The sequence below is a fragment of the Haemophilus parainfluenzae genome (genome assembly GCF_003253005.1).
Classification (GTDB): domain Bacteria; phylum Pseudomonadota; class Gammaproteobacteria; order Enterobacterales; family Pasteurellaceae; genus Haemophilus_D; species Haemophilus_D parainfluenzae_M.
In genome coordinates, this window is sequence record NZ_QEPZ01000001.1 from 288357 (window position 1) to 346027 (window position 57671).

A 57671-nucleotide genomic window follows, 5' to 3' on the forward strand; every position below is an offset into this window, starting at 1 on the left:
ATCCACCAGGTTAATCCAAATGTCATTACGGAAATCAATAACACGGTAGGCACAAATACAGCTGAAACTTTGTCAGCAAAACGAGCAATAGGCGCTTTTGTACCTTGCGCCTCAGAAAGTGCTTTCATCATATCGCCCAATAGGGTTTGCTGCCCAAGTTGATTAGCTCGATAAATAAGGCTACCTTGTGTCACCATTGCCCCTGCAAGTACAGGGCTTTGAGACATTTTTTCTAACGGTTGAGATTCACCAGTTAAATGGCTTTCATCACACCAACCACTCCCTTGTTCAACAACACCATCCGCGGCAATACGTTCACCTTGATTAGCCCGTAAAATATCGCCTATTTTTACTTGATCGAGAGAAATCGTTTCCCAACGATTTTCACGTTGAACACTGACCTGTTTTGGGGTGAGTTGTAATAATAATCCTAAACTATTTAAGCTTTGTTTCTTCGTTCTTTCCTCAAGAAATTTCCCAAGGCTGACGAAACCGATGACCATTACTGATGTTTCAAAATAAACATGAAATGCACCATCATGCCCCATTGACTGATGATAAAACAGCATAAAGACCGAATAGAGATAAATCGCCAATGTACCAGTACTCACCAGTACATCCATATTGGCCAAACCACCTCGAATACTACCAATCGCACCTTTATAAAAAGGAATAGCTAACCCAAGTTGCACAATGCTCGCAAGAACAAATTGCCACATTGGCGGCATCATCCAAGAATGATGATTAAACATCATTCCGATCATTCCGATTAAAAAAGGAATGTTAATGAACAAAAGCAACCATAAACGTGGGCTAATCTTCGTTTCATTAGATGCACTAGGTAATATATTTTTCTTTAGAATGCCATTAAATCCCGCTTTTTGAATAATTATCAAAATATCTTGTTCTGAAGCCTGAGATGAATCAAATACTACGTGTGCTTCCTCCGCCGCAAAATTCACGCCCGCTTCAGAGACAAAATCTTTTCGATTCAACACTTTTTCAATCCGATTAGCACAGGATTGGCAAGTCATCCCCTCTATTTGAATGGCTATTTTTTTATTCTGTTGCATCAAAACCTGCGTCTTCAATTGTTTCAATTAATTGTGCAATACTGACCGCACTTTCATCAAAGGTAATCTCTGCTTTAGCATCATCAAGTGTTACAACGGCTTTTTCTACACCATTAAGCTCTTCCAACACTCTTGTGACGCTTTTCACACAACCACCACAAGTCATTCCTGTTATATGTAATGTAATTGATTTCATATTTACTCCTTAATTATTGATATAGATTGAAATTGAGCTTACTATAAACCTTAACATAAGGTTAAGGTCAAGGATTTTTTATGAACATTAGTGAAGTAGCCAAATTAGTGGGTTTATCAAGTAAACAAATTCGGGATTATGAGAAGTCAGGCCTATTAAAGCCTGCACAGCGAAGCCTTTCTGGTTATCGCCATTATGAAGAAAAGGATTTAGAACGACTACGTTTTATTCGTCACTCTCGAGATGTTGGATTTTCACTCCAACAAATCCACCAACTTTTGCAATTACAGGATAATCCCAATCGTAGTAGTCGAGAAGTGAAAGCACTTACGACGCAGCATATTAAAACATTGAATGAGCAAATTCATCACTTGCAAAAAATGGTTGAGGAATTGGAACGATGGCATAACGCTTGTCAGGGCAACGATTGCCCTGAATGCAGTATTTTGGAAGGATTAAAAGGATAAAATTAATATTCCCAGCTTTCAGGATCGATGCCTAAATCACGCATGATCTCTTTGGCATTTTCAGGAATCTCATCATGGCGTTCTTTCATTAAATCTGCATCCGTCGGTAATGGTTGCCCCGTAAAAGCATGTAAGAATGCCTCACAAAGCAATTCACTATTTGTTGCATGGCGCAAACTTTTTAGCTGACGACGCGTACGCTCGTTCGTCAAAATTTCCAATACTTTAATTGGAATAGAAACGGTAATTTTTTTGACTTGCTCGCTCTTTTTGCCATGTTCTGCATAAGGGCTAATATATTTGCCATCCCAGTTTGCCATAATGCACCTTAAATAACCTATTTGTCTGTATTTTAATGAAAAATAAGCAAAATGACAATCTAGACGGCTAAAAGTATAGCAATCTAGATAATATAAATAAAAACCACCTTTCGGTGGTTTCAGTCAATTATAAGGTTTTTGCAAGATCTTTTAGGAAAGCTTTAAACTCTTTGCCTAATTTATCATGGCGAAGACCATATTCTACAAAGGCTTCCATATAGCCAATCTTGTCACCACAGTCAAAGCTTCTGCCTGTCATATGGAATGCTTCAACGGTCTCTTTCTCAATAAGCATATCGATTGCATCCGTTAATTGGATTTCATCACCCACACCAACAGGTGTTCTTTCCAATAAATCCCAAATCGCAGCAGAGAACACATAACGACCTACAACCGCAAGATTTGATGGAGCCTCTTCCACAGATGGTTTTTCAACAATGCTGTTAATTTTGACGCTATCGCCACCTTTTAACTCTACGCCACCACAATCCGCGATACCATAGCTACTCACTTCATCAGAGGCAACAGGCGCTACCATAATTTGGCTTGCTTGTGTTTCTTTAAAACGTTTAATCATTGCTGAAAGATTTTCTTTCTTTTGATTTGCCGTAAAATCTGCTAAAAGCACATCAGGTAACACCACTGCAAACGGCTCGTTCCCAACAACAGGTCGACCACATAATACGGCATGGCCTAAACCTTTCGCATTGCCTTGACGAACATGCATGATAGTTACATCTTTAGGACAAATAGAACGAACCTCTTCCAAAAGTTGACGTTTAACACGTTTCTCAAGCATGGTTTCCAACTCAAAAGACGTATCAAAGTGGTTTTCAATCGCATTTTTAGAAGAATGTGTGACTAGCACGATTTCTTTAATTCCTGCCGAGACACACTCATTCACAACATATTGAATAAGTGGTTTATCTACAAGCGTTAACATTTCTTTTGGAATCGCTTTTGTTGCTGGCAACATACGAGTACCTAAACCAGCTACGGGAATAATTGCTTTCATTGATTTTCCTTTTTGTTTTAATATGGAATGACCACACTTCTATACTAAAAGTGCGGTCATTATTTATTAAATTTTGATAGATTTAAGTTGGAAAGATTCCTTCTCTACCTTTATAACTCAAATTTCCGTTATTTAAAATCTTGCAAACCAATGGGTTTAATTTTTTGAAAAACGTTAATTAAATTATAAATAGAATGTAAAACATTCATAAAACTCGTTGGTCTAAGATGTCCCATCTATATGTTCATCTTTTGACTGCAGAATTCGTTGGTAAATTTCTTCTCGGTGAACGGATACTTCTTTAGGCGCTTGTACACCGAGTTTGACTTGGTTTCCACGTACACTCAAAACCGTGATAGAAATATCGTCTCCAATGAGAACACTTTCGCCAACTTTTCGAGTTAAGATTAACATCTTTTATCTCCTTAGTTTGCATTTATTAGATATCCCTATCAATCAAGTAAAGATCGGCATCCCACCGACCTGCTTGTACTACAGATTATTGCTTAACCAGTTTTGTGCGACAGTTAATGCTAGATTCACATTTTCTGGTTGGGAGCCTCCTGCCATTGCCATATCAGGGCGACCACCGCCTTTCCCACCAACTTGCTGAGCCATTAAATTCACTAGCTCACCAGCCTTCACTTTAGTAGTTAAATCGCTTGTTACGCCAACGACGAGGTTGACTTTATCATCTAAAATAGATGCAAATACAATTACGCCTGAACCAAGTTGATTTTTTAAATCATCAACCATCATACGTAACGATTTAGTTTCAATTCCGTCTAGTTGATGTACGATTACAGAAACATCATTAATTTTAACCGCACTTTTCACTAAATCGGCCCCTGCTTGCATTGCGGCTTTTTCTTTTAATCCTTGTAATTCTTTTTCTGCTTTCTTCGCTTTATCTTGAAGTTGCTGAATTTTCTCAACAAGAGTGTTAACATCAGATTTAAATAAATCTGCACTTTGAGCAAGAATGCGTTGTTGATTATGCAACCAATGAATTGCATTTTCACCCGTTACCGCTTCAATACGACGAACACCTGCTGCAACTGCGGTTTCCGCCACAATTTTAAATAAACCGATATCACCGGTACGTTTAGCATGAATGCCACCACAAAGTTCAACAGAGAAATCACCCATTGTTAAAACACGTACCACATCAGCATATTTTTCACCGAATAACGCCATTGCACCTTTTGCTTTTGCCGCTTCGATATCCATTACGTCCGTTTGAACCACAAAATTCTCACGTACTTTTTGGTTTACCAACGTTTCAATTTCGTTAAGCTGTGCTTTGGTAATCGCTTCCGGATGAGCAAAGTCAAAACGTAATGCTGTATCGGATACTAACGATCCTTTTTGCACTACATGGTGACCTAAAACTTGACGCAATGCGGCGTGTAATAAGTGTGTTGCAGAATGGTTAAGTGACGTTTGATGACGTCTTGCTGCATCCACAACCGCATTGACTGTTTGTCCGACTTTTAAACTACCTTGTTCTAACTCACCAATATGACCGAATACTTGACCATATTTTTGAGTATCTTTTACATTAAACTGAATACCTTGAGAGGTTAAATAACCACTGTCACCAATTTGACCACCCGACTCAGCATAGAATGGAGTGTTTTCTAAAATTACCACAGCGCTTTGACCAGCTGTAATACTCTCTACTGATTTTCCATCATGGAAAAGTGCGGTCACTTTGGCTAAAGATTCTGACTCAGTATAACCTTCAAATTTCGTTTCACCTTCTACACGAATAACATTATTGTAATCCATGCCGAATTGGCTTGCAGATTGTGCACGTAAACGTTGTGCTTCCATTTCACGCTCAAAACCTGCTTCATCAACTGCAATATCATGCTCACGACATACGTCAGCGGTTAAATCAAGTGGGAAGCCATAAGTATCATAAAGTTTAAAGGCGACTTCACCTGACAACACGCCATCTTTCACTTGAGCTAGCGCATCATCTAATAAGCTTAATCCGCGCTCTAATGTACGAGCAAATTGTTCTTCTTCTAAACGAAGTAATTTTTCGACATTGGCTTGTTTTTCTTTAACTTCTTTTCCTGCTTCCGCCATGACTTCAATTAAAGTCGGCACAAGTTTATAGAAGAACGCTTCTTTTGCTCCTAACAAGTAACCATGACGTACTGCACGACGAATAATACGACGCAATACATAACCGCGACCTTCATTTGATGGAATTACGCCATCTGCGATCAAATATGCACAAGAACGAATGTGGTCTGCAATTACGCGTAATGATTTATTAGTTAAATCTGTTGTTCCTACGATTTCTGCTGTTTTTGCAATTAATTTTTGGAAAATATCGATCTCATAGTTAGAGTTTACGTGCTGTAATACGGCAGAAATACGCTCTAAACCCATCCCCGTATCAACCGATGGACGTGGTAATTTTTCCATTGTACCGTCTGCTTGACGGTTAAATTGCATGAATACCACGTTCCAAATTTCGATATAACGGTCACCATCTTCTTCAGGTGAACCTGGAGGCCCACCCCAAATATGATCACCGTGATCGTAGAAAATTTCAGTACATGGACCACAAGGACCTGTGTCACCCATTGCCCAAAAGTTATCTGATGCATAAGGCGCACCTTTGTTATCACCGATACGAATAATACGCTCTGCTGGCACACCAACTTCTTTATGCCAAATGTCATAAGCTTCATTATCAGTTTCATACACGGTTACCCATAATTTTTCTTTTGGTAACCCAAGCCATTGTGGAGAAGTCAAATACTCCCACGCAAAATTAATCGCATCATGTTTGAAATAGTCGCCAAAACTGAAGTTGCCGAGCATTTCAAAAAAAGTATGGTGACGCGCCGTATAACCTACGTTTTCTAAGTCATTATGCTTACCACCTGCGCGCACACAACGTTGTGCAGTTGTCGCACGTGAGTAAGGACGTTTGTCCATACCAAGGAACACGTCTTTAAATTGGTTCATCCCGGCATTGGTAAAAAGCAATGTCGGATCGTTTTCAGGCACAAGTGAGCTACTTGCGACGACCTGATGCCCCTTGCTATGGAAAAAATCAAGGAATGACTGTCTAATTTCTGCTGTTGTTTTCATTGATAAAACCTTGTGTCTCTATCTCGATCACGATTTATAAAATAAGCTCACTATTCTTGCATATTTTGACCTAGAGAAAAAGGCTTTTTCACTGATCTTAAAAAAGAAAACCGCACTCTGCTGCATTGATTGAGAAGTGCGGTTAAAATTTACGTTATTTTAATAGGGCTAAAATAATTTTTGATCACTATTCGTCGCGAAGTGGCACAACCAACATATCAATTTTAATGGTATTCATCACTTGACGTGTTGAAGACATTAATTTACTCCAGAAATCTTGGTGATGACCTGTCACTAGTAGATCTACATCATACTGATCAATAGCATCCGTCAAAACTTGACCCAAATCACCGCTACCGCTCAATTTTTCTTTGACTGGATAACCAGCATGTTCTGCTAAATTAATTAGCGCTTTTTGTGTCTCGCTCGAAATTCTATCTTGCATTGATGACATATTGACATCAATCAAACCAGTATAGAGATCCGAGAAGTTTACATCTACATGGATAATGGAAAGTTGCGCATCATTGCGTTTTGCAATTCCCACGGCTTTTTTGAGTAGAAATTCACTTTCATCAGAAAGATCTACCGCAACTAAAACATGTTTATACATAATCAACTCCTTACTGATTTGATTGGCCTTTTTTATCTGACAGTATATTAGCACCTTACCTGCACAAAAAACTTGCACTAGATCACAAATTTGAGAATTTTTCTCAATTTTTCATTAAATTTTCAATGTCATCGATTTCTTTTGGTGCCGCTGCTGTCAGATTTTTGTTGCCATATTCAGTCATCAACAAGTTATCTTCAATACGCACACCAATGCCTTTATATTGAGCTGGCACATCCGCCTCTTCTGAAATATAAATACCTGGCTCAACAGTGATGATCATACCCACTTCAAGCGTGCGACTACGATCATCATAGCGGCCAACATCATGCACATCTAAGCCAAGCCAATGACCTAAACCGTGCATATAAAACTGGCGATAAGCTTTCTCTTCAATCAGCTTATCTACATCCCCTTTCAGGATACCTAAATCCACCAAGCCTTGAGTTTTAATGCGAATCACTTCGTCATTTGCCAGTTTAATTGAATTACCTGGCACTAATAGCTCAATCGCACGTTTTTGTGCTTTTAACACTAATTCATAAATCTCACGTTGTGGCTGGGTAAATTGACCATTTACAGGGAACGTACGCGTGATATCGCCTGCATACATAGCAAACTCACAGCCTGCATCAATTAATACAAGATCGCCATCTTTTAATGCTTGATCATTTTCGGTGTAGTGCAAAATACAGGCGTTATCGCCTCCCGCAATAATCGAATTATAAGACGGAAATCTTGCGCCATGACAATTAAATTCATGCAGAATTTCGCTTTCAATTTCATATTCAAAACGATTCGGACGAGTTACTTGCATCGCTTTAATATGTCCAAATGCTGTAATTTGTCCCGCTTGCTGCATTAAGCGAATTTCGTTTGGAGATTTGATTAACCGCATTTCACTTAACATCGGCTGCCAATCAAAAATAGCGTAAAATTTCACCGCACTTTCAGCTAATAATTTATCACCCCAAGGATGACGATCTGCCACATGATAAAGTGCGGTCAATTTTTCCGTTAATTTTGGAAATTCAGTTTTGAAATCATCAATAGAATAGGCTTCATCAACATTGAGTTTTTGCGGTGCGCGCTCAACCCCTAATCGGCGACCATTCCATGTCTCAAGCAAAGGATCTCGCGGGCGAAGAAATACAACCGCCTTTTCTGCATCTTCCGTTTTAATCAATAATAATGCAGCATTTGGCTCATTAAAACCTGTTAAATACCAAAAGTAACTGTCTTGGCGGAAAGGAAAATCACAGTCGTTATTACGACGTTTTTCAATTTCGGAAAATAGCAACAAAGCAGAATTTGGTTGCATTTGTGCTAATACTTTTTGACGACGTTCTGTAAATTCTTCTTGCGGTAACGCCGCCATGTATGCGAGATCCATGTTTCGCTCCTTTTAATGTAATATAGGTTTTATTTCTTGCGCATCATCGTTAAAATGGGTGTAAAACAACATCGCAATGGTGCGAACATATTCAATAATTTCTTCTAGCGCTTCAGCAAGCTCTTCTTCGTCATCTTCTTCATCATAACCAAGCTGACAAATATCTTGTAAATCATCTACCGCTTCGCCAATTTCGCCTTTTTCCTTATCCAATTCTGTCTGAACAAGACCTAAACCCAGTAAAAATTGGTTTGCCCAGTCTGATAGGCTGTCTGCACGGGCAAATACGCTCTCATCTTCTGTTAATCCCAATTCAAAATCAAACCCTTCTACATCCCCTAAGGTTTTACCAATCTGTTCATAGATTTCGGTAATTGGCTGAATTAATGCGGCTGGATAAGCGTGGTTATCATTACTGAATTGATATAAAAGTGGTAACCAGCTTTGGTCTTTCAGCCCACCACAAATTAAGCCGCTCAAAAAACCATGTAATTCCGTTGCATTAATACCAATACCGGCAGATTTGAGTTGTTGATTAAGTTCAGTTTGGGAAATTGTCATTGTTATACCTATAAAATCATCGAAAACCATTAAAGTGTAGCATCACACAAATAAAAATGCGATCGCATTTCTACAAAGAAAAACGATCGCACTTTCTTTCGCAAAGGGGAATTACATCATTCCACCCATGCCTCCCATACCGCCCATTCCAGCAGCACCTAAATCGGCTTTATCATCTTTTGGAAGATCGGTAACCATACATTCTGTGGTAATCATTAAGCCCGCTACAGAAGCTGCGAATTGTAACGCTGAACGAGTGACTTTAGTTGGATCTAAAATACCCATTTCGATCATATCACCGTACTGTTCGGTACCTGCATTATAACCGAAGTTACCTTCACCATTTTTAACCGCACTTGCCACAACAGATGCTTCTTCACCTGCGTTAGTGACGATTTGACGAAGTGGTGCTTCCATTGCACGTAATGCAAGTTTGATACCTACATCTTGTTCTTCATTATCACCTTTTAAGGTTGCCGCGACTTTAGTTGCTGCACGAACTAATGCAACACCACCACCAGCAACAATACCTTCTTCAACCGCGGCTCGAGTTGCGTGTAATGCATCGTCCACTCGATCTTTTTTCTCTTTCATTTCAACTTCAGTTGCTGCACCAACTTTAATTACAGCTACACCGCCAGCAAGTTTAGCCACGCGTTCTTGAAGTTTTTCTTTGTCATAATCAGACGTTGATTCTTCGATTTGCTGACGAATTTGAGCTACGCGACCTTTGATTTGAGCTTCATCACCCACACCATCGATGATCGTGGTATTGTCTTTGTTGATGACTACACGTTTTGCTTGGCCTAAATCTTCTAATGTCGCTTTTTCAAGCTCCATACCGATTTCTTCAGAAATCACGGTACCCGCAGTTAAGATCGCAATATCTTGTAACATCGCTTTACGACGATCACCAAAACCTGGCGCTTTCACTGCTGCAATTTTCACGATACCACGCATGGTGTTCACCACTAAAGTTGCAAGTGCTTCACCTTCGATATCTTCAGCGATGATTAATAACGGTTTACCTGCTTTCGCAACACCTTCTAACACTGGAAGTAATTCACGAATGTTTGATACTTTTTTATCTACTAAAAGAATGTATGGGTTGTCTAATTCAACAGTTGCCGTTTCTGGTTTGTTGATGAAATAAGGTGATAAATAACCACGATCGAATTGCATCCCTTCCACAACCGCTAATTCATCGTCAAGACCTGTACCGTCTTCTACGGTAATCACGCCTTCTTTACCCACTTTTTCCATTGCTTGAGCAATTAATTGCCCCACAATGCTGTCTGAGTTAGCAGAAATTGTCCCAACTTGCTCAATTTCTTTAGAAGTTTCACAAGGTTTAGATAAATTTTTAAGCTCAGAAACAACCGCACTTACTGCTTTATCGATACCGCGTTTTAAATCCATTGGGTTCATACCTGCAGCCACAGCTTTTAAGCCTTCATTTACGATAGCTTGAGCAAGAACTGTTGCAGTAGTAGTACCGTCACCCGCCGCATCATTGGCTTTAGAGGCAACCTCTTTCACCATTTGTGCACCCATATTTTCAAATTTATCTTCTAATTCAATTTCACGTGCGACAGATACCCCATCTTTAGTGATGGTTGGTGCACCAAATGATTTATCTAAAATTACATTACGACCTTTAGGGCCAAGGGTAACTTTTACCGCATCGGCTAATACATTCACGCCTTTAAGCATTTTTACGCGTGCATCGTTACCAAATTTTACGTCTTTTGCTGCCATTTTCTTTTTTCCTTAATTTAAATTATTCCACAATCGCCAAAATATCGTTTTCAGAAATGATTAACACTTCTTCACCATCAATTTTTTCACTTTTCACGCCATAACCATCATTGAAAATGACTGTATCACCAACTTTTACATCTAAAGGTTGAATGGTGCCATTTTCCAAAATACGACCCTTACCCACTGCCAATACTTTCGCACGGGTGGATTTAGTCGCTGCTGAGCCAGTTAATACGATACCGCCAGCTGAACGAGTTTCTACTTCTTCACGTTTAATGATTACACGATCGTGTAAAGGACGAATATTCATGATTAATTTCCTTCTTAAAAATTAGTTAATGCACTCCCTATATAAGGAGGATTTTTATGATTTCAAGGGGTATTATTAAAAAAATCTAATAAAATATTTTTCCTATTCTGTCGTTTTTTACGTAAAATTCTGCCCGTCTTGCATAATAAACAAAAAAAGGAATAACAATATGCATTTAACATCAAGAGAACAAGAGAAATTGATGCTCTTTTTAGCCGGTGAGTTGGCGGCAAAACGCAAAGTACGTGGCATAAAATTAAACTATCCTGAGGCTATTGCTTATATCGCGAGTCATTTACAAGAAGCAGCGAGAGATGGTATGAGTGTGGCGGAAGTGATGCAATATGGAGCAACCCTACTCACTGTTGAAGATGTGATGGAAGGCGTTGCTGAAATGGTACACGAAGTACAAATTGAAGCAACTTTCCCAGATGGTACGAAGCTTGTTACCGTGCACAATCCGATTAGATAATAAGTACAAGCGGTTAAAAATCGGAAAAAATTTACAACTAAGGAATTAAAAATGATCCCAGGTGAATACCAATTAGCCGAAGGTGATATTCTCGCTAATGTCGGCAGAAAAACAGTGATAATTGAAGTGACTAACTCAGGCGATAGACCCATTCAAGTCGGCTCTCACTACCATTTCTTTGAAACCAATAATGCCCTTAAATTTGACCGCACTTTAGCACGTGGAATGCGTTTAAATGTGCCATCTGGCAATGCGGTACGTTTTGAACCCGGTGAAGTGAAATCAGTGGAATTAGTGGCTTTCGGTGGTAACCAAACCATTTACGGCTTCCATAATCAAATTGATGGCAAATTATAAGGTAGGGCAGAATGGCATTAACAATTTCAAGAGCGCAATATGTAGCAACTTATGGCCCAACCGTTGGCGATAAAGTCCGTTTAGGCGATACCAATTTATGGGCAACCATTGAACAAGATTTATTAACCAAAGGTGATGAGTGTAAATTTGGTGGCGGTAAAAGCGTGCGTGATGGCATGGCGCAAAGTGGCACCGCAACGCGTGACAATCCAAATGTATTGGATTTTGTGATTACCAACGTGATGATCATTGATGCGAAATTAGGCATTATCAAAGCAGATATTGGTATTCGCGATGGTCGTATTGTCGGCATCGGACAAGCGGGTAACCCTGACACCATGGATAACGTTACGCCAAACATGATTATCGGAGCTAGCACGGAAGTGCATAACGGTGCACATTTAATTGCGACCGCTGGCGGTATTGATACCCACATTCACTTTATTTGCCCTCAACAAGCACAACATGCGATTGAAAGCGGCGTAACCACCTTAATTGGTGGTGGAACTGGCCCGGCTGATGGTACACACGCGACTACTTGTACCCCAGGTGCATGGTATATGGAACGTATGTTCCAAGCGGCAGAAGCTTTACCTGTTAACGTAGGATTTTTCGGTAAAGGCAACTGTTCAACCCTAGATCCGCTACGTGAACAAATTGAAGCGGGCGCATTAGGTTTAAAAATCCACGAAGACTGGGGCGCAACGCCAGCAGTGATTGATTCTGCATTAAAAGTGGCAGATGAAATGGATATTCAAGTGGCAATCCATACCGATACACTTAACGAAAGTGGCTTTTTGGAAGATACAATGAACGCCATTGATGGGCGTGTGATTCACACCTTCCACACAGAAGGTGCAGGTGGCGGACATGCGCCAGATATCATTAAAGCAGCGATGTATCCAAACGTATTGCCTGCTTCAACCAACCCGACTCGTCCGTTTACAAAAAACACCATTGATGAACATTTGGATATGTTGATGGTTTGCCATCACTTAGATAAACGCGTACCGGAAGATGTAGCTTTTGCCGATAGCCGTATCCGTCCTGAAACCATTGCAGCAGAAGATATTTTGCACGATATGGGCGTCTTCTCGATTATGAGTTCAGACTCTCAAGCAATGGGACGTATTGGAGAAGTCGTTATTCGTACATGGCAAACTGCAGATAAAATGAAAATGCAACGTGGTGAGCTAGGCAATGAAGGAAACGATAACTTCCGCATTAAACGCTATATCGCGAAATACACCATCAACCCAGCGATTGCACACGGTATTGCCGATCATATTGGTTCGTTAGAAGTGGGCAAAATTGCGGATATCGTGTTATGGAAACCGATGTTCTTTGGCGTAAAACCTGAAGTCGTAATTAAAAAAGGCTTTATTAGTTACGCGAAAATGGGCGACCCAAATGCCTCTATTCCAACACCACAACCAGTGTTCTACCGTCCAATGTACGGTGCACAAGGCTTAGCAACCGCACAAACTGCAGTATTCTTTGTTTCGCAAGTCGCTGAAAAAGCCAATATTCGTGCAAAATTCGGTTTACACAAAGAAACCATTGCCGTGAAAGGTTGCCGCAGCGTAGGGAAAAAAGATCTGGTTCACAATAATGCGACACCTGAAATTACGGTGGATCCAGAACGCTATGAAGTGCGTGTAGATGGTGAACTCATTACCTGCGAACCTGTGGATACGGTGCCATTGGGGCAACGATATTTCTTGTTCTAAGTAGAAAAGAGCGGTCAAATTTTAAGGATAATTTACGATGAAACTTTGGTACTCCACCACCAGCCCGTATGTACGTAAAGTGCTGGTAACGTTGAAATATCAACAACTCTTAGACAAAACAGAACTGATTAAAATTGGTTCATCATTTGATGCAAGTTCTCCGCATAATCAGGCGAATCCTCTGGGTAGAGTGCCAGCGTTAGAACGTAATTGTGGCAACTGGCTTTATGGCAGTTTGCTCATTTGCGAATATCTCAACCAAAAAGGCAAGGTTGAGCCTAAACTCATTCCAGAAAATGGCAAGCCACGTTGGGCGGCGTTAGCGTTGCATAATTTAGCCGATGGCATTATGGAAAACACCGTGCCGATGATGGCTGAAAAAATGCTTCGCCCTGAAAGTGAATGGTGGACAGCTCGCCATCAACAACTAACTGAGCGTAATCGCCAAAGTTTTGCAAGACTGGAGCAAGACTTAAAACCCTTTGGCACGGAATTAAACATTGGTACGTTAACGGCGGTTGCAGTCATTGATTGGTTCTTGTTTAGAGCAGAAAAAATTGGATTAGATCTTGCAAAAGAATTTCCAAATTTAACCGCTTGGGCAGCAGAGATGAATGAAAAATATGAGGTTTTAAGAGAAACAAAGCCAACGTTGTAACCATTTTTGTGGTGTCACGAAATTGATCTAAATAACCTAATTTCTCTGTTTTTTCTTCTGCCTAATCTCCCCTTTCCCTCTTTGCTAAAGAGGGGGAAAAACGAGCGAGATTTTATATCATTGTTCTACTTTGATATGGCAAATATAAATGAGTCAGATGACAGCAAATTTATAAAGAAAATCCCTCTTTATCAAAGAGAGGCGGGGATATTGGGCAACCTTAATTAGCGAAGAAAATAAGTAATACAAAAATGAAAATCCTCACCCCCATTCTGCCTATTATGGATACCATCTTAGGCGACTTAGTTAGCCTCAGAACTGAAGGCAAAATTACCCATCAAACCATTGAACACGTGGCATTGCAGTGGTATGAAAGTGAACGCAATATTCTGCGTAAAACCACTGATACGGGGCGTGAAGTTGCCTTTCGCTTACTAAAAGAAGGACAACGTTTAAAGCACGATGATGTGGTGTTTATCAGCGATGAACTAGCCATTGTGATTGAAATTCTGCCAAGTGAAGTAATTGTACTGTCTCCGAAAACTTTGCCTGAAATGGCTCGAGCTTGTTATGAAATCGGTAATAAACATTCACCACTCTTTTTAGATGGCGATGAAGTAACATTGCCTTACGATAAGCCGATGTTCGAATGGTTACAAGCAGCGGGATTTCATCCTCAAAAAGCAGAACGCCGTTTAAGCCAAGCTTTGCGTGCCAATTCGGCACAAGGACACGGGCATTCGCACAGTCATTCGCATGATCATCACGGAGACGGCAATTGGCATCAACATTAAACCGAAGTCTGGCAGATTTAGGCGCATTGTTGCACTTGGTTGACCCGACTTTGCCAATCGGGGGCTTTAACCATTCAAACGGTTTAGAAACCTTTGTTCAACAAGGTGTTGTTTCGACAAAATCAAGCTTAGAAGAATATGTGCAAACTCAGCTTTTACAAAACTGGGTGTATAACGATGGCGCTTATCTTTCGCTCGCATTTGAAGCCATGGCTACCAATGATTTTGACCGTTTGTGCGAATTAGATCATTCGCTATCTGCGACCAAAATTGCACGAGAAAGTCGCGAAGGCAGTTTTAAACTCGGCGTGCGGTTATTAAAAATTTTTATCCGCTATGAACAACACCCAATGTTGAGCCAATTTCAGCAAGCGATTCAAAATAAAACCGTGCAAGGCTATTTCCCGATTGTGTTTGCTATGGTGGCGCAAGCAATGGGGCTCAGCAAAGCTGATACCCTGTATGCGTTTTACTACAATGCGGCAGTTGGTACCATTACCAATGGCGTGAAACTCATTCCGCTCAGCCAAATGGACGGGCAAGATATTCTGTTTGATTTGCGTAGTGCGCTCTTGCAAGCTGTCGAATTAAGCCTTGAGCCCAATCTTGATTGGCTGGGTGCAGCAACTCTCGCAAATGACATCCGTTCCATGCAGCACGAAGTACTTTATACGCGACTTTATATGTCGTAAGAGCGGTCATTTTTTATTGAATTTTTACTTATTGCAGAGGTTATAAGAATGAGCCTCTACGAATCAACAAAAGGAACATTATGCGTAACTACATTAAAATTGGCGTAGCAGGCCCCGTTGGTGCAGGCAAAACCGCGTTAATTGAAAAACTGACTCGCGAAATGGCGAGTAAATATAGCGTGGCAGTGATTACTAACGATATTTACACCCAAGAAGATGCGGAATTTTTAACTAAAAATAGTTTACTTCCGCCAGAGCGAATTATGGGCGTAGAGACAGGCGGTTGCCCCCACACGGCAATTCGTGAAGATGCCTCAATGAATTTAGAAGCGGTCGATGAAATAGTGGCGCGTTTTCCTGATGTGGAAATCGTGTTCATTGAATCAGGTGGCGATAACCTTTCAGCGACTTTTAGCCCTGATTTGGCAGACGTGACAATTTTCGTGATTGACGTGGCTCAAGGGGAAAAAATCCCTCGTAAAGGTGGGCCGGGTATCACTCGTTCTGATTTATTAGTGATTAACAAAACTGACCTAGCGCCATTCGTTGGTGCTGACTTAAGCGTCATGGAACGTGATGCGCGTCGTATGCGTAATGGCCAGCCATTTGTGTTTACCAATTTAATGAAAAAAGAAAATCTTGATGGCGTGATTGGTTGGATTGAAAAATATGCGTTATTGAAGAACGTAGAAGAACCTAAGGCGTTAGTGAGATAAAGAATCATCCCCTCTCCTTTAACTTTAAAGAGGGGAGTTTTTTACAAATTGAAAAGATTATGAATAGTACCCTCAAACTTTCAACCAAACTTTCCTCAAACGGCAAAACTCAACTTGATGAATACTTTGCGACGCCACCTTTTAAAGTAATGACGTTATCTGCTTATTCCGATTCTTGGGAAAATGGACTTAATGCAATGCAAATGTCTTCTTCGCCAGGCTTATTGGCAGGGGATCGAGTTGATATTCAAATAACGCTCGAACAATCTACCGCACTTTCTTTAAATACGCAGGCATTTACTCGAGTTCAGGCAATGAATGAGGGGAATTTTGCCGAGCAAAATACATTGATTCAACTTGCTGAGAAAAGTCGTTTATTTTACTTACCTCATCCGTTGGTTTTGCATAAGAATTCTGCGCTTAAGCAAAAAACGTTAATCAATATGCAATCTGAGAGTACGCTAATTTATGGTGAAATTGTGGCTATTGGGCGAGTGGCAAATGATGAGCGTTTTGAATTTCGCCAATTTTCTTCTCATTTAAAAGTTCAGCTTGTGCAAGAAAATGGGAAAGTTAAACCGCTGATGTTGGATTGTATTCAGTGGTCGCCGTCTAAAATGAATTTAACCGCTTTAAGCCAAATGGAAGGGTTCTCACATCAAGGATCGTTGGTTTATCTCAATTTGCAGAAAACAACAACTGAAGTTAAACAAATCGTCCAAACACTTCAACAGCAGGAAAGTGAAAAATCTCTACTTATTGGCGTTTCTCAATTAAATAAAGGCGGACTTATTGTACGAGTGCTTGGTCATCGTGCCGAACTCATTCAGAAACTGTTTGAGAAAATAGGTGAACAGCTAAAATCAGCATAAAATTAATATAGCTGAATTAATTTCCCCTAAAAAAACTTATGCGAGAAATGAAAATATCTCTTATACGTCTTATTTGAAATGTGATCCATGTCAAATTTATTTTCTATGTAAATTCCTATAATTACCTCAAATTAATTAACAACCCAAAAAGGTGATTAAAATGACTCAATACAGAAAAGAAGTGGATTTATTAGGTGAACGTGATGTGCCAGCAGATGCATACTGGGGTATCCATACCTTAAGAGCGGTCGAAAACTTCAACATTTCTAATGTGACCATTTCTGATGTACCAGAATTTGTACGTGGCATGGTGATGGTGAAAAAAGCAACGGCTTTAGCCAATGGTGAATTAGGTGCAATTCCAAGTGATATTGCAAAAGCGATTGTAGCAGCTTGTGATGAAATCCTTACCACTGGAAAATGCTTAGATCAATTCCCATCAGATGTATATCAAGGTGGTGCAGGTACGTCTGTCAATATGAATACCAATGAAGTGGTTGCTAACCTTGCGCTTGAAAAAATTGGCCATAAAAAAGGCGAATATAACGTGATTAACCCAATGGATCACGTTAACGCAAGCCAATCAACTAATGATGCGTATCCTACCGGTTTCCGTATTGCAGTGTATAACAGCATCTTAAAATTAATCGATAAAATTCAATATTTACACGACGGTTTTGATAATAAAGCAAAAGAGTTTGCGAACATCTTAAAAATGGGTCGTACTCAATTGCAAGATGCAGTGCCAATGACTGTTGGTCAAGAATTCAAAGCTTTCGCTGTATTACTTGAAGAAGAAGTACGTAACTTAAAACGTACAGCAGATTTACTCCTTGAAGTAAACCTTGGTGCAACGGCAATCGGTACTGGTTTAAATACTCCACAAGGCTATACAGAATTAGTTGTAAAACACCTTGCTCAAGTGACTGGATTAGCTTGCGTACCGGCAGAAAACTTAATCGAAGCAACATCTGACTGTGGTGCTTATGTCATGGTTCACGGTGCATTAAAACGTACTGCTGTGAAACTTTCTAAAGTATGTAATGACTTACGTTTACTTTCTTCTGGTCCACGTGCTGGTATTAAAGAAATTAACTTACCTGAATTACAAGCGGGCTCTTCTATCATGCCAGCCAAAGTAAACCCTGTTGTTCCAGAAGTAGTAAACCAAGTGTGCTTTAAAGTAATTGGTAACGATACCACTGTGACTTTTGCATCTGAAGCAGGTCAATTACAATTAAACGTAATGGAACCTGTAATTGGTCAAGCAATGTTTGAATCTATCGACATCTTAACCAATGCTTGCGTAAACTTACGCGATAAATGTGTAGACGGTATTACTGTAAACAAAGAAATTTGTGAAAACTACGTATTTAACTCAATCGGTATCGTGACTTACTTAAATCCATTTATCGGTCACCATAATGGCGACTTAGTGGGTAAAATCTGTGCTCAAACCGGTAAAGGTGTACGTGAAGTCGTATTAGAAAAAGGTTTATTAACTGCAGAACAATTGGATGACATCCTTTCTGTAGAAAACTTAATGAACCCAACTTACAAAGCGAAATTAAATAAATAATCTCGCTGAGATATAGAAAAGAGCGGTCAATTTTGACCGCTCTTTTAAATTGAATACGCTAACTTGCTAGTTCTTCGTTACCATTTACTTTTTGCACTAAATGCGCCACTAAAACCTTCTTTCTCATTGATATAAACGCCGCCCATTTCATTAGCTTTTTCACCAAAGAATGCGCCTTGCAGTTTTGTATCATTTTTTGTACCACTGAATTGGTTTCCAGAGATAGTTCCCTCTAATTCAGCTAGTACATTATTATTCTTCGCTGCACTGGTATGAACTAGGCGGCCAGCAACCGTTTTATCTTCAAAATTTGCCGTCATATCAACCCCCACAATACCAAATCTTGGAGGAGCACCCTCAACAGCATCAAGAGCACCTTCAAGTAGTGTGTCATTATTCACATGATAGCTACTCAACCCAAGATAACGAGCTTCCCCACTTTTCGGAATATTATCTGTCGGAGTGAGTTCACCTTGGATATAAACGTAGGTTTTTCCATCTTTTTGGTTTTGATAAATCCCATTTTGCATACTGTCTTGGAAAACTACACCATTAACAAAAGCCCCAGTGCTTAAATGAATTTCTCCATCCTTATCCACATAAGTATACGCTGGATTCACACCCTCTGGTGCAATATCAATCCGTTTACCATTAATGTTTAACACGTAGATATTATCCGTTGATAATTGATGTACTTTTGGATTCTCAATTCTGTCAGTGTTATAGTGGCTGCGAAACTCATAAGCAATCCCATTAAATTTACCAGTTGTTGGAATAGCGTAATCTTTCGCTGATGATGGGTGCCCTTTACTTAACGGTCCCTTTTCAATTATTGTCAAGTGGGGTTGGGTTGATTGGTTTTGGTTATTTGATTCGTTTGTTTGATTTGCTGAATCATTTTTTGATGCAGATTGGTTTGACGAATTATTTTCTGATGCAGATTGATTTGACGAATTATTTTCTGATGAAGATTGGTTTGACGAATTATTTTATGATGAAGATTTATTCGGTTGGAAAGTTGAAACATTATTAGAAGATGGGTCATGACTTTCTTCTTGGCTAGATGAACAAGCAGATAATCCCATAGCAAGAGCTATAGCTAATGCGGAAAGTGTTACTTTTCTCATAAAGGAACTCCTCGACTAAACGGTTAAGAATAAAAGATAATCACTATTTATCATCATGGATGATGCAAGGTAGCATAACAAAAAATAATCGACTAAACAACTCAAGAATTAATAAAATCAAACTTAATGAACCCAACTTACAAATCGAAATTAAATAAATAATCTCGCTGAGAGATAAAAAGAGCGGCCAATTTGACCGCTCTTTTCATTTAAAATGGAAATAATATTGGCACAATAAAAACAGTCACCAACATAACAATTAAGGTAAAAGGTACGCCGATTTTAATAAAGTCAGCAAATTTATAGCCCCCCGCCCACACCATCATGGTATTCACAGGAGAAGAGACTGGTGTCATAAATGCAGCAGAAGCCGCAATCGCCACGACCATCGCAAATGGCATGGGAGACACATTAAGCTGTGTAGCGAGAGAAATTGCGATTGGTGCCATCAAAATTGCAGTAGCCGTATTGGAAATAAACAACCCAACTAATGCACAAAATACAAAGAGTACAATCAATACAGGATACATTCCCCATTCATCAATGATTTGAGTCAGCCATTTCACCGCAAACTCTACCCCACCGTTTTTTTGAAGTGCGGTTGAAAATGGCATCATTCCGATAATCAGAATAAGGCTAGGCCATTGAATGGAGTCATAAGCACTTTTAACATCCACACAACGGAAATAAGCCAACATTAAACAACCAAGGCAGCCACATACATACGAATTTTATTATGTACAAATAAAATGATGGCTGAGCCAAGCAACATTATTGTCCAAAACAATGACTCACCCAAAGTACATGCTCAAAAATGGTATTAATACTCTATCCTTCAATCTTACAATCTTTCAAGGTCACTACTCTTCTATGCCTAGCACCTTCTTCACAGGTGAAAAACTTAGACGATACTCAGGTAAAGGACCCAGTTCCGATAACTTTTCTAAATGTAATTTGGTCGGATACCCTTTATGTTGAGCAAAAGCATATTCAGGGTGTTTTTTATCTAACTCTTCCATTTCCTGATCTCGCGCAACTTTTGCCAAAATAGAAGCAGCACTAATTTCAGCCACAAGTGAATCCCCTTTCACCACGGCTTGAGCTGGCAAACCTAGATTAGGCGGAATACGATTACCATCCACCAACACAAAGTGCGGTTGAATTTTTAAGGCTTTTACGGCCCGTTCCATTGCTAGCATAGAGGCATACAGAATATTCAGTTCATCGATCTCTGCTGGCTCTGCTCGCCCCATTGCCCAAGCTAAGGCCTTCTCTTTAATTTCTGCAGCGAGTGCAAGGCGTTTTTTCTCGCTGAGCTTTTTAGAATCTGCCAACCCAGTAATTGGATTATTCGGATCTAATATCACTGCAGCCGTTACAACTGCCCCCACTAAAGGGCCGCGTCCAACCTCATCCACTCCGGCAAATAATTGATAACCTTCAGGATAAACAAAATCAGTCATGTTTTTGCTCCAATAAATCAATTACAGCTTGTGCGGCTTGGCTATCCGCATCACATTGAATTAATTTGTGTAATTCAGTAAAACGTTGAATTAAAACACTGCGAGATTTGACCGCACTTTCGTCATCGCCTAAATACTGAGAAAGTTGTTCTGCCAATTTTTGCGGTTCGCAATCTTCTTGAATCATTTCTGGCACAAGCATTTTATCCGCTAACAAATTAGGCAATGAAATATATTTTGTTTTGACCAATCGTTTTGCCAAGAAATGCGTGAAAGGTTTCATTCGATACCCCACTACCATTGGTGATTTACACAACATCGCCTCAAGCGCTGCGGTACCCGAAGCAAGTAAAGTCGCTTCGACGGCAATCATCACTTGGCGTGCTTTACCATCAATTAAATGCATATCGAGATCAGGTGCAATCTGAGCCTTTATTTCCTCAAATTGCTGGCGACGTTTTTCATTCACCAAAGGAACTAAAAACTGCAAGTCTGGATATTTTTCTTTTAATAACAAAGCAGTTTTTAGAAATGGTTCAGTAAGAAACCCAACTTCGCTACTACGGCTTCCCACTAAAATAGCAAGATAACGTCCTTTTTCATCAATACCTAAGGTTTGGCAAGCTTCCGTTCTATTTGGTTTTAATGGAATCGCATCTGCCATAGTATGGCCAATAAAACGACAAGGCACATTAAAACGATCATAAAAGGCTTTTTCAAAAGGAAGAAAAGCTAATACTTGATGGGTTGCTTTAGCAATTTTATAAATACGATTTTGACGCCAAGCCCATACAGATGGACTCACGTAATGAATGGTTTTAATCCCTTTTCCTTTTAATTTCAGTTCAACGGTAAGATTAAAATCCGGTGCATCAATACCGATAAATACATCCGGTTTAATAGCAGAAAGTTGTTCGATGACACTGCGACGAATTTTAAGCAATCGAGGTAAATGTTTAAGTACTTCAACTAGCCCCATGACAGAGAGCTCTTCCATATCAAAAAAGCTTTCAAAACCTTGAGCAATCATTCTCTCCCCGCCAATCCCGACAAACTTAGCTTGTGGATAGTGGCGTTTAAGCGCCTGAATGAGACCAGCACCAAGAATATCGCCAGATACTTCACCTGCAACAATCGCAATAGTCGGATTTTCTTTTATCATTAAATTTATCCTAAAAAACGACCGCACTTTGAACAAATCATAGTGCGGTCTCTTTGTTATTCATCATTTTCTCTTAATGAGAAAAGAAACGTTAATTAGCGAATAATGCCACGAGTAGAACGTTTGAAGAATTCCACAAAGAAACTAATTGCAGATTCAGTTTGTGCAATTTGTTCAATTTCCGGCAATACTTCTTCAAGGGTTTTACCACTGCGGTAAATCATTTTATAAACATTACGGATAGCATGCATAGTTGGTTTATCAAAACCACGGCGTTTTAATCCTTCAAGGTTTACACCAAAAGGCTGCGCATGGTTACCTTGAGCCATCACATAAGGCGGCACATCTTGGCTAACCATAGAGCCACCACCTAGCATTACGTGCGCACCAACGATCACAAATTGGTGAATCGCAGACATACCACCTACAATAACAAAATCATCTAATTCAACATGACCTGCAAGGGTTGCATTGTTTGCCAAAATACAGTTATTTTTAATTTGGCAATCGTGAGCAACGTGGACGTTGATCATCAATAAGTTATTGTTACCAATACGTGTTACACCACCACCTTGGATAGTACCGCGGTGAATTGTCACATGTTCACGAATAAGGTTGCCATTACCAATAATGGTTTTAGTTGCTTCGCCCTTATATTTTAAATCTTGGTTTACTTCACCAATGCTGGCAAATTGATAAATCTGGTTATCTTCACCAATCACGGTGTCACCTTTCACGACAATGTGAGAATTTAAAACAGTACGTGCTTTAATCTCAACACTTCCTTCAACAATACAAAAAGGACCGATAACAACATCTTCGCCAATAACTGCGCCATCTGCGACAAGCGCGGTCGGGTGAATTTTTGCACTTGGGTGGATCATACTTACCCCTTAATTTTCTTTAATTATCGACGAGCACACATTAATTTGGCTTCACAAGCTACTTCACCGTTTACGGTTGCAATACCCGTGAATGCTGTAATACCACGACGTTCTTTAATCACTTGAACGTTCAATTCCATTTGATCTCCAGGTAATACTGGGCGTTTGAAACGCGCTTCATCAATACCCGCGAAATAGAATAATTCGCCACCTTTTAATTCATGGGTTTTAAATGCAAGTAATCCCATTGCTTGTGCCAAAGCTTCAAGAATTAACACACCAGGTAAAATCGGTTCACTCGGGAAATGACCAGTAAAGCAAGGTTCGTTTACACTGATATTTTTAATTGCTTTTAACCACTCACCTTCTTTGTAGTCCAACACGCGATCCACTAATAAAAATGGATAACGATGTGGCAATAAGGTCATAATTTCTTTTGCTTCAATCACTTTACTTACTTGATTCTCTGACACGTCTAATACCTTTAAAATAAATAATAATAAAACATTGAGATTATACGATATTTCTGTATAAAAATAAAACGCACCCAAAGGTACGTTTTAAAATCTTAGCCAAGTTTTTTCTCTAGGACTTTCAATCGTTTATTCATACCATCAATTCCCAAGGTAAGTGCGGCTGTTTTTCGCCACTCTTTATTGGTTTGTAGTGGAATGCCCGATGAGTATACGCCAGGCTCAGTAATTGGGCGCATCACCATACCCATGCCTGTCACGGTTACTTTATCGCAGATCTCCATGTGACCATTAATCACACTTGCTCCGCCAATTAAGCAATAACGACCTACTTTTAAGCTACCCGCCATAATCACACCACCAGCCACTGCTGTGCCTGTGCCAATATGAACGTTATGGGCAATTTGGCAAAGATTATCAATAATAACGTTATCTTCAATGACTGTCGCATCTAAGGCACCACGGTCAATACAAGTACAAGCACCGATTTCGACATTATTACCAATAATCACTTGCCCAACTTGTGGGATTTTCACCCAACGGCCACGATCATTCGCATAGCCAAAGCCATCACTACCAATGACTGCACCTGATTGAATTAAGCAATTTTGCCCAATTTCTACTTCATGATAAACGCTTACGTTTGCCCAAAGCTGTGTACCCGCGCCAATTTTTGTGAATTTACCAACAAAACAACCCGCGCCAATAATCACGTTATCGCCTAATAGAACACCTTCTTCAATAACGGCATTTGCACCAATTGATACATTTTCACCAATTGAAGCTTTTTCAGAAATAACCGCACTTGGGTGGATATTTTGAGCCGCTTTCGGCGTGGTATCCATATATTGAGCTAATACAGCGTAAGCAACATAAGGATCTTTGACGATAAGTAAATTACTTTCAGGTGAGCAAAACTCCACATCCGCTTCTGACACGACAAGAATACCTGCTTTAGATTCCGCTAATAAAGGACGGAATTTTGCATTAGAAATGAAGGTAAGCTGGTTAGGTTCTGCTTTTGACAGTGCGGCGATATTATTAACGACAACGTCGGCGTTACCACGAAGGGTACCGCCGACTTTTGCTGCTAATTCCTGTAAAGAATAGGATTTTTGCATTATGAGAACCTATTATTTTTTCTCTTCAGTTTTTGCTGGAGCTGCTTTTTCAGTTGCAGGAATAGATTTTAATACATCTTCAGTAATGTCTTTACCATCTACCGCAAATACTACAGAGTTAGCATCTAAAACATAAGTATAACCTTTTGCTTTTGCTAAGTTATTAGTTGCAACTTGAATGCTTTCTAATAATTTACCACGCTCTTCAGTTTGACGTTTTTCGTTTAACTCTTGGAACTCTGCCACTTTTTTATCTTGCTCTTCCATTAATTTATTTAATGCAGCTTCTTCATCTGAACCAAATTTAGTAATTTCTTCTTGGCGCTTTTGAATTTCAGCTTGACGTAAACGAGGTGCATCTTTTTGTAAAGCAGCCACTTTTGCTTCTACTTTTTTACGAGATGCTACGATTTTGTCATCAATTTCTTTCTTACTTGCAGCAAGTTTATCCGCCATTGGTTTGAATTCTGCATCTAACTTATCTGCTACAGCTTGACGATCCGGGTGGTTTTGGAATAAGTAACCCGCATTGATGAATGCGATATTTTCATCTGCAGCAGCAAAACCTGATGCAAGTGCAAGACCTAAAGAAAGTGCGGTAACTTTTACTACGTTTTTCATATTTGAATTTCCTTAAATTAGTTGAGTAAATATTTCTGTGTCAGCTAACTCACTGACACAGAACGAAGATTTTGACTTAAATAGAACGTAAAAGTTCAATTTATTAGAAAGAACCACCAATACTAAATTGGAATTGTTCTACATCATCATTTTCATATTTTTTGATTGGTTTCGCGTAAGAGAATACCAATGGTCCGATTGGTGATTGCCATTGGAAAGCTACACCAGTCGATGCACGGATTCGACCTGCTTTGCTGTAATCAGGTAATGTTGCATAAACAGGAGATGATTTTAAGCCTTCTTTATCTGATTTCCATTTTGTATTCCAAACACTCGCAGCATCAACGAAAAGTGAGGTTCTTACGCTATTTTGGCTTTTATCTCCAACAAATGGGGTTGGAACAATAAGTTCCACGCTTGCTGTAGCCATCGCGTTACCACCAACGACATCAGTACTTTGATACCATTGGCCATATTTGTCTTGATAAATCGCATTAGGACCTACTGCACCATAAGCAAAACCACGTAATGAACCGATACCACCCGCCGTATAAAGTTGATAGAACGGTACACGTTTACCACCTAAGCCATTTGCATAAGAAGCAGTTGCTTTTCCAGATAATACCCAGCGATGATCACGATCTAATGGGTAGAAACCTTGAAGATCAGCACTTAATTTATAATATTTATTATCAGATCCTGGAATGGTGACACGGCCACCTAAACTTGCTTTCACACCTTTAGTTGGGAAATAGCCACGGTTTAGGCTGTTGTAATTCCAACCAAATGAGAAATCAAAATCATTAGTTTTGATTGAGTTTCCAGTCAAATTCATTGACTTCATGTATAAATCACGGTTGTATTCATACGCGAAGTTACTGATTTTATTATAAGTATAACCTAATCCCACGTAATATGAGTTATTCTCATTAACTGGGAATCCTAATGTGACATTACCACCGTAAGTTGTACGTTTATAGGTTGATAAAGTATCACTTTTCGAGTTATCGTAAGTTTCATAGAATACGTTTCCACCTAAACTTACTCCATCTTTAGTAAAGTATGGTTCTGTATAACCCAAGTTTACACTTGTACCGTAGTCATTACGTGTACCTGCTAAACTTACCGCTGCACCTGTTCCCAAGAAATTGTCTTGTTTCACACTTGCTTGATAGCTGATACCACTTTCTGTACCATAACCGATACCAAAGTTAATACTACCGGTATTACGTTCTCTTACTTTATATACGACATCGACTTCATCATTAGAACCTTGAATTGGTTCAACACGATTTTCTACACTCTCAAAGAAACCCGTTCTATCTAAACGTACTTTACCTAACTCAACTAATTGAGAGTTATACCAAGTACCTTCTTGCTGGCGCATTTCTTGACGCAATGTGCTATCTGCAGAAACCGTATTACCTTCAAAGCGAACTTGACGAACAGATAAACGACGTCCCGCATCAACCACAAAGGTTAATGCTAATGTTTTATTCGCATCATCGAAAGTTGGTACAGTATTCACTGTTGCACTACCGTAACCACGTTCACCTAATTTATCTTTAATTAAGCTTTCAACATTTTGCACATCCGCACGACTGAATGTATCATTTAAGTGAAGTTCACCTAATAATGGTTGTAATTCATCAGCCATACCACCTAAGTTACCGACGATACGAGCAGAACTTAAATTGTATTTTTCACCTTCACTTACATCAATAGTGACATCTGCTTTTGTATGTTCTTCATTCAACTGAACATCTGTTTTTGTCACTCTTGCTTTTGCATAACCATTATTTTGGTAATAGTCTTGGATAGCTTGAATATCTTTATCAAATTGAGAACCATCAAACTTATTACCCCAAAGTTTCCACCAAGAATCAGGTTGAAGTTCCATTTGTTCTTGTAACTTACTGCTAGAAATCGCTTCATTTCCATTAAAAGTAACAGAACGAAGTTTTGCCGTATCATCTTCATCAATTTGAAGTGTAATTTCTGCACGGTTATTCGGTAAAGTTGTCACTATCGGATCAACTTTCGCATTATAACGACCTATACTCTTATAATGTTCTCTTAAGGTTTTCGCAAACTCTTCTAATTTCGCACGATTTAAGACATCACCACTTTTGAAACCATTTGCATCAAGGTTTTGTTTTAATGCTTCTGTTGGAATAACTGAGTTACCTTTAATATTCACTTCAGAAATAATTGGTTTCGCAATAACGCTCACAACTAATGCGTCGCCATCTTGGAAAGCTTTAACATCATCAAACTGTCCACTTACGAATAATGAACGTACAATATTGGCTACATCTTTATCCGTTACACGCTGACCACTACGAACAGGAAGACTTGCTAGAATTTGCTGTTCTAAGTCTCCTTGAGCACCGTCAACACGAATGTCTTTTGCTACAAATGGTGCCGCAAATACACTCGTTGTAGTACCGAATAATAAACTTGCGATTAGAAGTTTTTTCATCGACTTTATCCTATAAAAAACAATAGTTATAAACGTAAGAAATCATTAAAAAGCACAAAAATTGTTTGAATTAACAAAATTGTGAGCCCTATACGATAACTTAAATTTTGTACCCGTTCTGAAACAGGTTTTCCTTTGATAGCTTCCGCCGCCAAAAATACGAGATGTCCACCATCTAAAACTGGCAACGGAAATAAATTCATTATGCCTAAATTAACACTAATCAACGCGAGAAAACTTAAGAAATAAATCACACCCGCGTTAGAAGATGCACCTGCACCTTGGGCAATTGAAATTGGCCCGGCTAAACTGGAAAATGAAAGCTCTCCACTAAACAATTTCCCGATTGCCTTCACAATAAACCAAGAAATTTGGCCTGTCTTTTCCACACCTTTTTGTAAGGCATCAAGAATACCATATTTTAATTCAGTTCGATACTGTTCGCCAACTTTTAAGAACGTCGGACTTAACCCAACAAACCATTTACCCTCTCGATTCTTCTCAGGTTGCAAGGTTTTGTCAAAAATTTCTTGATTACGTTCGATCTTGATTGTAAAAGGCTGACCTTGTTGTACCAGTGCGACAAAAGCTTTCCAATCAAGTGCCGTCGAATTTTCTGCTAAAATTTTATCGCCAACCAACAAGCCTGCTTTTTCAGCCGGTGAGTTCTCCACCACTTTTGATAAAGTCATCTCCACTTTACTTGAAACGGGATTGATCCCTAATGTTTCAAATGCTGTTTCTTTATCTGGCTCAAATGTCCAATTTTGCAGATTAATGGTTCGTTGATAAGGTTGGTCTTCACCCAAAGGCGTTAATGTGAGTTCAACCGAATCAGAACCTAACTTATCAGTGAGCAATAAATTAATGGTTTCCCAATCGGGTGTATTCTTCCCTTCAATTGCCAAAATCTGGCTATTCGGTTCAATTTGAGCCATCGCAGCTGGAGAATTTGGCGTGACGTTTTCAATGACCGGTTTAACACTCGGAATCCCAACAGAATAAATCACCCAATATGCCAAAATCGCAAAAATAAAATTAGCAAGGGGACCTGCAGCAATCACAAAAGCACGTTGCGCAACAGATTTACTTTCAAATGCCTGCGATTTTAATTCTGCGGGAACTTCTTCATTTCGCCCGTCAAGCATTTTTACATAACCGCCAAGCGGAATGGCTGAAATCGCAAATTCAGTGCCTAATTTATCTGTGCGTCGCCAAATCACTTTACCAAAGCCAATCGAAAAACGATGAACTTTAATACCGCACTTTCTTGCGGCCCAAAAGTGGCCGTATTCGTGTACGGCAACCAGCACAGCAATTGCAACAATAAATGAGCCAAGCGACCACAAAAACGACATGTTCTATCCTATAACACAAAGAAATAGAAGTATGTGAAGAATGGTACTGCGGCTGTTAAGCTATCAATACGATCTAAAATACCGCCATGGCCTGGAATTAATTGACTACTGTCTTTAATACCTGATTCGCGTTTAAACATACTTTCTGCTAAGTCACCTAATACAGAAATGGCCACAGTTGCCACAGAAAGCACAACAAAACCACTCATTGCACGGCTACCTAATAAGGTTTCACCTGAGAAATGGATAAATACAAATGCCAATACAGCTGCAGTGATCATACCACCCAATACGCCTTGCCATGTTTTCCCAGGTGATACTTTCGGTGCAAGTTTGTGCTTACCAAAAGCTCGTCCAGCAAAATATGCACCTGAGTCAGCTGCCCATACTAATACAAATACATATAGTAATAAGAATAAACCATGATGTGGATCAGCAGTATAATTATCTAAACGTAAACGTAAGACGGCGGCAACAAAAGGAATCAACGTAGAAAATGCAAACAAGAGTTGTAAAGGAATATTTTTGCCCCAAAACTTAGCAGAACTTGGATAAGTCACCACTAGCACCAATGCAAGTGCCCACCAACCGACAGAGTTTAGCAATAACAACGGTAAGTAGTTTTCAAATACCCGACCCGCATCCAAATAATCACCTTCGTTATAAAGCCAAAGGAAAATAAATGCACCTAAAAATGCCGCGATACAAAGGCGTGCTAAAGGATTTTTAAAACGAGCAAATTGAGCCCACTCCCAAATACCAAGCATCGCCACAAAGCCTAAGGCTAGGGCAAAATAAAATGGGGTAAATAAGAACAAGGCACATAATACCAAAGCAATCAACACAATGGCTGATAATACACGTTCTTTAAGCATAAGTTCTCCGCTTATTCTGTCCCGCCAAAACGGCGATGACGTTGTTGATAGCAGGCAATTGCCTGATTAAAATCTTTTTCACTAAAATCCGGCCAAAGCACATCTAAAAAACACAATTCCGCATACGCAATTTGCCAAAGCAAGAAATTGCTAATACGTTGCTCACCGCTCGTGCGAATTAGTAAATCGACTGGCGGCTCATCTTGTGTGACTAAATATTGCTGGAAAAGTGATTCATTAATATCACTCACCGAAATCTCATTATCTTTTACTTTTTCAGCTAATTGTTGAGTCGCTTGAACAATATCCCAACAACCACCATAATTAGCTGCAATATTTAAAGTCAGTGCGGTATTATTTTCCGTTAACTTTTCTGCTTTTGCGATCTTCTCTTGCAATTTTTCACTAAAACGAGAAACATCACCGATAATCTTTAAACGAATATTATTTTTGTGTAATTTTTTGACTTCTCGATCAAGCGCTTGCATAAAGAGCGTCATTAAAGCACTCACTTCTTGCTCAGGACGATTCCAGTTTTCACTGCTAAACGCATATAACGTCAAAAATTTAACACCAGTTTGTCGTGCATAACTCACCGCACGTCGCACTGCCGCCACCCCATTTGTATGACCAAAAATGCGCAGCTTATTTTGTTGCATAGCCCAGCGCCCATTACCATCCATTATGATGGCAACGTGTTCGGGAATATTATTGTTATCAAGTTCTTTCATTCTAAAATATTCGGATTTTATGACCGCACTTTGGTGTATTCTACATTAACTTTTTAATCAGCGAAGCTGCTAATTCACGTGCTTGCTTATCTACGGCTAAGACATCATCAATGCTTGAAATAGTAGAAGCTGGCATTTGCTCAACCGCTGCTTGGTTAATTTTCGCAATATCCGTAAATTTAATATAGCCATCTAAAAAGGCTTGTACTGCGATTTCATTTGCCGCATTCATTGCGGTTGTCGCATACTGCCCTTCTGCAAAAGCATCGATCGCCAATTTTAAATTTGGATAACGATTAAAATCAGGTTCGATAAATGTCAATTCTTTGATTTTAAAGAAGTCTAATGGTTCCACACCACTGACTGTACGATTTGGATAAGCCATGGTTTCCGCAATTGGCGTGCGCATATCTGGATTCCCCATTTGAGCAATCACCGAACCATCCACATAACGCACCATTGAATGAATAATAGATTGAGGATGAATAATCACTTCCATTTCATCAGCCGATGCATTGAAGAGCCAGCGGGCTTCAATGTACTCTAAACCTTTATTCATCATTGTGGCAGAATCCACAGAGATTTTTTTGCCCATTGACCAGTTTGGATGAGCAACGGCTTGTGCTGGCGTAATATGTTCAAACTCGTTTAATGGCGTATAACGAAAAGGACCACCAGAACCAGTCAAGACAATTTTACTGACCCCTAATTCTTTCAAAGGACAGAAGCCAACTTTTTCTTGGGCTTCAGGCGGTAAAGATTGAAAAATCGCGTTATGTTCGCTATCAACAGGCAATAATTTTGCTTTTGACTGCTTCACTGCATCAATAAAGATCTGGCCACAAGTTACCAATGATTCTTTATTTGCAAGCAAGACTTTCTTACTCGCTTTTACTGCCGAAAGAGTTGGTAGTAATCCTGCCGCCCCAACAATAGCGGCCATAACTTGATCTGCGTCCGGATGTGCTGCCAACTCACAAATGGCTTTCTGTTCAGCTAAGACTTCCGTTTTAATGTGATGCGAGGCTAATTTTTCTCGCAATACCTTTGCCGCATTTTCGTCATCTAGTGCGGCAAAGTGCGGTTGAAATTTCACGCATTGTTCAAACATAGTCTTAACATTTTTGCCCCCCACTAACGCAAAGGCATGGTATTTGTCAGGATTATGTTCGATAACTGAAAGGGTGCTATGACCAATAGAACCTGTTGATCCTAAAATAACAAGATTTTGTTTTTGCATAAAATTTCGACCGCACTTTGTGCTTTTATTTTTTTATCAGAATAGAACAAGGGCAGACACTTGGTCTGCCCCAAAACATGGTTCGACAATTAGAAATCCATCAATTCTTTTTCTTTATCAGCTAAGATCTCATCCACTTTTTTGATATAGCTATCAGTGACTTTTTGAATGATTTCTTCAGCTTTGTGCTGATCGTTTTCGCTGATTTCTTTGTCTTTTAATAATGCTTTGATTTTATCATTTGCATCACGACGTACGTTACGAATCGCGACTTTACCTTGCTCACCTTCGCTTTTTACGATTTTGATTAAATCACGACGACGTTCTTCAGTTAATGGAGGAAGAGGCACGCGAATTGTTGTGCCTGCTGAAGATGGGTTTAAACCTAAATCAGAAGTTAAAATTGCTTTTTCTACTGCACTGATTAAAGAACGGTCAAATACTGTTACCGCTAAAGTACGCGCATCTTCCGCAACAACGTTAGCTAATTGACGAAGTGGTGTCGCTGCACCATAGTATTCCACTTGGATCGCGTCTAATAAGCTTGGTTGTGCACGGCCTGTACGGATTTTTGCAATATGCCCACACAACGCTTCGAGGCTTTTTTCCATGCGAGCTTCAGCATCTTGTTTGATTTCATTAATCATTCATCTGTCCTTTTAATAAATAAAGATAAAACGCAGTGATTTTACTGGATTTTTAGGGAGTTTTGAATAAATTTATTCATAAAAAAGGCGAGATTGTCTCTCGCCATTTTATTCTTTAAAAAATTAACTAATCGTTGTACCTTCTTCTGTACCGAGTACAACTTTGCGTAACGCACCTGGTTTACACATATTAAATACACGAATTGGCATACCGTGGTCACGCGCAAGTGTGAATGCGGCTAAATCCATTACTTTTAATTCTTTATCAATCACTTCTGCATAAGATAATTTATGGTATAGCTTCGCATTAGGATTTTTTGCTGGATCGCAATCATACACACCATCAACTTTAGTCGCTTTTAAAACGATATCCGCTTCAATTTCGATACCGCGTAAGCATGCCGCAGAATCTGTAGTAAAGAACGGGCTACCTGTACCGGCTGAGAAAATAACTACACGTTTTTCACGTAACATTTTAATCGCTTCAGACCAATTATAGGTATCGCAGATACCATTTAATTGGAAAGCAGACATTAATTTTGCATTCACATCTGCACGGTGAAGCGCATCACGCATCGCCAAGCCATTCATCACGGTTGCAAGCATTCCCATGTGGTCGCCCACCACGCGATTCATGCCGGCTTTAGCTAATTTTGCGCCACGGAATAAGTTACCACCGCCGAGCACAACACCAACTTCCACGCCCATTTCAATTAATTCTTTAATCTCTAACGCCATACGATCAAGGATTGAAGGATCGATACCGAAGCCCTCATCTCCTTGTAATGCTTCACCACTTAATTTCAATAAAATACGTTTGTAAATTGGTTGGCTCATTTGTCTTTTCCTTTGTCGCTTACAAAATTTGGCTTATTCTAGCAAAAGAGCGAAAAAGTTAAAAATGGAAATTGGTCAGAAAAATGCGATAAAATATCGCCGTTTTGATTTTATAGGTAAACTTTATGAAGATTTCAAAAACCTCACAAATTTTAACCACACTTTTTTCTTTGGCTTGCGCCATTGCTGCCGGTTATTTGATTTTACGAGGTTCAGGGATGTTTCCTGAGCCATCTATTAGTCTGATGTTACTCACGGCTATTTTCATTATTTTATTAAGTAGTAGCCGAAAATCTTTCTATTTTATTTTATTCCCCTTAGTTTGCTTACACGCAATTTATACGCCGACAGGCTTAAATTTTGGTGCGCCAAGCTACCAATATATTGCATCGGTTCTCGCGACGGATATGTTAGAGACCAAAGAGTTTCTCATGCAAATCCCCGTGAGTAGCTATTTAGCGGCATTGGCTATTCCACTATTAGTCTTTTTACATTACAAAAGTGCAGTCAAATTTGGCGTGAAATTTTATCGCAATAAAACATTCATTGCTCTCGCTACCCTGTTGATTGGCTACAACTTACCGATTGCTGCTCCATTAAAAGAAACAATAGATTCGAGTGTACAAATTGTTAATGAATGGCAAAAATTGAAAAAAATGTCACAAGAAAGCAACTGGGGGCAATCCACATTAGAAAATTCTAAATACCAAGACTATGTGATTATTTTGGGTGAAAGTGCGAGAAAAGATTACTTGCATGCGTATGGATACCCCGTAAATGACACACCATTTATGTCATCAGTAAATGGTACACTGATTGATGGTATGACATCTGCCGGAACCAACACTGTCGCCTCATTGCGCTTAATGTTAACGTTACCTGATAAAGAAAAATGGGAACCAAACTATGATTTAAGCTTAGTGGATCTCATTAAGTCTGCAGGTCTGAAAACCTACTGGCTGTCTAATCAAGGCTTCTTAGGTGAATATGACACGCCGGTTGCTTCGCTTGCATCAAAATCTGATGAAACCATTTTCTTGAAAAAAGGCGGGAGCTTTAATTCTACAAACTACAGCGATTTTGATTTAATCCCTAAATTTGCCCAAGTCTTAGAAGATCCAACTCAAGGTAAACGCTTTATTGTGTTACACATTTATGGTTCACATCCTCTTGCTTGCGATCGTGTTGAAGATTACCCGAAAATTTTCAATGACAATGACATTGAGAAAAAGAACGAATACTTAAATTGCTATATTACATCCATTAAGAAAACCGATGATTTTATTAAGAAAGTGTATGAAACCCTCAAAGAAAACGAGCAAAAAACACACCGCACTTTCTCGATGATTTATTTCTCTGATCATGGCTTGTGCCATCAGGAAGATGATAAACATGGTGTGACTTTATTTAACCAAAACTGTCACAGCCAATTACATCATAATATTCCGCTCTTTAAGATTTCATCTGATGATACGGCACGTAAAGAATACAAAGCCTTTAAATCTGGTTTGAATTTCTTAGAAGGCATCGCTAATTGGATAGGGATTAAAAATCCGAAGCTCACTTTGGAGGAAGATTTATTCTCTGAACAAGCTGACAAAGATGATTATGGACTGAAAAAACTGATTGAAGAAAAATATCGTAAAGATGCAGACCCTGCCATTGATATTCGTCCAAAGAAATAAAGCATCTCAAATTTAAGATAACAAAAAAGCCGATATTGAATATCGGCTTTTGTATAATATCTCAATGGAGAAAATTAAGCGTTACCGCCAGTGATTTTTGCAACTTCAGCTGCGAAATCTTCTTCTTTTTTCTCGATACCTTCACCTACTTCTAAACGGATGAAGTTAGACACTGAAGTATTTACTGATTTTAAGAAGTCGCCTACAGATACAGAAGGATCCATTACGAATGGTTGACCTGTTAATGAAACTTCACCAGTGAATTTCTTCATACGGCCTTCAACCATTTTCTCTGCGATTTCTTTTGGTTTGCCAGAGTTAACTGCAATATCAATTTGGATTTGACGCTCGTGTTCAACTACTTCTGCAGGTACATCTTCTGGGTTCACGAATTCTGGTTTAGATGCCGCTACGTGCATTGCCACTTTTTTAAGTTCATCAGCTGAACCTTCACCCGCAACTAACACACCGATTTTCGCACCGTGTAAGTATTGAGCGATAACTTGGCCCTCTAAGTAAGCAACACGACGGATGTTCATGTTCTCACCGATTTTAGCCACTAATGCAGCACGTTTTTCTTCAAATTGTGCTTGTAATGCTTCGATAGTAGTACCTTTGTTTGCTGCTGCGAAATCAGCCACTTCGTTTGCTAAACCTAAGAAGCCAGCATCTTTTGCTACGAAGTCAGTTTCACAGTTCATTTCAACTAATACACCGAAACCATTTTCTACACGAGCAAGGATAACACCTTCAGCTGCAACACGGCCTGCTTTTTTAGCTGCTTTAGCTTGACCAGATTTACGCATGTTGTCGATTGCTAACTCGATATCACCGTTTGCTTCAACTAATGCTTTTTTACATTCCATCATACCGGCACCGGTACGTTCACGAAGTTCTTTTACTAATGATGCTGTGATTTCAGCCATTTTAAAAATCCTCTGTCGAAAATGCGATTTATTGTGACCGCACTTTTAGATAAAAATATAGGGGCTAAATTTTAGCCCCTATGCCAATTAATCGTTTGATTATTAAGGGCTTCGCCTTATTGCAAAACTTAAATTATTCTGCGTCAGCTGCTAATTCTTCAGCAACTTGAGCTTCGTTACCACGACCTTCTTTAACCGCTGCTGCAGCTGCAGAAACGTAAAGTTGGATAGCACGAGTTGCATCATCGTTACCTGGGATAACGAAATCTACGCCAGCTGGAGTTGAGTTAGTATCAACGATAGCAAATACAGGAATACCTAGGTTGTTTGCTTCTTTAACTGCGATATGTTCGTGGTCTGCACCGATAACGAATAACGCATCTGGTAAGCCGCCCATATCTTTGATACCGCCAAGGCTTAATTCAAGTTTTTCCATCTCACGGGTACGCATTAACGCTTCTTTTTTGGTTAATTTGTCAAAAGTACCGTCTTGAGATTGAGTTTCTAAATCTTTTAAACGTTTAATTGATTGACGAACGGTTTTCCAGTTAGTCAACATACCACCTAACCAACGGTGGTTTACGTAATATTGTTGACAGTCTAATGCTGCAGCTTGTACTGCTTCTTGAGCCGCGCGTTTAGTACCAACGAATAATACTTTACCGTTGTTGCTAGCAATACGGGTTAATTCCGCTAAAGCTTCGTTGAATAAAGGTAAAGTTTTTTCTAAGTTGATGATATGAACACCGTTACGAGCACCAAAAATGAAAGGTTTCATTTGTGGGTTCCAGTAACGAGTTTGGTGTCCGAAGTGTACGCCCGCGTTGATCATGTCGCGCATTGAAACTTGTGCCATAATATTTTCCTTTTGTTGGGGTTGAGCCTCCACATATCAGCTAATCGACCGTTTGGCACCCCGATTAAGCCTTAATGATATGTGTGTGTTGTTAATAATTAAAAACGCTGCTTTTGAAACCCAAAAACAGCGCTGTGATTTATACCATAAAGTGCGGTCAAAAACCAGTTTATTTTGTTAAATTCATCACTTTTCTTGCTTTAATAAACAATAAAGGGGGGCGATGCCGCAAATCTTTAAATTCATCATGCCATTGTGGCTGCTCGGCTAACATTGGTTCAGCCATTTGTTCAATTTGAAAACCTGCGGCAATTAAATCATTAATAATTGTTGCTGTCGTGCGGTGATACGTTTTGAAAGGTTGTCGAAACCAATTTCGCTCTCTCAATCCTTCATCACGGTAATGATTTAAACGATAAGCGACTTGCTGTTTTTGCTCATTTTTTTCCCAGCGTTCCCCTTCTTTATGGCAAGTTGTAATCGGATGCTCTTGGGAAAAAACTAATGTGCCGTTAGGCTTAAGTTTGTTGGCAATAGAAGCTAATAAAGCGGGAAAATCTTCAATATAATGAAAAGCAAAAGAGCTGGTAATGACATCAAAATCACTTTCTGGCAATTCCGTTAATTTTTCCATCGGTAACTGATATAACGAAAAACGTCCAGAAAATTGACCGCACTTTTTTAGCTCTTTTTCAGCTTGCTCTAGCATTTTAGCTGAAAGATCTGTTCCCACTACGCTCTCCGCATTGCGTTCCAAATAGAGTTGCAAATGTCCGCCCGTTCCACAGCCTAGATCGAGTAATTTCTTCCCTTGCAAATCAGGTAACAGGGAAAGCATCGTTGGCTTTTCCACTATTTCATTGAGACTTATGGGATTAGATCGAAGTTTTTGATAAAGCGCAAAGAAGTTTTCTTTATCGTAAACACTCGTTTTGTTATTCATTTTGTTTCCTATGCAAAATTAAAAAGGGCGTATTTGATACGCCCCTACTATATTAACGTGAAAACTTATCCTGCGAAACTTGCAAACCATCCTAAGTTTGCGCCTACTTGTGCCACAATATTTAACACACCGAATAAGATCACAAAACCAATCATAAAATTACCGCCATACACTTTATAAGTCGCATTTGGAAATTTTTGGCGACTGGCTTTAGCAAGCAGTGCTGGCACGATTGCTGCCCAAATGGTTGCAGCTAATCCAGCATAACCAATGGCAATCACGAAACCATAAGGGAATTGTAAACTCAACAATAGTGGAGGTAAGAATGTTACCAATGTGGTTTTGGTTCTGCCTAATACGCTGTCATCAAATTTAAATAAATCAGCAATATAATCAAATAAACCTAACGTTACCCCTAAAAATGAAGTCGCAATAGCCATATAAGCAAAGAAATTCAGCACAACTGCAATATATTCCACTTCAATATATTTGTGTAATGCTTCTAATAATACCGATACATCGCCGCCTTTTTCAATTACAGGTGCAAATTCTGTACGTGGTAAATTACCTTGCACCGCCAGCTGCCATAAGACGTAAATCACTAAGGCTAAGCCCGTACCGATAAAGATCGATTTCATTACTCTACTACCATCACGATCGTAATATTTGACGAGGCTCGGTACATTTCCGTGGAAACCAAAAGACACCAAGCAAACTGGAAGTGCGGTCAATAAATAAGGCAAATAGCTTTGTTCACCTTCCGCAATGGTATTGAATAACACCTCTGTTTTTACAGAGCTCAATAAGCCTGCGGTAGAAAGGAAGAAAGCCACCACCATTCCAACAATCAAAATGGTTGTGAAACGATCCACTGCTTTAGTAGAAAGCCAGACGAAAGCCGCAAGAATAAAGCAGAAAATCAAAGATCCCGAAGTACGTCCAATATCGACCGCACTTTCAGCGGAACCCAAGGCTTGATTGAGCAAGTTTTGTGTAATACCGCCGCCAGAGGTGATATAGGCATAGGTTAAAATATACAACACGAAAGCAACGGAAAGACCGTTGATAATATTCCAACCTTTTCCTAACAAATCTTTCACGATGGTGTCAAAGCTTGAGCCGGTAGGATAATGTAAGTTGGCTTCTAAGATCATCAAACCTGATGTGGTCATACAAAACCAAGTGTAAACTAAAGCCAGAATAGAGCCGATAAACCATACACCAGCCGTCGAGGTTGGGTTAGCGAGCATACCTGCACCAATCGCGGTACCCGCAATAATCATGGCGCCGCCTAATAAAGAAGGAGATTTTTTTATTGTCATCGTTAAGCCCTAAAATAAAAATTTGCACTATTATAGTAGTACAAATTTAAAAGACAATCTTTTTGTATCGACAAAACGCAATAAATTCATATAATCAGCCATCTCAACAAAAGGATAATTTATGAAAAAACAACTCAAAAGTTTTGCTTTTGCTGTATTAGCAGGGGCGGTTATCACGTCTTGTGCGGATTCTGCCTCAATCAATCAAGAAGCAGCAAGCAGCTATACACAAGAAATGGGGAAAATTCGCTCACAAGGTGCGATTGATACTACATCAAGTACCGCAAGACGTATTCATCATGTCTTTAACAAAATGGTGCCTTATGCAAACCAAGAGAATGAAACTGGCTTAAAGTTTAATTGGCAAATCAATGTCATTAAATCTAAAGAGCTCAATGCTTGGGCTATGCCAGGCGGAAAAATGGCTTTCTACACAGGATTAGTGGATACTTTACAACTAAACGATAACGAAATCGCGGTTGTAATGGGTCATGAAATGGCTCATGCCTTAAAAGAGCACGGTAAAGCCAAAGCCAACTTTGGCACCATGAGTGCGATTGCAGGTGCCATTGGTGGAACAGCTCTGTCTGTTGTCGTTGGAGCCGACATGACTGATTTAGTCACACTGACTAAAGACTTTGCTTTAGATAAACCTTACTCTCGTAGCGCAGAAACTGAAGCGGATGAAGTTGGTCTTATGTTAATGGCTCGCTCAGGTTACAATCCTGAAGTTGCACCAGGTTTATGGCAAAAAATGGCAAAAGCCTCTGGTGGTTCTAAAGGGGCACTTGATGTGTTAGCTTCTACTCACCCGAGTGATGAGTCCCGTCAAGAAAACTTACAACGCTTATTACCAGAAGCAATGGAACTTTACAAAGCCGCTAAAAATAAAAATGGCTAAATAAAACAGTCAAAAAATTGACCGCACTTTCATAAATAAAAAGCGAATATCATGTTCGCTTTTTTAATCTCAAAAAGAAAACCGCACTTGAAGAATCAACGTGCGGTTTGTTTTTATAGTATTTTCAATTAATGCTGTTCGTTAATGTGACCTTCAATTGGTTTTACATTTTCATCAAACACTGGTAACGGTTTGTGTTCGCTTGCAATGTAAGAATAAATCACTGGCAACACGAACAAGGTAAACAATGTACCGATAGCCAAGCCTGCCACAATAACGATACCAATACTGAAACGAGATACCGCACCCGCACCTGTTGCATAAAGCAACGGTACAAGACCTGCAATCATCGCAGCGGTAGTCATCAAAATTGGACGTAAACGTACTTTAGCCGCTTCAGTGATCGCTTCAATACGCGTTTTACCGTGGTTTAACTGCTCTTCTTTCGCTACTTCACACATCAAAATACCGTGTTTCGTAATAAGACCAACCAGGGTAATCAAACCCACTTGTGAGTAGATATTGAGTGTCGTTCCAGCAATCCCTACAAATCCAAAGGCATTTAAGGCTAATAACGCACCACTTACAGCTAACGGCACAGAAATCATAATCACGATTGGATCGCGAATTGATTCAAACTGAATTGCCAAGACTAAGAAAATAATCACTACCGCAAGTAAGAACGTTACAGCAAGCGCATTACCTTCTTGTACTAACTGACGCGCTTCACTTTTAAAGTCATAGTTATAACCCTGTGGTAACGTATTTTTCGCATTGTCCTGTAACCATTGGATCGCATCACCAATTGAAGTACCTGGCATCGGTACAGCACTAATCACCGCAGAGTTTAACTGGCTGAAACGAGGCAATGTACTTGGTTGTGGTTCCAATGTAGCCGTCACCAAGCTGCTTAATGGAACAGAGGTACCATTTGCTGCGGTGATGTAATACTTATTAAAACTTTCCGGAGATAAACGATTGTCACGTTTTACTTGGGAAATAATTTTGTAAGCTCGACCATCAATATCCACACGTTCAATGGTTGCGGCAGATAAGAAGCTGCCTAACGTACGGCTGATTTGTTGCATTGTAATGCCATAAGTTCCTGCTTTTTCACGATCGATCTTAATACGCATTTGAGCAGTATCAAATTTAAGATCGAGATTGGTATAAACGAACTTGCTGGATTTTTGCATATCCTCTAAGAATTTACCCGCCACATTTGCTAAATCACCGTAGTCTTGTGATGTGCTGATCACAAAACCAATTGGAGGACCTTGCTCCCCTGTATTAATTTCTGGGAACGCAAAGCCTTGTACAGACACTTCAGGAATAGATTTCGCTTTTTCATTCAGCTCATTCATGATAGCTGTTTGGCTTTTTGAGCGTTCTTTCCAATCTTTTAAAGTTACAACGTTTAAAGATTGGTTAGAGCTTGGTGCCCCTGAAATCGTCATCGCAAACTGTACTTCTGGCGTATTGGTTAAAATCTCTTGATAAGGTGTCATCGCATTTTGCACATAATCCACGTTTACGTTAGACGGTGCAGAACCGATTGCCAAAAATGCGCCTTTGTCTTCCGTTGGTGTTAATTCACTTGAAAGTGATTTAAACAACACTGGTAAGGTTGCAAAAATGATTGCCGCAAACATCAACATACATTTACGGTTTACCATCGCCAAATCAAGTACATACGCATAAGCTGCATTCACTTTACTAAGGGTATGCTCTACTCGTTGTTCCAATTTACTTGGAGCCTCATTGGATTTTAGCAATTTACTGGTCATCATTGGTGAAAGCGTTAATGCTACGATACCGGAAATAAATACTGCTCCAGCAAGGGTTAAAGCAAACTCTTTAAACAACGTACCCGTAATACCGCCCATTAACGCCATTGGAGAATATACCGCAATCAAGGTAATGGTCATGGAAATAACCGGAACGGCAATTTCACGCGTACCGATAATCGCCGCACGGAATGGCGTTTCACCTAACTTAATGTGGCGGTCTACGTTTTCCAATACCACAATTGCATCATCCACCACCAAACCGATGGCTAGAACCAATGCCAGCAACGTCATCAGGTTAATAGAAAAATCAAATGATTGAAGCAACATGATTACCCCAATTAATGAAATCGGAATGGTGATAAGCGGGATTAAAATCGCGCGGAATGAACCAATAAACATGGTAATCACCACCAACACGATTATCGTTGCCTCAACAATCGTTTTGATTACTTCATTAATGGAGTTATTAATCGCAATTGTACGGTCATATAAGATGTCAGATTCAATAGCATCCGGTAGATTATTTTTAATACTGTCATATAGCGGACGTACTTTCGCAGCTACCGTTAATGGGTTTGCTGACGAGGTTGGGTTAATCGCTAATACAACAGAATCTGCGCCATTGGCTACCGCACGTGAGCTATCGCTTGATTTATTTAATTCAATATCAGCGATATCGCGTAAACGTACTAACTTATCACCGTTTGATGTCACAATTAAGTTGCTTAATTCTTCAACCGATTTTGTCGTGGTTTCTACTTTATTTTTATAGGTTACAAAATAGCCATTATCATTACCTGCTGCTGTTTGAACGTTATTCGCTGATAATGCGGACATCACTTGTGTGGCAGAAAGGTTTTGAGCCGCCATTTTTTCTGGGTCTAACCAAACACGAAGTGCGTACTCCGAAGCACCAAAGATCTGTACGCTTGCTACACCTTCTACGGTAAAGAATTGTGGTTTCACCACACGTTGAATGTAGTCAGTCACTTGGCTTGCATCAAGTTTGTTAGAACGGAAACTAATATACATAATCCCCGAACCACCGGTTGATGAAGAAATCGTTGGATCTTCAATACCACTTGGCAATTCAGAACGAACTGAGTTAACTTTAGCTAAAACATCTGCTAAGGCCGCATTCGGATCCGTATTTAATTTCATTTTTACGGTGACCGTTGACGTACTTGGGCTAGAGCTTGAAGACATGTAGTCCACATTATCCGCTTGCGCTACCGCCTCTTCAATTTTGGAAGTAACAAACGCTTGAATTAAGTTCGCATCCGCCCCTGGATATACTGTGGTCACCGTAATCACCGTCGTGGTCATTTTCGGATATTCGCGCACAGCTAATTTCGAGATTGCTTGTAATCCTAAAATGATGATTAACAAGCTAATCGAAACTGCTAAAACAGGACGACGAATAAATATATCGGTAAATTTCATTCGCTTTTCCTAATTAAAGATTCGTTTTATTCGCATTATTCGCAGGTTGTTCAGTACCTACGCCCGCTTTATCTGCAACAGACACTAATGAGCCGTTACTTAAGTTTTGCTGACCACCGGTCACAATTTTATTGCCTACTTTGACTTCATCGCCTTTTAATTGCGCATAAATACCTTGACGATCTTTCGTAAATACAGTGATTGATTTTGCACGGTACATATTCGCGGCTTTTTCTACGCCGCCTAATTTCTCAATATCTTCATCGGAAAGTGCGGTCAAAATATAAAGTGATTCGCCATACATGTTGTAGCTCACTGCCACTTGTGGCACAACGATTTGATTATGCTCAGTTGGTAAAGCAACATTTAAGCGAGTAAACATACCGGATAATAATTTTGCGCCATCTTCTGGTTCAAACGTTGCTTGAACATCGACTAAACCCGTTGAAGAATTAATTGCTGGCTCAATTGCAGTAACCTTCGCAGCAAAAGTTTCACCTTTACGCGCATCTGCCGTAGCCGTTACTTTTTGACCAATATGCAATTTATCTAATAGATTTTGCGCAATGGCAAAATCTACTTTCATGGAAGAACGATCTTCAACACGCACAATCTCAGCACCGTTTGAAACGTATTGACCGACATTTACTTTTACAATACCCGCTTTACCATCAAATGGTGCCACGATTTGGCGACGTTCAATGGTTGCTTTTAATGATTCAATATTTGCCGCTTGTGCTTCATAAGCTGCTTTTGCATTATCTAATTCTTGACGAGAAACTGCCCCACTGCCCGCAAGATTTGCATAACGTTGATAAGTTTGACGTAATGACACCACCTGAGCTTGTGCGGCTTGTAAGCTTGCACGCTCAACTGAGCTATCTAACTCAACTAACAAATCACCTTTTTTCACGCTCTGTCCATTTTGCACGAGCACTTTAGACACGGTTCCTGCACTTTGAGCGCTTAACATCGCCCCTTGGTTCGGACGAACAATACCTGTCGTTTCAATGATTGGCGTCCATTCTGAAGCCTTTACTGTCATCGCTGTTACAGGGGATGCTGTTTCTGGTTTATTTGCCAAGAAATCAGCAATGCCTTTTGCCTTCATTTGATTAAGGAAAATCATTGCTGCAAAAATTAACACAAATACGCCTAACGCTAATTTCAAAAAGAAAACGTGTGAACGCTTTGGTCTATTAGTTTGAGTTATACTCATTTGGAAAACTCCATTAAGACAATAAAATTACTACTTCTGAATTGCACGCCAAGAGCGTTCAATGACAGATTCTAACATCGCATCGGTTACTGCCGTACCGAGAAACTTGATATCTGAGGCTAAAACTATTGCCGTTTTAAGACTCAGCAAAAATAACATGTGAGGATCTAAATCAGCTAACACATTTGCGGCTTGTCCCTTGAGACAAAACTGATCCCAACACGAATGCTCCATTTCTTTGCAGGTTTCAATAAACTCTGGTAAATATCGATATTGGTTCATGTTTAACAGAATCGTTGGATTTTCTTGAAGAAAATGCCAAATATTCCACCACATTTTTCTGTATTGCTCGAAAAAAGATTGGCTTTCATCAAAACCTTCTTCAATCGCAACAACAAACTTATTGAACACTCGACGAGCAAATTGTGCTAATAACTCGTCTTTACTCTTAAAATAAAGATAAATAGTACCTGCTGCGATGCCTGTTTCCTTAGCTAACCTATGCATAGAAAGATGATGTAATCCTTCTTTTGCCATAAGACGATCTGTTGCATCAAAGATCTGCTCACTGACATCAAGCTTCGTTTTAGAGGCTTTTACTTGTCGCATAATAAAAAATTAAATTCTTAGGGTTATATATGAGAAAGGTCATTTAAGATGAATATCAAAAATGAATGAACGTTCATTTTATTGATTTTTCATTTTTTGGCAAGAGAAAAATATAAAAAAAGTGCGGTCATTTTTAACCGCACTTTTAAATTCTGAATTACATTCCAATCACAACGCAACTCGCCACTGATTTTGCTTTATCTTGTGCTGCTGTTGCTGCATCTCGACTACTAAATGGTCCCACGCGTACGCGGTTCCATTCTTCACTTGTCGCAATTTGTGCATTTACGCCAGCCATCGCTAGACGACCTTGTAAGCTTTCTGCTTGTGCACGATTTTTAAATGCTCCACATTGCAAACCAAATTTTTTGCCGCCAGCCTGTACTTGTTGTTCAGCGGGTTTCGGTTCTACTTTTTTCGGTTGCTCAGTTTTAGCAGGTTCCGTTTTTGCGGGTTCAGCTTTCACCACTTCTACTTTTTTCGGAGGTTCAGGCTTTTTAACTGGCTCTGTTTTTTTAACTGGCTCAGGCTTTTTCGCTTCTGGGTTTGCTGTTTGCTGAGCTAGCTGAGTTTGAGCTGTCTGTGCTGGTTGAGCTTGCTGTGCTTGAGCAGCAGCTTTTTCTGCATTCGCCGCTTCTTGCTCTTTACGTTGAGCTTCTAATTTTTTCGCTTCTTCTGCCGCTTTTTGCTCCTTTTCCATTTGAATCAGCACTTGACGCTGCTCTTCCGTCAAACGCATATTTTTTTCAACAGAAGAAGGATTATTATCCACCGGCACCGTACGGGTTTCTAATTCTTTAATGTAGTGCCACACTTCTTCTGGGCGATTTGGTAACACACTTTTCGGTTGCGGTTTTTCCGGCTGAACATTTGTCGTCACTACAGGTGCTGGTGTTTTACTTTTTAAGAAGTAAAGCCCTAACCCAAAACCTAATACCGCCACCAACGCAAGAACAATTAAGGTATTGCGATTAAAACTTTTCTTTGCTTTCTTTTTATTATTTTTTGAGCCGCTTCGACCGGCAAAATCTCGATGAGCCACGATAAAATCCTAAAATATTCGATAAATTAAACTTAGAGTATAAAAAACGCCTAATTCTACTGAAAAACTGTGCATTTTTCTAGGGAATTTTTGCTAACTCAAATCCAATGGATCCACGTCTAAAATTAACCGCACTTGAGAAGACTTTATCAGCTCTGGCGAATATCGACTTAATGCCGCCTGTAATTGTTTCCGAGAAGCGTGCTGTAATAGCAACTGCCAACGATATTGCCCCGCTTTTTTACTGAACGGTGCGGGAATCGGCCCCAACACTTGCAAGCCTTCTATTTTTTGTTCATAGAAGAAAGAGGCTAATTGCGACAATGCATTTTCCGCCTCTTCAGAATGACGACATTGTGCTTTAAACAACGCTTGGAAACTAAACGGAGGCAAGCCCATATTATGGCGTAGCTTCAAGGTTTCTTCTGCAAAGGCTTGATAGCCCTTTTCAAGCAAGGTAGTTAATAACGGATGATCCGGATAATGTGTCTGCAAAACCACTTCACCCTGTTTTTCAGCTCTGCCTGAGCGCCCTGCAACTTGTACATAAAGCTGCGCTAAACGTTCTTCGGCTCTGAAATCAAGGGAAAATAAGGCATTATCTACATTCACTAAAGCAACCAACGTGACATTCGGAAAATGGTGTCCTTTGGCTAACATCTGTGTGCCAATTAAAATCTGACTTTTACCTTGCTGAATATCCTCTAAATAACCTTCAAGCTTGCCTTTTCGTGCTGTGTTATCACGATCGATACGAGCAATATTATATTGCGGGAAACGTGCTTTTAGGGTTTCCTCCAGTTGTTCTGTACCTAAACCCGTTGTGACTAAATGTGTTGAACCACAATGGCCACATTGCATCGGCACTGTTTTTTGTGCGCCACAATGATGGCAGCGTAAAACGCGCTGGTGTTGGTGATAAGTATAAGGTTTTTCGCAATGATGACACTCATCAATCCAACCACATTCATGACATAACAACACAGGCGCAAATCCACGTCGATTAAGGAATAACAACACTTGGTTACCTTTTTCTAAGTGTTCTTGCATACGTTTCAATAACGGTTCGGATAAGCCGTTTTGAATTCGTTGATGTTTTAAATCAATCACAAACTGGCGAAGTGCGGTCGCATTTCCGGCTCTTTTTGATAAGACCAAATGATGATATTTGCCATTTTGTACGTTATTTACACTTTCTAAACTTGGTGTGGCAGAACCTAATAAGATAGGAATATTGAGTTTTTGTGCTAAAACAATACCTAAATCTCTCGCATGATAACGCCAACCATCTTGCTGTTTAAACGAGCCGTCATGTTCCTCATCTAAAATGATTAAGCCAAGATCTGAAAACTGGGTGAAAAGCGCCGATCTCGTGCCAATTACGATTGCACTCTGTCCTGTTCTTGCTCGCTCCCAAACATTTAAGCGCTGTGTATCATTCAAGTTGGAATGCAATACATCAATTTCTACATTAAAGCGAGCTTGGAACCGTCTCACGGTCTGAGGGGTAAGCCCAATTTCAGGAACAAGCACTAAAACCTGTTTGCCTTTCTTTAAGACTTCTTCAATGTATTGCAGGTAAATTTCAGTTTTACCTGAACCAGTCACGCCCTCTAGCAACCACACATTAAAGCCTTCTTGGAAAAGCAACTGGCTAAATGCAAGGGCTTGTTGCTTGTTTAAGGTCAATCGGTTATCAAGATTAACTAAAGGATTATCCCCTAGAGTTTGCTGCCAACTTTTTTGTTCAGTAGGCACAATAATCTCTTCCACATAATCTTTGCCTTTAAGGGCTGACCAAATTGCAGAACTGATCTCATTGTTACCTTTTTCTAGATCTTGCGTTAGCAACAAATTTAAGGCTTCAATTTGTTTTTTGGCACGTTTTAATTCGCCTGATTCTAACGCTTGTTTTCCAAGGTCCGTAATACGCCAAAAAGTGCGGTCATTTTTAACCGCACTTTCTCCATTGCGGAGTTTGACTGGCAACGCTTGAAACAACACATCGCCTAATGCAACACGATAATAATTAGCTGACCAAGACAGCCAATCCCAAGTTGTGGAATTAAAAAGTGAGCCAGCATCAAGCACATCAATAATCGGTTTTAACTTTTCTTTTGCTACATCCGAAGAGGCTGGCAAATCCACCACAATCCCTACTCGTTTTTGCGAACCAAAAGGCACCAACACTCGTCCACCAACGATTGGCGTTAAGTCTGGCGAATAGAGATAATCAAAAAATCGGGGAAGCGGTACGGATAATGCAACTCGGACAATATTCATAACAAAAAACAATTAAAAATTTTCGCTATTATACGGGAATTAGGTGGAAAAATCCCACAACCTTGCCTTTTAGTGTATAATCGCCGCCAATTTTAATTAAGCGAATAAAAATCATGACAGAAGAGCAAAAAACCTTTGCTGATCAAAAACGTAAAACCGTTGAAACGGCTGAATTTACAGGAGATGGTCGTTATAAACGTAAAGTTCGTAGCTTTGTGTTGCGGACAGGTCGCTTAAGTGATTTTCAAAAAAATATGATGAACGATCACTGGGCTGATCTTGGATTAGATTATCAAAATGCCCCTTTTGATTTTGTCGCTATTTATGGCAATACGAATCCCGTTATATTAGAAATTGGCTTCGGAATGGGGAAATCTTTAGTGGATATGGCAGAAGCAAATCCTGATAAAAATTATCTCGGTATTGAAGTGCATACACCTGGTGTGGGTGCCTGTATTGCTTATGCGGTAGAAAAAGGCGTGAAAAACCTTCGCGTGATTTGCCATGATGCCACTGAAATTTTACGTGATTGTGTGAAAGACGGCGAATTGGGCGGTTTACAGCTTTTCTTCCCAGACCCTTGGCATAAAACAAAACATCATAAACGCCGTATTGTTCAACCACACTTTGTAGAGCAAATCGTCCAAAAATTACAACCCAATGGCTTTATTCATATGGCTACGGACTGGGAGAACTATGCGGAACAAATGCTCGAAGTGCTTTCAGCTAATGAAAATTTAGTCAATACTGCCGAACAAGATTATATTCCACGTCCTGATTTCCGCCCTCTTACAAAATTTGAGGCGCGCGGTCATCGCTTAGGTCACGGTGTGTGGGATTTATACTTTAAGAAAAAATAATCATCGAGATGATGACTATACCCATTACCTTAACATAGGAGAACATTGAAAATGAAAACTCGTAATCAACGTCAACGTAAAAAACTTCACTTAGCTGAATTCCAAGAATTAGGCTTTTTAGTGAATTGGCAATTTGCTGAAGGAACCAGCATCGAAACTATCGATGAAACCGTTGATCGTTTTATTGCTGAAGTGATTCAACCAAACGGCTTAGCTTATGAAGGTAGCGGCTATTTACATTGGGAAGGCTTAGTTTGCTTAGAAAAAATTGGCAAATGTGATGAAAGCCATCGCCAATTAGTACAAAAATGGTTAGAAGAGAATAAATTGCAACAAATCGAAATCAGTGAATTATTCGATATTTGGTGGGATTACCCAACAAAAAACGCATAATATTTTAAGCACACTTCAGGGCGGATTATCCGCCCTATTTAATAATCATTTTCACTTATATTTTAACAATTTATTTACATTCCTAATTTCCTTTCAAAATATCCTTGATCTACCTCAAGAAAAGTGTATATTTCTTAAAAACTACTCCTTTTAGGTAGTTACTATTTTGTTATCGGAGCTAGATAATGCTCCCCTTGAAAATACCGAACTTTAAAGAAAAATATGGCGATTGAAAATCCTTCTCGCAGACAATTATTACGTGGGCAATTTTTACAATCGTTACATTCTGAAAACGCTAAAATTCAAGGTATCAATGCTATCCGTCCACCTTGGTCGGTAAACGAAGCAGACTTTACAGATAAATGCACTCGATGCGGTGATTGCATACTGGTATGTGAAACCCAAATTATCGTAAAAGGCGATGGTGGCTTTCCTGAAATACAATTTGACAAGGGCGAGTGCACTTTCTGTCAAAAATGTGTTTTAGTCTGTGAACAACCGATTTTTCACTCATTAGAAGAAGAGCCTTGGACACATAAAGTTGAGATTACAACGCAGTGCCTAACAGAAAATCGAGTGGAATGTCGAAGTTGCCAAGATAGCTGTCCGATGAATGCCATCCGTTTTCGATTACAGCTTGGTGGTGTTGCAAAACCCATTTTAGATTTAGAAAGTTGTAATGGTTGTGGTGCTTGTTTAAGCGTTTGCCCAACAAAAGCAATAAAAATTCTTAATTTTGAAACAAATATCGATGAGTCAATTTAGCGAAAATGAGAACTGGTATGTATGCAGCATTGTTGTGCAAGCCAGACCAGAAAAACTTAACCAAGTCAAAGAAGCCATTTTAGCGATTCCAACTGCTGAAATTCATGGCGAAAAATCTGATGAAGGCAAATTGGTGGTCACCCTTGAAAGTAACCGTCAATTAGCATTAGCGGATCTTATGGATGAAATTAAAGATATCTCAGGAGTGATTGTCGTTTCTTTAATTTCTAATTACTTAGATGAAAAATAAATAATTTAGGAATACATACTCTTTTGTATATTCTAAAAAATTCAACAACGAGTGGGGAAAACTATGGAACTTAATCGTAGAGATTTTATGAAAGCCAATGCTGCTCTTGCAGCGGCAGCGGCTGCCGGTATGACTATCCCTGTTAAACAGGTTAATGCGACCGAAGATATGGGCATCAAATGGGATAAAGCCCCATGCCGTTTTTGTGGTACAGGATGTAGCGTATTGGTAGGAACCAAAGATGGTCGAGTTGTCGCAACTCAAGGTGACCCAGATGCAGAAGTAAACCGTGGTTTAAACTGTATCAAAGGTTACTTCCTTTCTAAAATCATGTACGGTGCTGACCGTGTACAAACTCCGTTATTACGTATGAAAGATGGCAAATTCCATAAAGAAGGTGACTTTACACCGGTTTCTTGGGATCAAGCTTTCACTATCATGGCGGAAAAAATCAAAGACATCTTGAAGAAAAAAGAACCAAATGCTGTAGGGATGTTCTCTTCCGGTCAAACGACTATTTATGAAGGCTATGCAAAAGTAAAACTTTGGAAAGCTGGTCTTCGTTCAAATACTATCGACCCGAATGCTCGTCACTGTATGGCATCAGCAGCGGTTGCGTTTATGCGTACCTTTGGTATGGACGAACCTATGGGCTGCTATAACGATATCGAAAAAACCGATGCGTTTGTGCTTTGGGGTTCAAACATGGCGGAAATGCACCCAATTTTATGGTCTCGTATTTCTGACCGTCGCCTTTCTTCTGATAATGTGAAAGTTGTGGTTATGTCAACATTCGAACACCGTTCGTTTGAATTAGCTGATGTGCCTATCGTATTTAATCCACATTCAGATCTTGCAATTCTTAACTACATTGCAAACTACATTATCCAAAATGATAAAGTGAACTGGGACTTCGTTAACAAACACACCAAATTCAAACGTGGTGAAACCGATATCGGTTACGGTTTACGTCCAGAACACCCACTTGAAGTTGCAGCGAAAAATCGTAAAACTGCAGGTAAAATGTATGACTCTGACTTCGAAGAATTCAAGAAAATCGTTGCTCCTTATACATTAGATGAAGCACACCGTATTTCTGGTGTGCCGAAAGATCAGCTTGAAACCCTTGCGAAAATGTACGCTGATCCAGAACAGAACTTAGTATCTTACTGGACAATGGGCTTTAACCAACACACTCGCGGTGTGTGGGTAAACCAAATGATGTATAACGTTCACTTACTCACAGGTAAAATCTCAAAACCAGGTTGTGGACCGTTCTCTCTAACAGGTCAGCCATCAGCTTGTGGTACGGCTCGTGAAGTAGGGACTTTCGTTCACCGTTTACCAGCGGATATGGTGGTAACCAATCCAAAACACGTGGCCACTGCAGAAAAAATCTGGAAATTACCTACAGGGGTTATTCCAACTGTACCTGGTTACCCAGCTGTACAGCAAAGCCGTGCATTAAAAGATGGCAAAATGAATTTCCTATGGCAGATGTGTACCAACAATATGCAAGGTGGTCCAAATATTAATGAAGAAATTTTCCCAGGCTGGCGTAACCCTGAGAACTTTATTGTGGTTTCTGACCCATACCCTTCGGCTTCAGCGGTTTCTGCTGACTTAATTCTTCCGACTTGTATGTGGGTAGAAAAAGAAGGGGGATATGGTAATGCAGAACGCCGTACACAATTATGGCGTCAGCAAGTAAAAGGTCCTGGTGATGCTCGCTCTGACTTATGGCAGATTGTTGAGTTTTCTAAATATTTCAAAACAGATGAAGTATGGCCTGAAGAAGTTTTAGCTAAAAACCCAGAATATCGTGGTAAAACGCTTTATGAAGTGCTTTACCTTAACAATCAGGTTAATCAATATCAAATTCCAACAGACATTCCTGGCTATTTGAATGATGAAGCAGAACACTTTGGCTTCTATCTCCAAAAAGGTTTGTTTGAAGAATATGCTTCATTCGGGCGCGGACATGGACACGACTTAGCACCATTTGATACTTATCATAAAGTGCGTGGTTTACGTTGGCCAGTAGTAGATGGTAAAGAAACGCTCTGGCGTTATCGTGAAGGATTCGACCCGTATGTTAAAGCAGGTGAAGATGTTGCGTTCTACGGCTATCCTGATAAAAAAGCAATTATCTTAGGTGTACCTTATGAAGCACCTGCAGAATCACCGGATGAAGAATATCCATTATGGTTATGTACTGGTCGTGTACTTGAGCACTGGCATACCGGTACCATGACTCGTCGTGTACCAGAGTTACACCGTGCGTTCCCAAATAACTTAGTGTGGATGCACCCAGCGGATGCTAAAAAATATGGTTTACGTCATGGGGATAAAGTGAAATTAACAACTCGTCGTGGTGAAATGATTTCATATTTAGACACCCGCGGTCGAAACAAATGTCCTCCTGGTTTAATTTTTACAACATTCTTCGATGCAGGACAATTGACGAATAAATTAACCTTAGATGCAACCGACCCAATTTCTGGTGAAACCGACTACAAAAAATGTGCGGTAAGAGTGGAGAAAGCCTAAGCCAGAATAAGGTTAAGCGGGCAAAATAGCGAAATTTTTGCAAAATTTGACCGCTTACAAAGGAAAACAAGATGAAACTGGATCCAAACCGCCGTCAATTTTTGAAAAATGTGACACGAATTGCGGCAGGGGTATGTGGAGCAGGCGTTATTCTTGGATTGCAACAACAGCAAGCTAAGGCGAAAGAAGGCGTGGCTCTGCGTCCACCTGGTGCATTACCAGAAAACGAATTCTTAGCTGCTTGTACCCGTTGTGGGCAGTGTGTGCAGGCGTGTCCTTACGATATGTTGCACTTAGCTTCGCTGATTGCTCCGATGGAAGCAGGAACGCCGTATTTCGTGGCACGTGATAAGCCTTGCGAAATGTGTCCCGATATTCCTTGTATGAACGCTTGTCCGAGTGGTGCATTAAGCGAAGAGCTTAAAAATATCAACGATGCCCGTATGGGCTTGGCGGTGTTACTTGACCACGAAACCTGCCTTAACTGGCAAGGTTTGCGTTGCGATGTGTGCTACCGAGTTTGTCCACTGATTGACAAAGCGATTACGCTTGAGAATGTCCATAACGATCGCACAGGCATTCATGCCAAACTGATTCCAACCGTGCATTCTGATGCTTGCACAGGCTGCGGTAAATGTGAACAAGCGTGTGTGTTGGAAGAGGCGGCGATTAAAGTGTTGCCGATGGATCTCGCTAAAGGCTTACTCGGTCGTCATTACCGCTTAGGCTGGAAAGAGAAACAAAATGCAGGTAAATCGTTGATTGAGGCACAACATCCTGATGGACTGCGTCCGCAATTTGAGGCAAGAATGCCAGAGGGGATGAGCGAAGCAAGCTATAAACCAATGCAAGTGAAGCCAAATCAGAAAGTGGCAACGCCAAACCGAGCTTCTATGGATTATGTGCCAAGTTCAACTACGGTGCCTGAAGCTGAGCACTTCCCGAATTTGGACTTAAATATTAAGGGGGTGAAATAATGGCAATTGCACCAAAATATACCCCAAACAAACCGAAAGATGCAGGCTTAGAAGCCCGTCAAAAACTCGGTTGGTGGCATGCTTATCGCTTTTTAATTCTGCGTCGAATTAGTCAATTAAGTATTATTTTAATGTTCTTAAGTGGCCCGATTTGGCAAATTTGGATTCTAAAAGGCAATTACAGCTCAAGTATGCTTTTGGATACTGTGCCATTGACAGATCCATTGATGACCGCTGAAAGTTTATCGACAGGTTACCAACCAGAAATCACAACGATTATTGGGGCCTTGGTTATCGTCGTATTCTACGCCATCGTTGCGAGCAAAGCCTTTTGTAGTTGGGTCTGTCCAATGAACATCGTGACTGATGCCGCAGCTTGGTTACGTAGAAAATTAGGTATTCGACAATCATTAAAAATTTCACACCAACTTCGATATGTGATTTTAGCCGTGATTCTGGTCGGTAGCGCAATAACAGGCACACTCTTATGGGAATGGATAAACCCTGTTGCTGCACTTGGACGCATCTTTGTCTTTGGAACAGGTGCAACCCTTTGGTTGGTAGCAGTTATCTTCCTATTTGACCTACTCGTTGCTGAACATGGCTGGTGTGGTCACCTTTGCCCAATTGGCGCAATCTATGGTGTTATTGGTGCTAAAAGCCTAATTAAAATTAATGTAATCGATCGCGATCGCTGTGACCGTTGCATGGATTGTTATAATGTTTGCCCTGAACCGCAAGTTTTAAGACTTCCTTTACACGGTGGACCTGAAGATAGCCAAATTATACTGGCAAAAGATTGTATTACTTGTGGACGCTGTATTGACGTCTGCGCAGAAAATGTATTTGCATTTGGCTCTCGCTTTGAGAAACAAATAAAAATTAAAAATATTTAATTATTTAATGGAGTGGATTTCATGAAAAAATCATTTATTTTCATGCTTGCTTTATGTAGTGGATTGGCATTCGCCGATGCACCTCAAGTTGCAAACAGCATTGATAAAACAGCAGAAAGTGTTGCACCAGCATTTACGAATCCTTATAAAGATGTTGGTAATATTCCTGTAACCTACCCTCACCAACCACCACTTGTTCCACACAGCATTCGTGGTTTACAAGTGACTAAGAATGCTAACCAATGTTTAGGCTGCCACTCTCCGGATGTTGCTCCAACAACGGGTGCACCTCGCGTACCTGAAAGCCACTTTTTAACACGTGATGGACAAAAAACGGAAGGTACTTCGCCACGCCGTTATTTCTGTTTACAATGCCACGTTCAACAAACTGACGTGAACCCAATTATTCAAAATAAATTTGAAACCATTCGTCAAATGCAAGGTAAATAAGGAGCAAAACAATGATTAAATCAAACATTCAGAAAGTTTGCCGTTGGTTACGCTCTCCGAGCAAAATGGCAATTGGTGGGGTTATTTTATTAACTATCATTGGTACTATCGTTGGAACTAACCTGTTTAATGCAGGAATGGCAACAACCAATACAGAGCAATTCTGCTCAGACTGTCATACTAATGACGTTGTACCTGAGTACCAAGCATCAATCCACTTTAGTAACCGTTCAGGTGTGAAAGCAATTTGTTCAGACTGTCACGTTCCGCATGAATTTGTACCTAAAATGATCCGAAAAATGCAGGCATCGAGTGAAGTTTATGCTCACTTTACAGGTAAAGTCGATACTAAAGAAAAATTCGAAAAACATCGTTTAGAAATGGCAGAACGCGAATGGGCACGTATGAAAGCGAATAACTCACAAGAGTGCCGTAACTGCCATAACTTCAATGATATGGACTTTACTCAACAAAAAACTGTCGCACAACAAATGCACGCACTTGCACAGGAACAAAACAAAACCTGTATCGATTGCCACAAAGGTATTGCGCATAACCTTCCACATATGGAAAAAGTACAACAAAGCTTTATTCCTGCGGATATGTTAAAAGCAAATGAAAAACCAGCAGATAACAAAGATACGAAATAATCTAATAAATTGATGATAATAAATCGGCACTCATTTTGAGTGCCGATTTTGTTTTTATTTCTTAAGGAAATCTTTATCAGATAATACCCTTAACGGTTGCATATCACTGTTTCCCATAATGACCAAACTCGGGTCTGAGCGTAAACAGCTACCACCATAATGCCCACCTACAGTAAAAGTACAGACCTGAACATATTGATCTTCCACTTTTGGTAAACACCAAAGCTGTTGATAAATACTCTCCTGCTTATCAAAACGACCGTCTGTGCTATCGAGTACAGATTTACACTCACCTATCAATTTCACATTATCACCTCGACGACCTGCAATTGGTTTTTGTGCATAACCATTCTTAATCAGTTCAGGGGGCAATTCAAATCCTGCTTCGAGTAGATAACGATGATTTGGGAATAATGACCACAACACTGGTAAGATCGCTTTATTACTTGGAATAGCCGTCCATAGAGGTTCGTAAACCAAAACTTCCGGACGAAGTAACACATCAATCAACCGCACTTTATCTTCCGGATAGCCTGTACGAATCGGTGGAGCGACTTCCATACCTGTCGCATCTTCACGAAGTTGCGCTAACATGGTTTCCCAAGCCCATGTTTTCCATACCGTTTTTATCTGGTTGTCTTCATCATCAATTAAACGACCACGACTATCCCAATGTAATCCCTCTGTGCCATGAATAATTTTGGCTTGAAATCCCGCTTGAACCAGTGCGTTACGCATAAACAATGAGTGGTAATCTTCTTCATCATCATGATCTTGCATAATATGAACAAGCGACGTAGCTTCACTGTGTTTCCAGCAATCTGCTAGCGCATTACGTAAACCATCAGCAGGATTTTCACCTATATTCAATCCACCTTGGATTGCCCATCGATTCATAAACTCACCGGCTTCCGCATGACAAGAGGCTGAATCTGCGTTGTATTCATACACTTTCAATCCTCGATTATCCATGCAGAAATCTAAACGCCCCGTAATGGTTTGATAACGACGATTTTGCCAAGACAAACGTAAGCGAGGCCATAATAATTTTGGAATATTGAAATATTCTAATAGCTTATCGTCTTTTAAAACTTTATCTGTGGCATGCAAATACATTAAATGTAATTCATTGGTTGCACGAATC

At 39.8% G+C, this 57671-nt stretch carries 57 protein-coding genes and 1 pseudogene (2 of these 58 cut by a window edge); 21 read left to right on the forward strand and 37 right to left on the reverse strand.

The window, feature by feature from the left end; all coding sequences use genetic code 11:
• Positions 1-1073, reverse strand: the beginning of a protein-coding gene (locus DPV97_RS01495; RefSeq protein ID WP_070715216.1) for a heavy metal translocating P-type ATPase. Its footprint begins 1096 nt before the window's first position; the window shows 1073 of its 2169 coding nt (coding positions 1-1073); it begins with the start codon at positions 1071-1073; its stop codon lies beyond the left edge, outside the window.
• The gene (locus tag DPV97_RS01500) at positions 1060-1269 is read right to left on the reverse strand and encodes a heavy-metal-associated domain-containing protein (RefSeq protein ID WP_070715214.1); all 210 of its coding nucleotides are present in this window, start codon (positions 1267-1269) and stop codon (positions 1060-1062) included. Before DPV97_RS01500 ends, DPV97_RS01495 begins: the two co-directional genes overlap by 14 nt.
• Before the next feature lie 80 nt (positions 1270-1349).
• Between DPV97_RS01500 and cueR the strand changes: the two genes are divergently transcribed.
• Positions 1350-1736: a Cu(I)-responsive transcriptional regulator gene (cueR, locus tag DPV97_RS01505; protein WP_005699815.1), complete on the forward strand. Its 387-nt coding sequence runs from the start codon at positions 1350-1352 to the stop codon at positions 1734-1736.
• A gap of 2 nt (positions 1737-1738) precedes the next feature.
• Here cueR and metJ read toward each other — a convergent pair whose 3' ends face one another.
• From metJ to DPV97_RS01550, 9 genes are all read right to left on the reverse strand, one after another.
• Complete coding sequence (metJ, locus tag DPV97_RS01510; protein WP_005696757.1) at positions 1739-2056, reverse strand: met regulon transcriptional regulator MetJ; 318 nt, start codon at positions 2054-2056, stop codon at positions 1739-1741.
• A 127-nt stretch (positions 2057-2183) separates the two neighbouring features.
• The gene (galU, locus tag DPV97_RS01515) at positions 2184-3071 is read right to left on the reverse strand and encodes a UTP--glucose-1-phosphate uridylyltransferase GalU (RefSeq protein WP_070715212.1); all 888 of its coding nucleotides are present in this window, start codon (positions 3069-3071) and stop codon (positions 2184-2186) included.
• A gap of 222 nt (positions 3072-3293) precedes the next feature.
• On the reverse strand, positions 3294-3485 hold the full coding sequence (csrA, locus tag DPV97_RS01520; RefSeq protein WP_070715210.1) for a carbon storage regulator CsrA: 192 nt from the start codon (positions 3483-3485) through the stop codon (positions 3294-3296).
• A 78-nt stretch (positions 3486-3563) separates the two neighbouring features.
• On the reverse strand, positions 3564-6188 hold the full coding sequence (alaS, locus tag DPV97_RS01525; RefSeq protein ID WP_070715209.1) for an alanine--tRNA ligase: 2625 nt from the start codon (positions 6186-6188) through the stop codon (positions 3564-3566).
• Positions 6189-6375: 187 nt separating this feature from the next.
• Entirely contained in the window at positions 6376-6801 is a 426-nt protein-coding gene (gene uspA, locus DPV97_RS01530) for a universal stress protein UspA (RefSeq protein ID WP_014064852.1), read from the reverse strand.
• Between the two features lie 103 nt (positions 6802-6904).
• On the reverse strand, positions 6905-8194 hold the full coding sequence (gene pepP / locus DPV97_RS01535) for a Xaa-Pro aminopeptidase (RefSeq protein ID WP_070715207.1): 1290 nt from the start codon (positions 8192-8194) through the stop codon (positions 6905-6907).
• A gap of 12 nt (positions 8195-8206) precedes the next feature.
• Positions 8207-8755: a YecA/YgfB family protein gene (locus DPV97_RS01540; protein WP_070715205.1), complete on the reverse strand. Its 549-nt coding sequence runs from the start codon at positions 8753-8755 to the stop codon at positions 8207-8209.
• Positions 8756-8866: 111 nt separating this feature from the next.
• Positions 8867-10513: a chaperonin GroEL gene (groL, locus tag DPV97_RS01545; RefSeq protein WP_070715202.1), complete on the reverse strand. Its 1647-nt coding sequence runs from the start codon at positions 10511-10513 to the stop codon at positions 8867-8869.
• A gap of 22 nt (positions 10514-10535) precedes the next feature.
• Positions 10536-10826: a co-chaperone GroES gene (locus DPV97_RS01550; RefSeq protein WP_005664453.1), complete on the reverse strand. Its 291-nt coding sequence runs from the start codon at positions 10824-10826 to the stop codon at positions 10536-10538.
• 169 nt (positions 10827-10995) lie between these two features.
• On the opposite strand from DPV97_RS01550, the gene ureA reads away from it, so the two are divergent.
• The 9 genes from ureA to aspA all read left to right on the forward strand — a co-directional run bounded on the left by ureA (position 10996) and on the right by aspA (position 18696).
• Positions 10996-11298: an urease subunit gamma gene (gene ureA / locus DPV97_RS01555; RefSeq protein WP_070715201.1), complete on the forward strand. Its 303-nt coding sequence runs from the start codon at positions 10996-10998 to the stop codon at positions 11296-11298.
• Positions 11299-11349: 51 nt separating this feature from the next.
• Positions 11350-11655 carry an urease subunit beta gene (gene ureB, locus DPV97_RS01560; protein ID WP_070715198.1) on the forward strand — a complete coding sequence of 102 codons (306 nt, stop codon included), beginning with the start codon at positions 11350-11352 and terminating at the stop codon, positions 11653-11655.
• A gap of 11 nt (positions 11656-11666) precedes the next feature.
• Complete coding sequence (gene ureC, locus DPV97_RS01565) at positions 11667-13385, forward strand: urease subunit alpha (protein ID WP_070715195.1); 1719 nt, start codon at positions 11667-11669, stop codon at positions 13383-13385.
• Positions 13386-13422: 37 nt separating this feature from the next.
• Positions 13423-14043, forward strand: coding sequence for a glutathione S-transferase (locus DPV97_RS01570; RefSeq protein ID WP_070715193.1), 621 nt, complete (start codon positions 13423-13425; stop codon positions 14041-14043).
• A gap of 251 nt (positions 14044-14294) precedes the next feature.
• Positions 14295-14837: an urease accessory protein UreE gene (gene ureE / locus DPV97_RS01575; protein WP_070715191.1), complete on the forward strand. Its 543-nt coding sequence runs from the start codon at positions 14295-14297 to the stop codon at positions 14835-14837.
• Positions 14822-15529, forward strand: coding sequence for an urease accessory protein UreF (locus DPV97_RS01580; protein ID WP_070715189.1), 708 nt, complete (start codon positions 14822-14824; stop codon positions 15527-15529). The genes ureE and DPV97_RS01580 overlap by 16 nt, the downstream gene beginning before the upstream one ends.
• Before the next feature lie 80 nt (positions 15530-15609).
• Entirely contained in the window at positions 15610-16245 is a 636-nt protein-coding gene (gene ureG, locus DPV97_RS01585) for an urease accessory protein UreG (RefSeq protein ID WP_070715187.1), read from the forward strand.
• Between the two features lie 59 nt (positions 16246-16304).
• A complete protein-coding gene (locus DPV97_RS01590; protein WP_070715185.1) occupies positions 16305-17117 on the forward strand; it encodes an urease accessory protein UreD in 813 nt (270 codons plus the stop codon).
• 160 nt (positions 17118-17277) lie between these two features.
• Positions 17278-18696, forward strand: coding sequence for an aspartate ammonia-lyase (gene aspA, locus DPV97_RS01595; RefSeq protein ID WP_070715183.1), 1419 nt, complete (start codon positions 17278-17280; stop codon positions 18694-18696).
• 77 nt (positions 18697-18773) lie between these two features.
• Here aspA and DPV97_RS01600 read toward each other — a convergent pair whose 3' ends face one another.
• The 16 genes and pseudogenes from DPV97_RS01600 to pyrH form a co-directional block, all read right to left on the reverse strand.
• Positions 18774-19535: a transferrin-binding protein-like solute binding protein gene (locus DPV97_RS01600; RefSeq protein ID WP_111382854.1), complete on the reverse strand. Its 762-nt coding sequence runs from the start codon at positions 19533-19535 to the stop codon at positions 18774-18776.
• 150 nt (positions 19536-19685) lie between these two features.
• A complete protein-coding gene (locus DPV97_RS09570) occupies positions 19686-19823 on the reverse strand; it encodes a hypothetical protein (RefSeq protein ID WP_165819700.1) in 138 nt (45 codons plus the stop codon).
• Positions 19824-20032: 209 nt separating this feature from the next.
• Positions 20033-20545 (reverse strand): annotated as a pseudogene (locus tag DPV97_RS01610) (SLC13 family permease); the annotation flags it as partial.
• Positions 20546-20683: 138 nt separating this feature from the next.
• Positions 20684-21286, reverse strand: coding sequence for a ribonuclease HII (gene rnhB / locus DPV97_RS01615; RefSeq protein ID WP_070715177.1), 603 nt, complete (start codon positions 21284-21286; stop codon positions 20684-20686).
• Positions 21279-22448, reverse strand: a complete 1170-nt coding sequence (lpxB, locus tag DPV97_RS01620; RefSeq protein WP_070715175.1) for a lipid-A-disaccharide synthase — start codon at positions 22446-22448, stop codon at positions 21279-21281. Before lpxB ends, rnhB begins: the two co-directional genes overlap by 8 nt.
• A gap of 95 nt (positions 22449-22543) precedes the next feature.
• Entirely contained in the window at positions 22544-23332 is a 789-nt protein-coding gene (gene lpxA / locus DPV97_RS01625; RefSeq protein ID WP_070715172.1) for an acyl-ACP--UDP-N-acetylglucosamine O-acyltransferase, read from the reverse strand.
• A gap of 23 nt (positions 23333-23355) precedes the next feature.
• Positions 23356-23805 (reverse strand): 3-hydroxyacyl-ACP dehydratase FabZ, encoded by a 450-nt coding sequence (fabZ, locus tag DPV97_RS01630; RefSeq protein WP_075875086.1) that lies wholly within the window; start codon positions 23803-23805, stop codon positions 23356-23358.
• Positions 23806-23900: 95 nt separating this feature from the next.
• Entirely contained in the window at positions 23901-24926 is a 1026-nt protein-coding gene (gene lpxD / locus DPV97_RS01635; RefSeq protein WP_070715170.1) for a UDP-3-O-(3-hydroxymyristoyl)glucosamine N-acyltransferase, read from the reverse strand.
• A gap of 12 nt (positions 24927-24938) precedes the next feature.
• Entirely contained in the window at positions 24939-25547 is a 609-nt protein-coding gene (locus DPV97_RS01640) for an OmpH/Skp family outer membrane protein (protein WP_049368923.1), read from the reverse strand.
• A gap of 103 nt (positions 25548-25650) precedes the next feature.
• Positions 25651-28029 carry an outer membrane protein assembly factor BamA gene (gene bamA, locus DPV97_RS01645; protein ID WP_070715169.1) on the reverse strand — a complete coding sequence of 793 codons (2379 nt, stop codon included), beginning with the start codon at positions 28027-28029 and terminating at the stop codon, positions 25651-25653.
• Positions 28030-28055: 26 nt separating this feature from the next.
• On the reverse strand, positions 28056-29387 hold the full coding sequence (gene rseP / locus DPV97_RS01650) for a sigma E protease regulator RseP (RefSeq protein WP_070715167.1): 1332 nt from the start codon (positions 29385-29387) through the stop codon (positions 28056-28058).
• A gap of 8 nt (positions 29388-29395) precedes the next feature.
• Entirely contained in the window at positions 29396-30262 is an 867-nt protein-coding gene (locus DPV97_RS01655) for a phosphatidate cytidylyltransferase (RefSeq protein WP_070715166.1), read from the reverse strand.
• Positions 30263-30273: 11 nt separating this feature from the next.
• A complete protein-coding gene (gene uppS, locus DPV97_RS01660) occupies positions 30274-30993 on the reverse strand; it encodes a polyprenyl diphosphate synthase (protein WP_070715164.1) in 720 nt (239 codons plus the stop codon).
• Positions 30994-31033: 40 nt separating this feature from the next.
• Positions 31034-32233 carry a 1-deoxy-D-xylulose-5-phosphate reductoisomerase gene (gene ispC, locus DPV97_RS01665; protein ID WP_070715162.1) on the reverse strand — a complete coding sequence of 400 codons (1200 nt, stop codon included), beginning with the start codon at positions 32231-32233 and terminating at the stop codon, positions 31034-31036.
• A gap of 89 nt (positions 32234-32322) precedes the next feature.
• Entirely contained in the window at positions 32323-32880 is a 558-nt protein-coding gene (gene frr / locus DPV97_RS01670; RefSeq protein ID WP_070715159.1) for a ribosome recycling factor, read from the reverse strand.
• Positions 32881-33003: 123 nt separating this feature from the next.
• Entirely contained in the window at positions 33004-33717 is a 714-nt protein-coding gene (pyrH, locus tag DPV97_RS01675; RefSeq protein ID WP_005696785.1) for a UMP kinase, read from the reverse strand.
• A gap of 125 nt (positions 33718-33842) precedes the next feature.
• Here pyrH and DPV97_RS01680 point away from each other — a divergent pair, with 125 nt between their 5' ends.
• Positions 33843-35402: a phosphoethanolamine transferase gene (locus tag DPV97_RS01680; protein ID WP_049381734.1), complete on the forward strand. Its 1560-nt coding sequence runs from the start codon at positions 33843-33845 to the stop codon at positions 35400-35402.
• A gap of 74 nt (positions 35403-35476) precedes the next feature.
• Here the strand turns inward: DPV97_RS01680 and tsf are convergent, their stop codons facing one another.
• The 4 genes from tsf to mtr form a co-directional block, all read right to left on the reverse strand.
• Positions 35477-36328: a translation elongation factor Ts gene (gene tsf / locus DPV97_RS01685; RefSeq protein WP_070715156.1), complete on the reverse strand. Its 852-nt coding sequence runs from the start codon at positions 36326-36328 to the stop codon at positions 35477-35479.
• A 133-nt stretch (positions 36329-36461) separates the two neighbouring features.
• Positions 36462-37184, reverse strand: coding sequence for a 30S ribosomal protein S2 (gene rpsB, locus DPV97_RS01690; RefSeq protein ID WP_005698638.1), 723 nt, complete (start codon positions 37182-37184; stop codon positions 36462-36464).
• A 169-nt stretch (positions 37185-37353) separates the two neighbouring features.
• Positions 37354-38127: a class I SAM-dependent methyltransferase gene (locus tag DPV97_RS01695; protein WP_070715154.1), complete on the reverse strand. Its 774-nt coding sequence runs from the start codon at positions 38125-38127 to the stop codon at positions 37354-37356.
• A gap of 65 nt (positions 38128-38192) precedes the next feature.
• Complete coding sequence (gene mtr / locus DPV97_RS01700; protein WP_070715152.1) at positions 38193-39449, reverse strand: tryptophan permease; 1257 nt, start codon at positions 39447-39449, stop codon at positions 38193-38195.
• A gap of 121 nt (positions 39450-39570) precedes the next feature.
• Here mtr and DPV97_RS01705 point away from each other — a divergent pair, with 121 nt between their 5' ends.
• Complete coding sequence (locus tag DPV97_RS01705; RefSeq protein WP_111382856.1) at positions 39571-40350, forward strand: M48 family metallopeptidase; 780 nt, start codon at positions 39571-39573, stop codon at positions 40348-40350.
• A gap of 128 nt (positions 40351-40478) precedes the next feature.
• Here DPV97_RS01705 and acrB read toward each other — a convergent pair whose 3' ends face one another.
• From acrB to priA, 5 genes are all read right to left on the reverse strand, one after another.
• Positions 40479-43583 (reverse strand): multidrug efflux RND transporter permease subunit AcrB, encoded by a 3105-nt coding sequence (gene acrB, locus DPV97_RS01710; RefSeq protein WP_070715148.1) that lies wholly within the window; start codon positions 43581-43583, stop codon positions 40479-40481.
• A 13-nt stretch (positions 43584-43596) separates the two neighbouring features.
• Positions 43597-44802, reverse strand: coding sequence for a multidrug efflux RND transporter periplasmic adaptor subunit AcrA (acrA, locus tag DPV97_RS01715; RefSeq protein WP_070715146.1), 1206 nt, complete (start codon positions 44800-44802; stop codon positions 43597-43599).
• 30 nt (positions 44803-44832) lie between these two features.
• Positions 44833-45411, reverse strand: coding sequence for a TetR/AcrR family transcriptional regulator (locus tag DPV97_RS01720; RefSeq protein WP_111382857.1), 579 nt, complete (start codon positions 45409-45411; stop codon positions 44833-44835).
• Between the two features lie 157 nt (positions 45412-45568).
• Entirely contained in the window at positions 45569-46453 is an 885-nt protein-coding gene (ftsN, locus tag DPV97_RS01725; protein WP_070715142.1) for a cell division protein FtsN, read from the reverse strand.
• Between the two features lie 93 nt (positions 46454-46546).
• Positions 46547-48736, reverse strand: coding sequence for a primosomal protein N' (gene priA, locus DPV97_RS01730; protein ID WP_070715139.1), 2190 nt, complete (start codon positions 48734-48736; stop codon positions 46547-46549).
• Positions 48737-48849: 113 nt separating this feature from the next.
• Between priA and trmB the strand changes: the two genes are divergently transcribed.
• The 9 genes from trmB to DPV97_RS01775 all read left to right on the forward strand — a co-directional run bounded on the left by trmB (position 48850) and on the right by DPV97_RS01775 (position 56527).
• Positions 48850-49596, forward strand: coding sequence for a tRNA (guanosine(46)-N7)-methyltransferase TrmB (trmB, locus tag DPV97_RS01735; protein WP_070715137.1), 747 nt, complete (start codon positions 48850-48852; stop codon positions 49594-49596).
• 51 nt (positions 49597-49647) lie between these two features.
• Positions 49648-49989: a YggL family protein gene (locus DPV97_RS01740; protein ID WP_005696799.1), complete on the forward strand. Its 342-nt coding sequence runs from the start codon at positions 49648-49650 to the stop codon at positions 49987-49989.
• 222 nt (positions 49990-50211) lie between these two features.
• Positions 50212-50754 (forward strand): ferredoxin-type protein NapF, encoded by a 543-nt coding sequence (napF, locus tag DPV97_RS01745; protein WP_070715136.1) that lies wholly within the window; start codon positions 50212-50214, stop codon positions 50752-50754.
• Positions 50741-51004 carry a chaperone NapD gene (locus tag DPV97_RS01750; protein WP_049363248.1) on the forward strand — a complete coding sequence of 88 codons (264 nt, stop codon included), beginning with the start codon at positions 50741-50743 and terminating at the stop codon, positions 51002-51004. Before napF ends, DPV97_RS01750 begins: the two co-directional genes overlap by 14 nt.
• A 63-nt stretch (positions 51005-51067) precedes the next feature.
• Entirely contained in the window at positions 51068-53554 is a 2487-nt protein-coding gene (napA, locus tag DPV97_RS01755; protein ID WP_070715134.1) for a nitrate reductase catalytic subunit NapA, read from the forward strand.
• A gap of 71 nt (positions 53555-53625) precedes the next feature.
• Complete coding sequence (napG, locus tag DPV97_RS01760; protein WP_049363251.1) at positions 53626-54531, forward strand: ferredoxin-type protein NapG; 906 nt, start codon at positions 53626-53628, stop codon at positions 54529-54531.
• Positions 54531-55427: a quinol dehydrogenase ferredoxin subunit NapH gene (napH, locus tag DPV97_RS01765; protein ID WP_070715133.1), complete on the forward strand. Its 897-nt coding sequence runs from the start codon at positions 54531-54533 to the stop codon at positions 55425-55427. Before napG ends, napH begins: the two co-directional genes overlap by 1 nt.
• Positions 55428-55448: 21 nt before the next feature.
• A complete protein-coding gene (locus DPV97_RS01770; RefSeq protein ID WP_070715131.1) occupies positions 55449-55877 on the forward strand; it encodes a nitrate reductase cytochrome c-type subunit in 429 nt (142 codons plus the stop codon).
• Between the two features lie 11 nt (positions 55878-55888).
• A complete protein-coding gene (locus DPV97_RS01775) occupies positions 55889-56527 on the forward strand; it encodes a NapC/NirT family cytochrome c (protein ID WP_070715128.1) in 639 nt (212 codons plus the stop codon).
• A 54-nt stretch (positions 56528-56581) separates the two neighbouring features.
• Here the strand turns inward: DPV97_RS01775 and gss are convergent, their stop codons facing one another.
• A protein-coding gene (gene gss, locus DPV97_RS01780) for a bifunctional glutathionylspermidine amidase/synthase (RefSeq protein ID WP_070715126.1) crosses the window boundary here: on the reverse strand, positions 56582-57671 show its 3' portion. 800 nt of this gene lie beyond the right edge of the window; only the last 1090 of its 1890 coding nucleotides appear in the window; its start codon lies beyond the right edge, outside the window; its stop codon occupies positions 56582-56584.

Bases quoted from the DNA above. Each gene is read 5' to 3' on its own strand.
- DPV97_RS01500 (WP_070715214.1), bottom strand. From the start codon at position 1,269: ATGAAATCAATTACATTACATATAACAGGAATGACTTGTGGTGGTTGT.
- cueR (WP_005699815.1), top strand. From the start codon at position 1,350: ATGAACATTAGTGAAGTAGCCAAATTAGTGGGTTTATCAAGTAAACAA.
- metJ (WP_005696757.1), bottom strand. From the start codon at position 2,056: ATGGCAAACTGGGATGGCAAATATATTAGCCCTTATGCAGAACATGGC.
- galU (WP_070715212.1), bottom strand. From the start codon at position 3,071: ATGAAAGCAATTATTCCCGTAGCTGGTTTAGGTACTCGTATGTTGCCA.
- csrA (WP_070715210.1), bottom strand. From the start codon at position 3,485: ATGTTAATCTTAACTCGAAAAGTTGGCGAAAGTGTTCTCATTGGAGAC.
- alaS (WP_070715209.1), bottom strand. From the start codon at position 6,188: ATGAAAACAACAGCAGAAATTAGACAGTCATTCCTTGATTTTTTCCAT.
- uspA (WP_014064852.1), bottom strand. From the start codon at position 6,801: ATGTATAAACATGTTTTAGTTGCGGTAGATCTTTCTGATGAAAGTGAA.
- pepP (WP_070715207.1), bottom strand. From the start codon at position 8,194: ATGGATCTCGCATACATGGCGGCGTTACCGCAAGAAGAATTTACAGAA.
- DPV97_RS01540 (WP_070715205.1), bottom strand. From the start codon at position 8,755: ATGACAATTTCCCAAACTGAACTTAATCAACAACTCAAATCTGCCGGT.
- groL (WP_070715202.1), bottom strand. From the start codon at position 10,513: ATGGCAGCAAAAGACGTAAAATTTGGTAACGATGCACGCGTAAAAATG.
- DPV97_RS01550 (WP_005664453.1), bottom strand. From the start codon at position 10,826: ATGAATATTCGTCCTTTACACGATCGTGTAATCATTAAACGTGAAGAA.
- ureA (WP_070715201.1), top strand. From the start codon at position 10,996: ATGCATTTAACATCAAGAGAACAAGAGAAATTGATGCTCTTTTTAGCC.
- ureB (WP_070715198.1), top strand. From the start codon at position 11,350: ATGATCCCAGGTGAATACCAATTAGCCGAAGGTGATATTCTCGCTAAT.
- ureC (WP_070715195.1), top strand. From the start codon at position 11,667: ATGGCATTAACAATTTCAAGAGCGCAATATGTAGCAACTTATGGCCCA.
- DPV97_RS01570 (WP_070715193.1), top strand. From the start codon at position 13,423: ATGAAACTTTGGTACTCCACCACCAGCCCGTATGTACGTAAAGTGCTG.
- ureE (WP_070715191.1), top strand. From the start codon at position 14,295: ATGAAAATCCTCACCCCCATTCTGCCTATTATGGATACCATCTTAGGC.
- ureG (WP_070715187.1), top strand. From the start codon at position 15,610: ATGCGTAACTACATTAAAATTGGCGTAGCAGGCCCCGTTGGTGCAGGC.
- DPV97_RS01590 (WP_070715185.1), top strand. From the start codon at position 16,305: ATGAATAGTACCCTCAAACTTTCAACCAAACTTTCCTCAAACGGCAAA.
- aspA (WP_070715183.1), top strand. From the start codon at position 17,278: ATGACTCAATACAGAAAAGAAGTGGATTTATTAGGTGAACGTGATGTG.
- DPV97_RS09570 (WP_165819700.1), bottom strand. From the start codon at position 19,823: ATGAGAAAAGTAACACTTTCCGCATTAGCTATAGCTCTTGCTATGGGA.
- rnhB (WP_070715177.1), bottom strand. From the start codon at position 21,286: ATGACTGATTTTGTTTATCCTGAAGGTTATCAATTATTTGCCGGAGTG.
- lpxB (WP_070715175.1), bottom strand. From the start codon at position 22,448: ATGATAAAAGAAAATCCGACTATTGCGATTGTTGCAGGTGAAGTATCT.
- lpxA (WP_070715172.1), bottom strand. From the start codon at position 23,332: ATGATCCACCCAAGTGCAAAAATTCACCCGACCGCGCTTGTCGCAGAT.
- lpxD (WP_070715170.1), bottom strand. From the start codon at position 24,926: ATGCAAAAATCCTATTCTTTACAGGAATTAGCAGCAAAAGTCGGCGGT.
- DPV97_RS01640 (WP_049368923.1), bottom strand. From the start codon at position 25,547: ATGAAAAACGTAGTAAAAGTTACCGCACTTTCTTTAGGTCTTGCACTT.
- bamA (WP_070715169.1), bottom strand. From the start codon at position 28,029: ATGAAAAAACTTCTAATCGCAAGTTTATTATTCGGTACTACAACGAGT.
- rseP (WP_070715167.1), bottom strand. From the start codon at position 29,387: ATGTCGTTTTTGTGGTCGCTTGGCTCATTTATTGTTGCAATTGCTGTG.
- DPV97_RS01655 (WP_070715166.1), bottom strand. From the start codon at position 30,262: ATGCTTAAAGAACGTGTATTATCAGCCATTGTGTTGATTGCTTTGGTA.
- uppS (WP_070715164.1), bottom strand. From the start codon at position 30,993: ATGAAAGAACTTGATAACAATAATATTCCCGAACACGTTGCCATCATA.
- ispC (WP_070715162.1), bottom strand. From the start codon at position 32,233: ATGCAAAAACAAAATCTTGTTATTTTAGGATCAACAGGTTCTATTGGT.
- frr (WP_070715159.1), bottom strand. From the start codon at position 32,880: ATGATTAATGAAATCAAACAAGATGCTGAAGCTCGCATGGAAAAAAGC.
- pyrH (WP_005696785.1), bottom strand. From the start codon at position 33,717: ATGAGCCAACCAATTTACAAACGTATTTTATTGAAATTAAGTGGTGAA.
- DPV97_RS01680 (WP_049381734.1), top strand. From the start codon at position 33,843: ATGAAGATTTCAAAAACCTCACAAATTTTAACCACACTTTTTTCTTTG.
- tsf (WP_070715156.1), bottom strand. From the start codon at position 36,328: ATGGCTGAAATCACAGCATCATTAGTAAAAGAACTTCGTGAACGTACC.
- rpsB (WP_005698638.1), bottom strand. From the start codon at position 37,184: ATGGCACAAGTTTCAATGCGCGACATGATCAACGCGGGCGTACACTTC.
- DPV97_RS01695 (WP_070715154.1), bottom strand. From the start codon at position 38,127: ATGAATAACAAAACGAGTGTTTACGATAAAGAAAACTTCTTTGCGCTT.
- mtr (WP_070715152.1), bottom strand. From the start codon at position 39,449: ATGACAATAAAAAAATCTCCTTCTTTATTAGGCGGCGCCATGATTATT.
- DPV97_RS01705 (WP_111382856.1), top strand. From the start codon at position 39,571: ATGAAAAAACAACTCAAAAGTTTTGCTTTTGCTGTATTAGCAGGGGCG.
- acrB (WP_070715148.1), bottom strand. From the start codon at position 43,583: ATGAAATTTACCGATATATTTATTCGTCGTCCTGTTTTAGCAGTTTCG.
- acrA (WP_070715146.1), bottom strand. From the start codon at position 44,802: ATGAGTATAACTCAAACTAATAGACCAAAGCGTTCACACGTTTTCTTT.
- DPV97_RS01720 (WP_111382857.1), bottom strand. From the start codon at position 45,411: ATGCGACAAGTAAAAGCCTCTAAAACGAAGCTTGATGTCAGTGAGCAG.
- priA (WP_070715139.1), bottom strand. From the start codon at position 48,736: ATGAATATTGTCCGAGTTGCATTATCCGTACCGCTTCCCCGATTTTTT.
- trmB (WP_070715137.1), top strand. From the start codon at position 48,850: ATGACAGAAGAGCAAAAAACCTTTGCTGATCAAAAACGTAAAACCGTT.
- DPV97_RS01740 (WP_005696799.1), top strand. From the start codon at position 49,648: ATGAAAACTCGTAATCAACGTCAACGTAAAAAACTTCACTTAGCTGAA.
- napF (WP_070715136.1), top strand. From the start codon at position 50,212: ATGGCGATTGAAAATCCTTCTCGCAGACAATTATTACGTGGGCAATTT.
- DPV97_RS01750 (WP_049363248.1), top strand. From the start codon at position 50,741: ATGAGTCAATTTAGCGAAAATGAGAACTGGTATGTATGCAGCATTGTT.
- napA (WP_070715134.1), top strand. From the start codon at position 51,068: ATGGAACTTAATCGTAGAGATTTTATGAAAGCCAATGCTGCTCTTGCA.
- napG (WP_049363251.1), top strand. From the start codon at position 53,626: ATGAAACTGGATCCAAACCGCCGTCAATTTTTGAAAAATGTGACACGA.
- napH (WP_070715133.1), top strand. From the start codon at position 54,531: ATGGCAATTGCACCAAAATATACCCCAAACAAACCGAAAGATGCAGGC.
- DPV97_RS01770 (WP_070715131.1), top strand. From the start codon at position 55,449: ATGAAAAAATCATTTATTTTCATGCTTGCTTTATGTAGTGGATTGGCA.
- DPV97_RS01775 (WP_070715128.1), top strand. From the start codon at position 55,889: ATGATTAAATCAAACATTCAGAAAGTTTGCCGTTGGTTACGCTCTCCG.